Origin of the sequence: Bradyrhizobium sp. HKCCYLS3013, from assembly GCF_051167615.1 — a bacterium.
Classification (GTDB): Bacteria; Pseudomonadota; Alphaproteobacteria; order Rhizobiales; family Xanthobacteraceae; genus Bradyrhizobium.
Window position 1 is genome coordinate 57,672 of record NZ_JBNPTK010000005.1, and the last position, 57,671, is coordinate 115,342.

Genomic DNA, 57,671 nt, shown 5'->3' on the forward strand with positions numbered 1-57,671 from the left:
TTCTGGCCAACCACGTGCAGCGCCCAGACGTGCAGCACGACCACGCCGGCGATCAGGAACGGCAGCAGGTAGTGGAGCGCGAAGAAGCGGTTCAGGGTGGGATTGCCGACGGAGTAGCCGCCCCACAGCAGGGTCACGATGCTCTCGCCGAAATAGGGCACCGCCGAGAACAAATTGGTGATGACGGTGGCGCCCCAGAAGCTCATCTGGCCCCACGGCAGCACGTAGCCCATGAAGCCCGTTGCCATCATCAGGAGATAAATGATGACGCCGAGGATCCAGAGCACCTCGCGCGGCGCCTTGTATGACCCGTAATACAGGCCGCGGAACATGTGGATGTAGACGGCAAGGAAAAACATCGACGCGCCGGAGGCATGCATGTTGCGCAGCAGCCAGCCGTAGTTCACGTCGCGCACGATCAGCTCGACCGACTTGAAGGCCATGTCGGCGTGCGGCGTGTAGTGCATCGCCAGGATGACGCCGGTGACGATCTGCACGCCCAGCATGATCGAAAGGATGGCGCCGAACGTCCACCAGTAGTTCAGGTTCCGCGGCGTCGGATAGGCAACGAAGGACGAGTGGACCAGGCCGATGATCGGAAGTCGTTGCTCGAGCCACTTCAAGGCGGGGTGGCTCGGCTGGTAGTCAGAAGGTCCACTCATGATGCGTTCCTGAAGAAATTATCTTGCACGATCGAGCGTGAGCTCAAGACAAACGTCTGCTCAGCCGATCTGGATCTTGGTGTCGGAAACGAACTGATAGGGCGGGACGGGAAGGTTGAGCGGCGCCGGTCCCTGGCGCACGCGGCCGGAAGCGTCGTACTGCGAGCCGTGGCACGGGCAGAAGAAGCCGTCGTAATTGCCTTCATGCGCGATCGGGATGCAGCCGAGATGGGTGCAGATGCCGATCACGACCAGCCACTGCTCGTGGCCGTCCTTGGTGCGGGACTGGTCGGTCGCCGGATCCGGCAGGCTCGACACCGGCACCGCGCGCACTTCCTCGACCTGCTTCTTGGTGCGGTGGGAGATGTAGATCGGCTTGCCGCGCCAGAACACCTTGATGTCCTGTCCTTCGGCGACGGGCGCGAGATCGACCTCGATCGGCGCACCGGCCGCGATGGTCGAGGCATCGGGGTTCATCTGGGAGATGAAGGGCCACAGGGCGAGCACACCGCCGACTGCCGCGGTAGCGCCCGTGGCGACGAAAAGAAAATCCCGGCGTGTCGGATGATCCGCAGTAGACGCTGTCACGATTCCAACCCTTTCTTCGTTGCAGCCGGTGGAACCGCCCCGCTCGACGTCTGACGATCTCGACCTGGGAGATCACGTGACCGGGAGATCCTGCCGGCGCCCGCGTCCCCCGCGGCGGCAGAAAACGGCTCGCTCCACCGCCCCTGGGGAACAAGCCGTCCAGAATCGTTCTATTGGCACCCTTGCGATACGAGCGCAAGCCCGCTATCGGCCCTGCAGCACGCCATGCACCAATTCCCGCTTCCGAAGCGGACTTTCAGCCTCAGTCTTAAGACCAATTCGCATGCAGATCGCGCTCTATCAGCCCGACATTCCGCAGAACACCGGAACGATTCTGCGCCTCTGCGCCTGCCTCGGGCTCGCGGCCCACATCATCGAGCCGGCGGGCTTTCCGGTGTCCGACCGCCAGTTCCGCCGCGCCGGCATGGACTATCTGGACCAGCTGAATTGGCGGCGGCACGATTCCTGGAGCGCGTTCGAGGCCTGGCGGTCCGGAGCGGGCCATCGCCTGCTGCTGCTGACGACCAGGGCCGCGACCTGCTATCTCGACGTCAGCTACCGGCCGGACGACATCCTGCTGCTCGGGCGCGAGAGCGCCGGCGTGCCGGACGGCGTGGCGGCAGCGGCCGATGCGCGGTTGCGGATTCCGCTCAAGCCCGGACTGCGCTCGCTGAACGTGGCGATGGCGGCGGCGATCGCCACCGGCGAGGCGCTGCGCCAGACCGGACAATTCGTCCAATTGCAGTCACAAGGAGCCGGAGCGTGAGCTACGCGGTGAAGGAAATCTTCATGACCCTGCAGGGCGAAGGCGCCCAGGCGGGCCGTGCCGCCGTGTTCTGCCGCTTCGCCGGCTGCAACCTGTGGAGCGGCCGCGAGGCCGACCGCGCAACCGCGACGTGCCGGTTCTGTGACACCGATTTCGTCGGCACCGACGGCACGCTAGGCGGCCGTTACGCCAATGCCGCCGACCTGGCCGCGGCCATCGCCGGGCAATGGACAGGCGGGGCGGCCGACCGCTATACGATCCTCACCGGCGGGGAGCCGCTGCTGCAGGTCGATGCCGACCTGATCGAAGCGCTCCACGCCCGCGGCTTCGCGGTCGGGGTCGAAACCAACGGTACGCTCATTCCGCCTGACGGGATCGACTGGATCTGCGTCAGCCCGAAGGCCGGCGCCGAGCTGAACCTGCGGCAGGGCCACGAGCTGAAGCTGGTCTATCCGCAGCAGGGAGCCGAGCCGGAGCGGTTCGACGGCCTCGCCTTCGAGCGCTTCTCGCTGCAGCCGATGGACGGGCCCGAGGCGGCCGCGAACACGGCGCGCGCCATCGATTACTGCCAGCATCATCCGCAATGGCGGCTCAGCCTGCAGACGCACAAGATGATCGGCATCAGATAGGATTGTGACTGACACGATGTGGGAATTGACCAAGTCGTTCACCTTCGAGGCCGCGCATACGCTGCCGATCACGACGCTCGGCGAAGCCAGCCAGGAGATCCACGGCCACTCCTTCCGCGCCGAGGTGACGGTGCGGGGCGATGCGACCAATCCCGAGACCGGCATGGTGGTGGATTTCGGCGTGCTGACGCAGCGCCTGGGCGAGATCCAGACCATGCTCGACCACAAGTTCCTGAACAAGATCGAGGCGATCGGGCTGCCGACGCTGGAGAACCTGTCGCGCTTCATCTATGAGCGCGTCCGCTCCATCGGCCATGTCACCAAGGTCAGCGTCCACCGCGACAGCTGCCGCGAGACCTGCACCTATTTCGGTCCGCAGGCCTGATCGATTGTGGTAGGACCGAACCGTAGCGACAACAGCACTGTCACCTCCGGCTGTCATGGACTCTTGACGGCGGGGTGACCGCCAATGTGCCAGGGGGGAGCGTCCATGACCATCGCCGCCATCGAGGATCGCAAGGCCCGCGCCCGCGCCTGGTTCGAGAGCCTGCGCGACCAGATCTGCGCGGCGTTCGAGCGGCTCGAGGACGAGGCGCCGGCTGCGCTCTATCCGCGCGCACCGAGCCGGTTCGTGCGCACGCCGTGGGAGCGCACCGACCATGGCGGCGGGCATGGCGGCGGCGGCGTCATGAGCATGATGCACGGCCGGCTGTTCGAGAAGGTCGGCGTGCACTGCTCGACCGTGCATGGCGAGTTCGCCCCGGAATTCCGCAGCCAGATTCCCGGCGCCTCGGAAGACCCGCGGTTCTGGGCCTCCGGCATCTCGCTGATCGCGCATCTGTGGTCGCCGCACGTGCCGGCGGTGCACATGAACACGCGCTTCGTCGTCACGACAAAAGCCTGGTTCGGCGGCGGCGCCGATCTGACGCCGGTGCTGGACCGCCGCCGCACCCAGGAGGACCATGACACGCTCGCCTTCCACGCCGCGATGAAAGGTGCCTGCGACGCACACGCGGCTGTCGCCTCCTATGACAAGTACAAGCGCTGGTGCGACGAGTACTTCTACCTGCCCCACCGCAAGGAGCCGCGCGGCATCGGCGGCATCTTCTACGACCATCACGATTCCGGCGACTGGGAGGCCGACCTGGCCTTCACCCAGGACGTCGGCCGCGCCTTTCTCGCCATCTATCCCGAGCTGGTCCGGCGCAATTTCGCCGCGCCCTGGACCGAGGCGGACCGCGAGGAGCAGCTGATCCGGCGCGGGCGCTATGTGGAATTCAACCTGCTTTATGACCGCGGCACCACATTTGGGCTGAAAACCGGTGGCAATGTGGAGTCCATTCTGTCGTCGATGCCGCCTGAAGTGAAATGGCCCTGAAACCCTTGTTTGATTGACCCGTAAGCTCATTATGACCGCCGCCCTGCCCCGCGCCATGCTGATCGACATGGATGACACCATCCTGTCGGCCTATGGCCGTCCCGAGATCGCCTGGAACATCGTCGCCACCGAGTTCGCCGACGAACTCGCGCCGCATACGCCGCAGGCCGTGGCCGCTGCGATCCTGGCCTCCGCGCGCAGCTTCTGGTCGGTCGCGGGCGCGGAGTGGCGGATGAAGCTGATCCAGGCGCGGCAGGAGGTGGTGAAGGGCGGCTTCGCGGCGCTGACCAGCGCCGGCGCCGCCCTGCCGACCGAGCTCGCGATCCGCATCGCCGACCGCTTCACCGCCTACCGCGACGAGCAGATGTTCGTCTTCCCCGGCGCCCACGAGGCGATCGACGCGTTCAAGGCGCGCGGCGTCAGGCTGGCGCTCGTCACCAACGGCGAGGCCGGCCAGCAGCGCGCCAAGATCGAGCGCTTCGCGCTGGCGCATCGCTTCGACCACATCCAGATCGAGGGCGAGCACGGCTTCGGCAAGCCCGAGGAGCGCGCCTATTGGCACGCGATGGAGCGGCTCGGCGTCGGTCCGGACGACACCTGGATGATCGGCGACAATCTCGAATGGGAGATCGTCGCGCCGCAGCGGCTCGGCATCTACTCGATCTGGATCGACGTCCATGGCGACGGCCTGCCCGAAGGCACCGACGTCAAGCCCGACCGCATCATCCGCTCGCTGACCGAGCTGGTGCCGGCCTGAGCGTTAGCCCGTCGTTCACCTTGACGGGACACGCGCCTTTAACCGCGCGCGCCGTTCGTGCCCTCCCCCAGTGACCTGCGGCCTGCCCGTAACCGAATCGAAATTCGCACAAGCGTCTATTCGCTGCGGGGCTTGGAGGGGAATAGGCGCCAGTCCTTGCGCGCCGCTTCGACCGATCTCAAGCCGGTTCGAGCAGCGTCGGTGTCATGGCTCTCAATCTGCCGCAGATCTCCCTGGGCGTGTCGATCAAGAACTCGCTCCTGACGTCCGTCTTCCTGCTGCTGGCGATCCTCGCCGGCGTGTCGGTCATGGCGACGATGCGGCTGTCGGCGCTGCAGGACGCGATCGAGACCATCAACCGCGACCGGCTGCCGAAGATTCACACCCTGGGTGATCTCAACGTCAGCATCGCCCACACCCATCTCGTCGCGATCCGCGCAGCCCTCTCCACCGCGGCCGAGCCACGCGCCGCGTCCGAGCAGGAGCTGAGACGCCGCACCACCGACGTCGATGCGAAGATCGCGCGCTTCCAGGACACGATCGGCACCGACGCGCCGTTGAAGATGGCGTTCGACGAGTTCGTCAACAAATGGGACCTGTACCAGAAGCAGCAGGCGGTGATGCTCGAGCCGGAGGTCGGGGCGAGCCGCGACCGCCTGGAGCATGTCGTCAACATCGAAACGCCGCCGGTCTTCCAGGCCGTGGTCGATGCAATCGGACACGGCATCAGGCTCGCCGACCATCGCGCCGACAGCGCGATCGAGAGCGCGACGCTGGATGCCCAGGTGTTTCGCCTGGTGCTGTGGTCGGTCAACGGCGTCAGCGTGCTGATCGGGCTGGCGACGCTGCTGTTCGTCGTCCACGATGTCTCGATGCCGATCTTCCGCATCACCCGCAGCATGGAGGCGATCGCCAGGGGCGAGCTGCAGACCGAGATTCCCTATGCCGGCCACAGCAACGAGCTCGGCATGATGGCGCGGGCGCTGGCCGTGTTCCGCAAGAGCCTGGTCGAGAACGAACGCCTGAACGCGGCGACACGAACCCTCTCGGAGCTCAGCGAATGGCTGCAGTCGGCCAAGTCCGAGAGCGAGCTCTACGGAATGATCTCGACCGTGCTCGGCGGACTGATGCCGGAATGCACGGGCGCGCTCTACATCTACGCCGACAGCCGCGACGTGCTCGAACTGGCCGCCGAATGGAACGGCACGCTGCCCACCCGGACCCTGCACCCCGACGATTGCTGGAGCCTGCGCCGCGGCCATGTCTACGTCCATGGCACGAGCGAGGTCGAATTCCGCTGCGACCACGTGCACCACGAGACCAATGAGAACTACTGCTGCATCCCGATCCTGGCCCATGGCGAGACCGTCGGACTGCTGCACGTCGCCTACAATTTCGACGACCGCGACACCGCGGCCGAGGCCAAGGCGCGCTTCGCCGATCGGGCTCGTCTCGCGCTCGCCTGCGCCGAGCACCTGTCGATTGCCATCGCCAACATGAAGCTGCGCGAAGGCCTGCGTGACCAGTCGCTACGCGATACGCTGACCGGGCTGAACAATCGCCGCTATCTGATCGAGACGGCACGCCGCGAACTGCTGCGCGCCGCGCGCAATCAGACGCCGCTGAGCGTGGTGACCTTGGACATCGACCACTTCAAATCGTTCAACGACAATCACGGTCACGAAGCCGGCGACACCGTGCTGCGCCATGTCGGAGAGATCCTCAAGGCCACGTTCCGCGGCGACGACGTGCCCTGCCGCCTCGGCGGCGAGGAGTTCGTCGTCATGCTGCCGAACTGCGGAATCGAGGAGGCCGCGCTGCGCGCGGAGGAGCTGCGCGCCCGCGTCGAGGCGCTCAACATCAGCTATGGCGAGGGCATGCTGCCGCGAGTGACGATCTCGGTCGGCGTCGCCGCCTATCCCGAGGCCGGCCTCGACCTGACGGAGATCCTGCGCGTCGCCGACGGCGCGCTGTACCGCGCCAAGCACAAGGGCCGCAACCGGGTCGAGCTCGCCTCCGGCGGCATGGTCCCGCCGATCGACGAGGTGACGAACCGGGCCGTCGCCGCGCTCGATGCCATCGTGGCACGTGCGGAGACCGACACCATCACGCCATCCGATCGGGAGACGGGCCAGCAGGTGGCCTGACGCCGGAAAGCTACTCCGCCGGCAGCAGGTGTCGCAGCGCCGACGCGATCATCACGCCGCCGCCGGTGATCACGGCGGCGTCGAGGATGGCGGCGTGGATGTGCACCGGCATGCGGGCGACGAAGGCCTTGGCGAGGAACGCGCCGGGCACCGCGACCGCGCCGATCAGCAGGGCGAAGGCCAGCACCTGCGCCGTGACCACGCCTGCGAGGCCGAACACCGAGATCTTGATGACGCCCGTCGCCACCGAGATCATCGCATCGGTGGCGATGACCGCGGCGCCTTCCAGGCCCGCGGCCATCAGCAGCGACAGCAGGATGACGCCGGAACCAGAGGTGCCGCCGACCAGCACGCCATAACCGACCGCGCCAGCGGCAAGCCCGCCATTGCCGATCCGGACCTCGCGCTTGCGCAGGATCCGCCGCAGCGGAACGCTCATCATGAGCATCGTGCCGATCACGAACGCCGCGCCGGCATTGGTCAGTCGCGTGTAGCCGTAGGCGCCGAGCGCGGTCGTGAGCGCTGCCGCCGCGATGACGATTCCGGCGCGCGCACGGTCGGCGTGGCTGATATAGGCAACGACACGGCTGAGGTTGGTGAGGATCGCGGAGATCGCGATGATCGGCACTACCGGTTCGGCGCCGACCATCGGCACCAGTACGAGCGGCATGAGAGCGCCGGTGCCGTAGCCGGCAAGACCGCCGATGATGGAAGCGAACAGGGCGACGGCGGCGACGAGCAGGAGTTGCGAGAGCGAGATGTCGGCAAAGCCTGCCAGAAAATTCATGAACGTCCGTCGCGATTGACGCGCGCCGCCGCCTGGTCGGCGATCGCGTTCAGCGATGCCTCGTCGAGCGGAAAGTCCGCAGCCAACCAGGCATCCTCTGCGAGGGTGAGCACATGACCAAGAAGCGGTCCCTCCGCAACCCCGCGCGCGATGAAATCGGCCGCCTTCAACGGCAATTTCGGCGGCGTGAAGCGCTGCGGCAACAGCGCACGCTCGCGCCATCGCCGGTCGCCGCGATCGCGCGCCCGCGCCCAGCCGAGCATCAGGCGGTCGCGGTAGACGGTCTCGCCGAGACGATACAGCAGACGCCGGACCCGCGCCTCGTCGGCGGAAGCGAACCGCCACCAGCGATGGCCCATGCCGTCGAGCGCCTTGGTCTCGGCATTGGAGAGCTTCAGCCTGACGCCGAGCCGGCGCGCATCCTCGGTCACGGCGACCGCGAGCGCGGCAAGACGGCGGACCGCGCTCGGCGGCAGCTCCAGCTCGCGCTCGATGCCGATCATCGCGGCGAACGGACCGAGATAGGCGACGCCGCCGAGGATCGCCGTCAGCAACCCGCCATCCGCCATCGCCGCGACGGCGCCGACCGCGCCGTCGGTGACGAGCAGCTTCAGCATCTCCATGCGCACGCGCTCGGCTGACAGCGTCGCAAGCCCGCCACGGCCGGCGATGCAGGCCAGATAGCCCTCGCGATCAGGGGCGCCATGCCCGAATGCCGCATGGATGCGGAAGAAGCGCAGGATGCGTAAGTAATCCTCGGCGATGCGCTGGGCGGGATCGCCGATGAAGCGCACGCGGCGTTGGGCGATGTCGGCGAGACCGCCGACGTGATCATGCACCACGCCGTCCGGCCCGACGGAGAGCGCGTTGATGGTGAAGTCGCGCCGGTGCGCGTCGCCGACCCAGTCGCGGCCGAACTCGACTTTGGCCTTGCGGCCGAAGGTCTCGGTATCCTCGCGCAGCGTCGTGACCTCGAACGGATGCCCCTCGAGCACGAGGGTCACGGTGCCGTGGTCGATGCCGGTCGGAACGCTCTTGATCGACGCCGCCTTGGCACGCCGGACCACCTCCGCCGGCAGCGCCGTGGTCGCGATGTCGATGTCGCCGATGGCGATGCCGAGCAGCGCATTGCGCACGGCGCCGCCGACCACCCGCGCCTCCTCTCCGTCGCAATTGAGCAGCGCGAGCACGCGCGCGGCGGGACCGGACGAGAGCCAGGGCGCGTGCAGCACCCGCGCGTCGATCATTTCTCGACCCCTGGAACGAGCCTGCCGTTCTCGACATGAGCGGGGACGTAGGTCGAACGCGGCGGCGCGCCGGAGAACTCGGCGAGCAGGACCAGACTTGCAATCACCAACACCAGCGCCGCCACCGTCAATTTTGTGATCAGATGAAAGGGCCAGCTGGCCGGCACCAACAGCCCCGATTTGGTCGCGAGCAAGAACAACACATAAACCGCAAAAGGAATGAGGAAAATTCCGATTTCCGTCAACACGCCACGGATCATGGCCGACATATCCGTTCGTACAAGACCCGAAGGATGCCGGCTGTGGCGCCCCATATGTAGCGCTCGGCGAACGGCATCGCGTAATACGAGCGCTCCATGCCGCGAAACTCCTTGGAATGCAGCTGATGATTGGCGGGGTCCATCAGGAAGGCCAGCGGCACCTCGAAGGCGTCGTCGACCTCGCCGGCGTTGATCTTGAGCGTGAATCCGGGCCGCACCCGCGCCACCGTGGGCAGGATGCGGAAGCCGAACGCGGTGCCGTAGACGTCGAGATAGCCGATCGGGTCGACGAAGCTGCGGTCGAGCCCGACCTCCTCCTCGGCCTCGCGCAGGGCGGCATCGAGCGGCGAGGCATCGGTGACGTCGATCTTGCCGCCGGGAAAGGCGATTTGTCCGGCATGGCTCGAGAGGTTCGGCGAGCGCTGGGTCAACAGGACCGTCGGCTCGGGATGGTCGACCACCGGGATCAGCACTGCCGCGGGGCGGATCGGCTGCTCGCGGGAGATGATCTCGAGCATGCGGTCGGTGCCGGAATCTCCGCTGGCCGGAATGACATCGGGATCGAGCAGGGCCTGCGGAACGTCGAAGCCCAGCCGCGCGCGGCCCCGCGCGAAGAAATCCGCTGAATTGACCACAGCGGCGGCCCCGTTCCTCACCATGGGCTGGTTCAAAGCGCCGCCCTCACCTCTTCTGCATCGGCCATGGGGAAGAACGCGCCGCCGGACCCCACGCCGAACATGACACGCCCATCGATCATCCGCTCCTCGCCCATGTCAACAAGCTCGTAGTACAGCGCCCGCGTCACCTTGGCCCAGAGATCGGCCCGCACATGCAGATAGGGCGTCAGGCCGCCGCTGTCGCCGGGCTCGAAGCGCAGCCGGTGCTCGGCATCGCACGCGACCCAGTCGTCGACATTGGTGCGGAAATGCAGCAGCGGCCCGCGCGCATCGCTCTCGGTCCGCATTTCTACGGCCGTGAAGGGGGCGTCATCGACGCGGATGCCGACCTTCTCCACCGGCGTGACCAGGAAATAGCGGTCACCTTCACGCTTGAGGATGGTCGAGAACAGCCGCACGAGCGCCGGCCGCCCGATTGGCGTGCCCATGTAGTACCAGCTACCATCACCGGCGATTCGCATGTCGAGATCGCCGCAGAATGGCGGATTCCACAAATGCACCGGCGGCAGTCCCTTTGCGGACGTGCCGGCCTGCGTTGCCGCCGACGTCAGCCGATCGAGTCCGTTGGCGGTGTCGAGTCCGCTGTCGGTGGTCTGCCCTTGCTTCGCCATGGTTTGCCTTGAGTTTGCGTCCACCTTGGCACGATTGGTGCAAGATTCCATCGCTGTCGTCTGTGCAAAAGTTCCTGGCGGCCCTGCAGGTCAGGTAAGGTCGCCATAACGTGATGCCGTCAATACCCCGTAATGCCGATAATATGGGGATAGTTTAACTCAACGAATACAGCGCCTTCGCATAGATTGGCATCCGCTTCCCCGGCAAACTGGAGCGGAACGTCCGTCCGAAAGTCGAAGACGCGGGGCAGAAGGAGCGACGGGAATGGCTGAGAGTGCCGAGAAGCTCGAGGATGCGATCGTCCGGTCGGCCGAACAGGTCTCCGGCCAGATCCGAGCGGCAAAGGATGCGATTTCCAGCGTCATCTTCGGCCAGGACCGCGTCGTGGAGAACACGCTGGTGACCATCCTGTCCGGCGGCCACGCGCTGCTGATCGGCGTCCCCGGCCTTGCCAAGACCAAGCTGGTCGAGACCCTGGGCGTCACGCTCGGCCTCGATGCCAAGCGCATCCAGTTCACGCCGGACCTGATGCCGTCGGACATCCTCGGCGCCGAGGTGCTGGACGAGAGCGCCGGCGGCAAGCGCTCGTTCCGCTTCATCGCCGGCCCGGTGTTCGCGCAGCTTCTGATGGCGGACGAGATCAACCGCGCCAGCCCGCGCACGCAGTCGGCCTTGCTGCAAGCCATGCAGGAGCAGCACATCACCGTTGCAGGCGCCCGTCATGACCTGCCCAAGCCCTTCCACGTGCTCGCGACCCAGAATCCGCTCGAGCAGGAAGGAACCTATCCGTTGCCCGAGGCGCAGCTCGACCGCTTCCTGATGGAGATCGACGTCGACTATCCGGATCGCGACGCCGAGCGCCGCATCCTGTTCGAGACCACCGGCGCCGAGGAGAGTGCCGCCAAGGGCGCGATGACGGCGGACGCACTGATTGCGGCGCAGCGGCTGGTGCGGCGGCTGCCGGTCGGCGATTCCGTCGTCGAGGCGATCCTGTCGCTGGTCCGCTCGGCGCGCCCCGGTCCGGAGGCCGGCGAGGCCGGCAAGCTGATCGCCTGGGGCCCCGGTCCGCGCGCCAGCCAATCGCTGATGCTCGCGGTGCGCGCGCGCGCGCTGCTCGACGGCCGCCTCGCGCCCTCGATCGACGACGTGCTCGATCTCGCCGAGCCCGTGCTGAAGCACCGCATGGCGCTGACCTTCCCGGCGCGCGCCGAGGGACGCACCATTCCGGACGTGATCCGGCAACTGAAGAGCCGGATTGGCTGATGGCCGCAGCGACAGGGCACGCCGACAAGGAGATTCTCGCGATACGGCGTGCCGATGGCGAAAGCCGAACGCTCGCGGCATCACTGCCGCGGCTGGTGCTGGAAGCGCGCCAGATCGCCGCCAACGTGATCCACGGCCTGCATGGACGGCGGCGTGCCGGCTCCGGCGAAAGCTTCTGGCAATATCGCCGCTTCGTTTCCGGCGAGCCGTCGCAGCGCGTCGACTGGCGCCGCTCTGCGCGCGACGACCATCTCTATGTCCGCGAGCAGGAATGGGAGGCGGCGCACACGGTGTGGATCTGGCCGGACCGCTCGCCCTCGATGGCCTTCGCGTCGAAGGGCGCGCGCGACAGCAAGCTCGAGCGCGCCCTGATCGTGACCTTCGCCCTGGCCGAACTGCTGGTCGCCGGCGGCGAACGCGTCGGTATTCCCGGCCTGATCAATCCGACCGCGAGCCGCAACGTGATCGACCGCATCGCGCAGGCGATGCTGCACGATGAGACGGCGCGGCCCAGCCTGCCGCCCTCCTTCGTCCCCTCGGCGCTCGCCGAGATCGTCGTGCTGTCCGACTTCTGGTCGCCGATCTCGGAGATCAGCACCATGCTGGCCGGCCTGTCCGCATCCGGCGCACACGGCACGATGGTGCAGGTGGTCGATCCCGCCGAGGAGACCTTCCCCTATTCCGGCCGCGTCGAGTTCGTCGAGCCGGAAGGCGGCGAGGTGATCACCGCCGGCCGCGCCGAGAGCTGGGCGCAGGACTACATCGCCCGCGTGGCGCTGCATCGCGACCAGATCCGCGCCGAAACCGGCAGGCTCGACTGGCTGTTCACCACCCACACCACCAGCCGCTCGGCCGCCGAGCTGCTGCTATTCCTGCACGCCGGCATGACGACCGCGAAGGTCGGCGCGCGCGGCGGCGTCAAAGTGGGCGCTGGCCCCGGAGGGCTCGGCGCATGATGGGCCTGCCGCTGTCGTTCGCCGAACCGCTGCTGCTGACCGGCCTCGTCAGCCTGCCGGTGCTGTGGTGGCTGCTGCGGGTGATGCCGCCGCGGCCGCGCCGGATCGAGTTTCCGCCGACCCGCCTGCTGTTCGACATCACGCCCAAGGAAGAGACACCGTCGCGCTCGCCGTGGTGGCTGACCCTGCTGCGGCTGATCGCGGCGGCGCTCGTGATCTTCGCCGCGGCCGGCCCGATCTGGAATCCGCGCACCGAGGCCGTCGGCAGCAAGGCGCCGCTGGTGCTGCTGCTCGACGACAGCTGGAGCGCGGCCGCAAGCTGGGACACCCGCATCAGGGCCGCCGACGAGATCATCGCCAATGCCGATGCCGACCGCCGCGGCGTCGCGCTGCTGCCGCTGTCGGAGCCCGCGCGTGACCTCACCTTGATGCCGGCCGGCGCGGCGCGCGTCGCGCTGCGCCAGATCACGCCCAAGGCCTTCACGACCGAGCGCGCCGATGCGCTGCCGCAGCTCGATCGCTTCCTGAAAGCGACCGGCGATGCCGAAATCATGTGGTTCTCAGACGGCGTCGATCCCGGCCGCGGCAGCGAATTCGTGACCGGTCTCGCCAAGACCATCGGCGACCGAAGCCTGACCGTGTTCGAGGGCGGCACGCCCTCGCCGCTGGCGCTCGCCGGTGCCGAGAACGCCGCCGCCAAGATGACCGTGAAGGTGCTGCGCGCCGATCTCTCCGTTCCCAGCGGCATCGTCCGCGCGCTCGATGCCAAGGGCTCGCCGCTCGGCGAGGCACAATTCAGCTTCGCCGCCGGCGCGCACGACGCCGAGGCGAGCTTCGACCTGCCGGTCGAGCTGCGCAACGACATCACGCGGCTGGAGATCGCGGGCGAGCGCTCGGCTGGAGCCGTACAGCTGCTCGACAAGCGCTGGCGCCGCCGCGCCGTCGGCATCGTCTCCGGCGCCACCAGCGACACCGCGCAGCCGCTGCTCGCCCCGACCTTCTACCTCACCCGCGCGCTGTCGCCGTTCGCCGATCTCCGGCTCGGCGACCGCGGTGCGCCGCAGCAGGTCATCACGCAATTCCTCGATCAGAAGGTGCCGATGATCGTGATGGCCGATGTCGGCACGCTGTCTCCGGAGCTGCGCGACCGGCTCAATGGCTGGATCGAGAACGGCGGCGTGCTGGTCCGTTTCGCCGGACCGCGCCTCGCGCAAGGCGACGACGATCTCGTGCCGGTCAAGCTGCGCCGCGGCGGCCGCACGCTCGGCGGCAGCCTGACCTGGGAGAAGCCGCAGCACCTGGCCGCGTTCGCCGCCGACGGCCCGTTCGCCGGCATCACTGTCCCGAGGGACGTCACCGTCAACCGCCAGGTCCTCGCCGAGCCCGACGCCGTGCTGGCGACCAAGAGCTGGGCATCGCTGGAGGACGGCACGCCGCTCGTCACCGGCGAGCATCGCGGCAAAGGCCTGATCGCGCTGTTCCACGTCAGCGCAGACATGCGCTGGTCCGATCTGCCGATGTCCGGCGCGATGGTCGAGATGCTCCGCCGCATCGTCGACATGTCCGGCTACACCTCGACGCCGGGACCGGGTCCCGCCGGCGAGACCGCCAAGGCCACGCTGGCACCGCTGCACATCCTCGACGGCTTCGGCGCCTTCGGACCGCCGCCTTCGACCGCCAAGCCGCTGCCGGCCGATTTCAACGACCGGGCTTCGCTGGATCATCCGCCCGGATTCTATGGCCCAGCCGAGGGACCCACCGCAGTGAACACGCTGAGCCCCGCCGATCGCATTCTTCAGCTCGACACGTCGGCGCTGCGCGCCAACCGCGCCAGCTACACCACCGCCGAGCCGCGCGATCTCCGGGGCATCCTGCTGTCGACCGCACTGCTGCTTTTCCTGATCGACGCGGTCATCGTCGCTCTCCTCGGCGGCGCGCTGGCCTCGCTCGCACGGCGGCGACGTGCAGCACCCGCGTCCATCGCGCTTGCGGTGCTTGCAACCGGCGCCCTGCTCGCCGTCGCAATGCCGACCACCGCGCGCGCCGATGCGGCAAGCGATGATTTCGCGATGCGCGCAGTGTCGCAGACGCGGCTTGCCTATGTCGTGACCGGCAATGCCGACGTCGATTCCATCGTCAAGGCCGGGCTGACCGGACTGACCTTGTTCCTGGCGCAGCGGACGGCGCTCGAAGCCGGCGATCCCGTCGGCGTCGATCCCGCCCATGACGAGCTTGCCTTCTTCCCGCTGATCTACTGGCCGATCGTGCCGGGCGTGCCGAAGCCGCCGCAGGACGCGATCAACAAGATCGATGCCTACATGAAGCAGGGCGGCACGGTGATCTTCGATACCCGCGACGCGGTCGAGGCGCCCCCCGGCGAGAACGGCGCGCAGCAGACCCCGGGCATGCAGTCGCTGCGCGAGATCCTGTCGTCGCTCGATGTGCCCGAGCTCGAGCCGGTGCCACGCGAGCACGTGCTGACCAAGACGTTCTACCTGCTGCGCGACTTCCCCGGCCGCTTCACCACAGGACAGACCTGGGTCGAGGCGCTGCCGAAGGACGAGGACGAGGACAGCGCCTCGCGCCCGGCGCGCGGCGGCGACGGTGTCTCGCCGATCATCATCACCTCCAACGATCTGGCCGGTGCCTGGGCCATCCGCCCCGACGGCCAGGCCATGCTGCCGATGGTTCCGGGCGAGCCGCGGCAGCGCGAATTCGCCTTCCGCGCCGGCGTCAACATCGTGATGTACACGCTGACCGGCAACTACAAGGCTGATCAGGTGCACGCACCGGCGCTGATCGAACGGCTCGGGCAATGATGCCAGTTATGCGCGTTGATCGCGCCAAAACCTCCACCATCATGCCCGGGCTTGTCCCGCCTGCGCGGCCGAAGCCGCTTCGGCGCGGCGAAGGCCCGGGCATCCACGTCCAACCTTTCATGCGGCTCGACGTGGATGGCCGGGACAAGCCCGGCCATGACGAAGCCAGCGAGTTTGCCTCATGAACTACGGCATCGCGTTCACACCTCTGGTCCCGCCGGTCGTGCTGTGGCTTGCGATCGGCGCGATCGTCGTCATCGCGGCGCTGCTGTTGCTCGGCCGCTCGCGTTCGGCCTGGATCCGCGTCACCGCGCTGGCCTTGATCGCGCTCGCGCTGGCCAATCCGCAGTTCACGCGCGAGGACCGCGAGCCGCTGAGCTCGGTCGCCGCCGTCGTGGTCGACAAGAGCCCGAGCCAGAATTTCGGTGACCGCAACAAGCAGACCCAGGCGGCCCAGGAGTCGCTGGTCGACAGCCTGAAGAAGATCAAGGGCCTCGAGGTCCGCGTGGTCGATGCCGGCCAGGCCGACGGCGAGACCGACGGCACGCATCTGTTCAGCGCGCTGACATCGGCCCTGTCGGACGTCCCCGTCGATCGGGTCGCGGGCGCCTTCATGATCACTGATGGCCGCGTGCACGACATTCCCGGCAACCTCGCCGCGCTCGGCTTCCAGGCTCCGCTGCAGGCCCTGATCACGGGCCAGAAGGCCGAGCGTGACCGCCGCGTCGCGATCACCGCGGCCCCTCGTTTCGGCATCGTCGGCCAGCCCCAGACCATCAGCTTCCGGCTCGATGATCAGGGCATCGCGGGCGCCAGCGCGAAGGTCGTGATCCGCCGCGACGGCGAGGTCATCAGCGAGCGCACCTTGACCAGCGGCCAGGCTGCCAATGTCGACGTCGACGTCAAGCACGAAGGTCAGAACATCGTCGAGATCGAAGCCTCGCCGCTCGACAACGAGCTGACCCTCGTCAACAACCGCGCGGTGGTCTCGATCGATGGCGTCCGCGACAAGCTGCGCGTGCTGCTGGTGTCGGGCGAGCCGCATTCGGGCGAGCGTACCTGGCGCAACCTGTTGAAGTCAGACGCCAGCATCGATCTCGTCCACTTCACGATCCTCCGGCCACCGGAGAAGCAGGACGGCACCCCGATCAACGAGCTGTCGCTGATCGCGTTTCCGACCCGCGAGCTGTTTCAGCAGAAGATTAACGAATTCCAGCTGATCATCTTCGACCGCTATGCCCGCCAGGGCGTGCTGCCGGTCGCCTATTTCGACAACATCGCGCGCTACGTGCGCAATGGCGGCGCGGTGCTGGTCTCGGCCGGCCCGGACTACGCCTCCAACACCAGCATCTGGCGCACACCGCTCGACTCGGTGCTGCCCGCCGAGCCGGTTGGCGTCACCGAGAAGCCCTTCTATGCGCATCTGTCCGACGCCGGCAAACGGCATCCGGTGACGCGCGGCCTCGAAGGCTCGGGCTCCGAGCCGCCGCGCTGGAGCCGCTTCTTCCGCACCGTCGAGACGCGCAATGCGGTCAGCCCGCCGGTGATGACCGGCGCCGACGGCAAGCCGCTCTTGCTGCTGTCGCGCTTCGGCGCCGGCCGCGTCGCGCTGCTGCTATCCGACCACATCTGGCTGTGGGCGCGCGGCTACGAGGGCGGCGGTCCGCATCTCGACCTGCTCCGACGCACGTCGCACTGGCTGATGCAGCAGCCTGACCTGGATGAGGAGGCGCTGCGACTCCAGATCCAGGGCAAGGATCTCGCCGTCATCCGCCAGACCATGGGCGACACCGTGCCGCCGGTCACCGTGACTTCGCCGTCCGGCCAGACGCGTGAGCTGACGTTGAGCCAGGGCGATCCCGGCGAATGGCGCGCGACCTTGCCGGCCAACGAGCTCGGCCTGTGGCAGGCCACGGACGGCACCTTGAAGGCGCTCATCAATGTCGGCCCGACCAATCCGAAGGAATTCTCCGAGGTCACTTCGACCACCGAGACGCTGAAGCCGCTGGCACAGGCCACCGGCGGCGACGCCCGCCGCATCGCCGACGGATCCGGCATCGACATGCCGCGCATCGTCCCCGTCAGGTCATCGACGCTGTTCAGCGGCGACGGCTGGATGGGCGTGCGGATGCGCGACGCCAGCGTCGTCAAGGGCGTCGGCGTGCTGCCGATGTTCGCCGGCGTGATCGGCCTGTTGCTGCTGCTCGGCGCGCTCGCCGCCACCTGGGTGCGCGAGGGTCGCTGACACAACGACACGAGCACGCGCCACCGCCTCGTGCGACGTGGCGCGAAGGGCACAGCGACGGGGATTCCACCCGCCGTCGCAGTGCGCTGATTGACAGGTGGGAAGCCCCCTTGCGATGTTACATTGTAACAACGGCTGATCATCCTCCCAGCCGAACGGGGTGGCCTATTCACATGAGGCCGATTTACATGAGCCAGAGCTGGCGATGAGCTGGTTTCGCGCGAACATCAAGGATGTCTCGCGGCTGGCGCTGTTTGCGCTGGTGCTGCAATTCGCGCTCGCGTTCGGCCACGTTCATTGGCTCTCCGCGCAGGCGCTGGACGGCGGCCGTCTCACGACGGCGCAGGCCCATACCGGCTCCTCTCCCGCAAGCCAGGACCCCGACCAGCAGCCATCCGCTGACGGCTGCGCCATCTGCGCCGTCATGGCGATGGCGCAGTCGATCCTGCTGTCACCGGCGCCCGTTCTGACGCCTCCTGAAGCGGTCGCATTCCGGCTGCCCGATGCGATCACCGCCACTGTCGCGGCCGTCGTCGTCGACACCGCCTTCCAGCCGCGCGCTCCTCCCACCGCCTGATCTGAGCCGCTCGAAACGCTGCCCCGCTGCGCGAGCGCACGGCGGCCGCGTGCAGGAATGGGTCCGTCGCAACCCGACGGCAGGCGCATCCCGCCAGCAACGAAAGACGTGGGACGCCTGATCAGGATCAGGAATTGAAAGATGTTGTCGAGAGCCTTGATGTCGGGCTGCAGCGCCGCAGCCTTGTTGTGCGTTTTGGGTGCGCCCGCGCGCGCTGACGATCCGGCGAAGCCGGCGGCCGAACTGCCCGAGGTCACAGTGACCGCACCGAGCCCGATCCGTGCCCGCAAGCCGGTGGTGCCGCGGCCCAATCCCACCGCGCGCGTGGCGCGCAGCGGCCCACGCACGCCGGCGCCCGCGCGCGAGGCACAGACCGCGCCGCCCCCGCCGCAGCAGGGCGTGACGCCCATCATCACCGACCAGTTCGCGACCGTCACGGTGGTGCCGAACGAGGAGCTGCGCCGCTCCGGCGCGGCAACGCTCGGCGATCTCCTGAATTCCAAGCCGGGCATCACCGGCTCGAGCTTCGCGCCGGGCGCATCGAGCCGGCCGATCATCCGCGGCCTCGACGTCAACCGCGTCGGCATCGTCGAGAACGGCATCGGCGGCGGCGGTGCGTCCGATCTCGGCGAAGATCATTTCGTGCCGATCGATCCGCTCACCAGCGACCAGATCGAGGTCGTCCGCGGCCCCGCGGCGCTGCGCTACGGCTCGACCTCGATCGGCGGCGTCGTGAGCGCCACCAACAACCGCATTCCCAATGCGGTGCCGACCTGTTCGGCAGCGCCGTTCCAAACCTATGGCCTGCCGGCGAGCGCGCCGGCCGTGGGCAGCGCGCCTTGCGTCACCGCGGAAACGCGCACCTCGTTCAGCTCGGTCGACCGCGGCGTCGAGGGCGGCGTGCTGCTCGATGCCGGCAGCGGCAATTTCGCTGTCCATGCCGATGCCTACGGCCGCAAGACCGGCGACTACTCCATTCCCGGCTACCCCTATCTGTTCGACCAGACCCGCCCGGTGAACGGCCGGCAGCCGAACTCGGCCGTGCAGAACGACGGCGCCTCGCTCGGCGGCAGCTACTTCTTCTCAGGCGGCTTCGTCGGCGCTGCGATCACGCAGACCGATGCGCTCTACCATATCCCCGGCATCGACGGCGCCGACAGCCGGACCCGGATCGACGCGCACCAGACCAAGATCACCGCCAAGGGCGAGTACCGCCCGGACTCCGCGGCGATCGATGCCATCCGCTTCTGGGCCGGTGCGACCGACTATCGGCACAACGAGATCGGTCTCGCCGATGTCACCGATCCGACCACCGACGGCGTGCGGCAGACCTTCACCAATCGCGAGCAGGAAGCGCGCGTCGAGATGCAGATGATGCCCGTCAATCTGCGCTTCGCGACGCTCACGACCGCCTACGGCGTGCAGGCCGGACACCAGGAGCTGAATGCGCCGAGCCCCGACAATCCCGGCTCGGTGTTCAACGGACTGTTCGGCCCCAACACCAACAACCGCGTCGCCGGCTACGTCTTCAACGAGTTCGCCTTCACACCGGCGACCAAGGCGCAGGTCGCAGCCCGCATCGAGCACGTCTCATTGAACGGCTCCACGCCGAACTTCCCGGTCGACTATCTGCCGGACGGCACGCCACAGGCCAACATCGCCCGCAATCCGTCGTACACGCCGAAGAGCGCGAGCGTCGGCCTGTTGCAGAACCTGCCGGGCGATCTCGTGGCGAGCGTCACCGCGCAATATGTCGAGCGCGCGCCGAAGCCAGCCGAGCTGTTCTCGCGCGGCGGCCATGATGCGACCGCAACCTTCGACATCGGCAATCCGAACCTGACCATCGAGACGGCCAAAACCGTCGAGGCCGGACTGCGCAAGGCCAACGGCCCTTTCCGCTTCGAGGCCACCGCCTACTACACGCAGTTCAGCAACTTCATCTATCGGCGGCTGACCGGCGTGATGTGCGGCGACGATTTTGCGTCCTGCGGCACCACCGGCACCGAGCTGAACCAGGCGGTCTACTCGCAGCGCAACGCGCTGTTCCGCGGCTTCGAGTTCCAGAGCCAGTTCGATGTGGCTCAACTCGGCAGCGGCATCTGGGGCATCGAGAACCAGTTCGACGTCGTCCGCGCCACCTTCGCGGACGGCACCAATGTGCCGCGGATTCCGCCAATGCGCGTCGGCGGCGGCCTGTTCTGGCGCGACGCCAACTGGCTGACCCGCATCAATCTGCTGCACGCCTTCGCGCAGAACGATATCGCGCCGATCGCGGAGACGCCGACGCCAGGCTACAACCTGCTCAAGGCCGAGGTCAGCTACCGGACCAAGCTCAACCCGAACATGTTCGGCGCGCGCGAGATGCTGGTCGGCATGGTCGGCAACAACCTGTTGAACGAGAAGATCCGCAACTCCGTGTCCTACACCAAGGACGAGGTGCTGCTGCCCGGCATCGGCGTGCGGATCTTCGCCAATCTGAAGTTTTGAGTGCGAGGTCCTCACCTCGCCCCGCTTGCGGGGAGAGGTCGGATTGCATCGCCAGATGCAATCCGGGTGAGGGGGACTCTCCGCGAGGTTTGTGCGTGTGGCTGCCCCTCACCCCAACCCTCTCCCCGTGAAGAACGGGGAGAGGGAGCGCACCGTGCACGCCGTGCGAGCTTCCTCTCGACCTACTTCGCGTAATCCCAATCGGGCCGGATCGCGCCCTCGACGCCCTCGAACGCGCCCTCGATCAGCTCGTTCACCAGCAGCCGGTTGTAGTCCACCGGTCCCGGCATGATCGCCCTGCCCTTCGGCACCGGCTTGAAGCCGACGCGCGTGTAGTAGGCCGCGTCCCCGACCAGCAGTATCAAGCGGTGGCCCTGCGCCCGCGCGTCCGCGACCGAGCGCTCCATCAGCATGCGGCCGATGCCGTGCTTGCGGAACGGCGGCTCGACCGTCAGCGGCCCGAGCATCAGCGCCTTGGTGTCGCCGACGCAGATCGGCAGTTGCCGCACCGAGCCGACCAGCAAAGTGCCGATATGAGCGGTGAACGACAATGCGAGCAGATGATCGACATGCTCGCGTAAGCGGTAGGCGCTCAGCACGAAGCGGCCGGGGCCGAAGGTGCGCTCATGCAGCCGCTCGATCGCCTGCGCGTCGCCCGGCTTTTCGGCGGAGATCGTAATGGACAGGTCACTCATGTGGGGTGGCGAGATAGCATTCTGGAGCGGCGCGGTCCATGGGCGGGCCGTCCACGTGTTGACAGCATTCGCCCGCTCCGGCGGGCACCGATGCTAATTTTCTGAGCACTCGCGCGGCGTGATCGAAGATTGTGCTAAGATGTCAAGTTTCCGGAGCTGCCCTCGCTTAACCTGTCCCAGGTCATGAGCGTTGTGGTCGCCGTCGCGGCCGCTTGGACCGCTCTGACGCAGCACGAGCAGCAGGTCGAAGATGACGGGTGCGTTCAGGTCGCGCCATCGCGGCGAAACTCATGTGTTCGATGATCTCAAGACGCTGCTGGCCTGCGCCTCGCCGCGCCGGTCCGGCGATGAGCTGGCTGGCATCGCAGCCGACAGTGCCGCGCGGCGGGTTGCGGCGCGGATGGCGCTCGCCGACGTGCCGCTGCGGCGTTTCCTCGACGAGCCGCTGATTCCCTATGAGAGCGACGAGGTCACGCGCCTCATCCTCGACAGCCACGATGCCGCCGCATTCGCGCCCGTCGCATCGCTGACCGTCGGCGAATTGCGCGAATGGCTGATGTCCTGGGAGGCGGATGCCGGCCGGCTGGCCGCCCTCGCGCCGGGACTGACGCCGGAGATGGTGGCCGCGGTCTCCAAGCTCTGCGGCAATGGCGATCTCGTCGCCGTCGCCGCCAAATGCCGGGTCGTGACCCGCTTCCGCTCCACGATCGGCCTGGAGGGGCGGCTGTCGTCGCGGCTGCAGCCGAACGATCCGACCGACGATCCCCAGGCGATCGCCGCCGGCACGCTCGACGGCCTGCTGTTCGGCATGGGCGATGCCGTGATCGGCATCAATCCCGCGACCGACAATGTCGAGGCCTGCATCCGCCTGCTCACGATGCTCGATGATCTCAGGCTCAGATTCGAGGTGCCGACGCAGTCCTGCGTGCTGAGCCACGTCACGACCTCGATCCAGGCGATCGAGAAAGGCGCGCCGCTCGATCTCGTCTTCCAGTCGATCGCCGGCACCGAGGCTGCCAATGCCGGCTTCGGCGTGACCCTGAAGCTGCTGGCCGAGGCCCAGGACGCAGCCTTGTCGCTGAAGCGCGGCACGGTCGGCAACAACGTGATGTATTTCGAGACCGGCCAGGGCGCGGCGCTGTCGGCCGATGCGCATCACGGCCTCGATCAGCAGACCGTCGAGGCCCGCGCCTATGCCGTCGCGCGCGCCTTCTCGCCACTGCTGGTCAACACCGTCGTCGGCTTCATCGGTCCTGAATATCTCTACGACGCGAAGGAGATCATCCGCGCCGGCCTCGAGGATCATTTCTGCGCCAAGCTGCTCGGCGTGCCGATGGGCTGCGATGTCTGCTACACCAACCATGCCGAAGCCGATCAGGACGACATGGACGACCTGGCGCTGCTGCTTGCGGCGGCGCACGTCAACTTCCTGATCGCGGTGCCCGGCGCCGACGACATCATGCTCAACTATCAGAGCCTGTCGCATCACGACGTGATGCGGCTGCGGCATCTGCTCGGCCGCCGCCCGGCGCCGGAGTTCGAGGCGTGGCTAGCGCGGATGGGTCTCCTCGACCACAGCGGCCGCGTGCCGCCATTGCCGGGCAGCGCGCCTTCCGTAGCTCGGCTGATCGGCCAGGGGGCGCGGGCATGAGGGACGATCCGTTCGACCTGCTGCGCAGGATGACGCGTGCCCGCGTCGCGCTCGGCCGCGCCGGCGACGGGCTTCCGACGGCGGCGAAGCTGGAATTCCAGATGGCGCATGCGCGCGCGCGCGATGCCGTATGGGGCAAGGTCGATTTCGACGGCATCGCCGGCGCGCTCGCGCCGCGCGAGGTGATCAAGGTCGCGAGCGCAGCGCCGGACCGCGCCAGCTATCTGCGCCGGCCAGATCTTGGCCGCCGTCTCGCCACGGGCGAAGCGTCGCGGCTGCCATCAGGCCCATACGATCTCGTCTTCATCATTGCTGACGGGCTGTCGGCGGATGCGGTCGAAAGCCATGCCGCCGCTGTCGTGATCGCCACCGAGGCTCGTCTGACGGGCCTGTCCATCGGACCGATCGTGCTGGCTTCGCAGGCGCGCGTGGCGCTGGGTGACGATGTCGGTGCCGCGATGCGCGCCCGGCTCGTGGCGGTCCTGATCGGCGAGCGTCCGGGTCTGTCGGCCGCGGATTCCCTCGGTGTGTATCTGACGCTGCACCCGGCCCCGGGCCTGCGCGACAGCGCCCGCAACTGCATGTCCAACATTCACGGCCACGGGCTCTCCGCCGAGCGCGCCGCCGACAAGCTGGCCTGGCTGGTGCGCGAGGCGCTGCGGATCGGCGTCACCGGCATCGGCCTCAAGGAGGCGGCGCCGGACGCCGCGATCGCGACGACACAACCAACAACACAAATCACCCATCACAAGCCGACAGGAGCGAATGGACATGAGTGACGAGGCCAAGCCGACGCTTTCGAAGAGCCTGACCGGACTCCATCTGTGGGGCATCGCGGTCGGGCTGGTGATCTCCGGCGAATATTTCGGCTGGAGCTACGGCTGGGACAAGGCCGGCACGCTCGGCTTCCTCATCACCACGATCTTCATCGCGGTGATGTATACGACCTTCATCTTCTCCTTCACCGAGCTCACCACCGCGATCCCCCATGCCGGCGGTCCGTTTGCCTATTCCTACCGAGCCTTCGGCCCGCTCGGCGGCTTCGTCGCCGGCTTCGCGACGCTGATCGAGTTCGTGTTCGCACCGCCTGCCATCGCGCTCGCCATCGGCGCCTATCTCAACGTCCAGTTTCCGGCGCTGTCGCCCAAGACCGCCGCGCTCGGCGCATATCTGGTGTTCATGGCCCTCAACATCGCAGGCGTATCGATCGCCGCAACATTCGAGCTGTTCGTCACCGTGCTGGCGATCGCCGAGCTCCTGGTGTTCATGGGCGTCGTGTCGCCCGGCTTCTCCTTCGCCAATTTCGCCGCCAACGGCTGGGCCGGCGAGAATTCATTCTCGCTGGCGAGCATCGGCGGCATCGTCGCCGCGATCCCGTTCGCGATCTGGTTCTTCCTGGCGATCGAAGGCGCCGCCATGGCCGCGGAAGAGACCAAGAATCCGACCAAGACGATTCCGCTCGCCTACATCGCGGGGATTCTAACGCTCGTCGTGCTCGCCTTCGGCACCATGATCATGGCCGGCGGCGTCGGCGACTGGTCGAAGCTCGCCAACATCAATGATCCGCTGCCGCAGGCGATGAAGATCGTGGTCGGCGAGAACTCCGGCTGGCTGCACATGCTGGTGTGGATCGGCCTGTTCGGACTGATCGCCTCGTTCCACGGCATCATCATGGGCTACTCGCGGCAGATCTTCGCGCTGTCGCGCGCCGGCTTTCTGCCGGCGAAGCTCGCCGCGTTGCATCCGACCTGCCGCACGCCGCATTGGGCCATCCTTGCCGGCGGCGTGATCGGCATCGCCGCGATCTACTCCGACGAGCTCATCCAGTTCGCCGGACAGACGCTGACGGCGAACATCGTGACGATGAGCGTATTCGGCGCGCTCGTGATGTACATCATGAGCATGGCCGCTCTCTTCCGCCTGCGGGCCACCGAGCCCCATCTCATCAGGCCGTTCAAGGCGCCAATCTATCCCGTGCTTCCGGCCGTGGCGCTGGTCTGTGCGACGCTCTCGCTGCTCACGATGATTTGGTTCAATCTGCAGGTGTTCGCGGCCTTCGTGGTGCTGTTCGCGGCCGGCCTGCTGCTCTATCGTCTGACCGCCGGCAAGCGCAGCATGGCGGCGAACGACAGCCTGCTCGACATCGCCTTGACCGAAGCCCGCGCCATGGCCGACTGATCCGGCCGGATCGCGACAGTCTCGATCGAGGACCCTCCGCGCCATGTGCTTGCGCGGAGGGGTCATGAATGGCCGCTCCGGCAGGCACGTGACTTGCATAACTACGAGGTGTGAAACAACGGCGCATTTCCTCAAAGGTGAGGATTTCATGGCACAGCATCCGACAGCCGAAAGCCAGCATCCGCGCGATCGGAGCCGCAACATTCTGGCCGCCGCGGCCACCGGCGTCGCTGATTTCATCGCCCAGACAGGCGGCCGTCCGGAAGCGGTGTTCGAGCGGATCGGCATCGATGCCAGCTGCCTCGGCGAGACCCGCCGCGCGCTCGACCTCGCCGACTATGTCGCGATGATGGAAGACGCCGCACAGGAGACCGGCAACGACAATTTCGGCCTTTGGTTCGGCCAACGCTACCAGCCGCGGATGCTCGGCCTGATCGGCGAGATCGCGCTGGCGGCGCCGACGCTGGGCTCGGCGATCGAGCATCTCGCGCTGTGGTTTCCCTGGCATCAGCAGGCGACCGAAACCCGCCTGACGCGCCACGACGGCTTGCTGCGGCTCGAATATCGCATTCTCGACGGCTCGATCGTCGATCGCCGGCAGGATGCCGAATTGACCATGGGCATGTTCGCGAACGTCTTCCGTGCGTGCCTGCCATCGGGCTGGGCGCCTGACATGGTGCTGTTCGAACACGCCCGGCCCGCGGCCTGGCGCGATCATGAGGCAGCCTTCGATGCCGACGTCGGCTGGTCGCAAGGCACCAATGCGCTGGTGTTTCGCGACCGCGGCCTGGACCGGCCGATGCCGGGGGCGGATCTTCCACGCCTGCAGCGGCTGACGACGGATCTTGCCGGTGTCGCCGGCTCCTGCGGCACGCCGGCGTTCCTCGATCTGGTCCGTGGCGAGATCCGGCGGCGGTTGTCGGCCGGCGCGCTTCATCTCGAGGAGGTCGCCGATGCGCTGTCGACCACGTCATGGACGTTGCAGCGCCGGCTTGCCGAGTTCGGCGCCACCTTCTCCGACCTCGTCGAGGCGACGCGGCTCGACCTCGCCCGCCACTATCTGCGCCAAGCGCATCTGCCACTCGGCGACGTCGCCTTCCTGCTCGGCTATTCCGAAGCCTCAGCCTTCTCCCGCGCGTTCTCGCGCTGGACCGGCTGCAGCCCGCGGCATTGGCGCCAACGGTCATTGCAGGCGACGGCTCGCAGTTAAAGCCGCGCCACCGGCATCAATCTGCCGGCATCGTCTTCTCGACCAGCCGCACCCAATAGGAGGCGCCATGGCCGAGGATGTTGTCGTTGAAGCGATAGGCCGGATGGTGGCAGTCCTTGCCGTCGCCCATGCCGAGGAAGACGAAGGCGCCAGGGCGGGCCTGCAGCATGAAGGCGAAGTCCTCGGCGCCCATCAGCGGCGGCGCATTGTCGACCACCCGCTCCGCGCCGACGACGTCGCGGGCGACATCAGCGGCAACACCGGTCTCGCGCGCATGGTTCATCGTGATCGGGTAGAGCCGCGTGTATTTCGTCGTCGCCTCACCGCCATAGGTGCGGGCGATGCCGTCGGCGACCTCGGCAATGCGGCGCTCCACCAGGTCCTGCACCTCGGGATCGAGCGTGCGCACGGTCCCCTTCAGTTCGACGGTCTCCGGAATGACGTTCATCGCCGTGCCGGCCTCGACGACGCAGATCGAGATGACCGCCGACTTGATCGGATCGACGTTGCGCGACACGATCGACTGCAGCGCGGTGATGATGTGCGCGGCGATCAGCACGCTGTCGACCGCCTTGTGGACCCCGGCACCGGCATGCCCGCCCTTGCCGCGGACGGTGATCTCGAGCTGGTCCGACGACGCCAGCATCGGGCCCGGCCGCAGCGCGAAGACGCCTTCGGGCACGCCCGGCGCGTTGTGCAGGCCGTAGACCTCCTGGATGCCCCAGCGGGTCATCAGCCCGTCGTCGACCATCGCCTTGCCGCCGGCGCCGCCCTCCTCGGCCGGCTGGAAGATCACGATCGCCGTGCCGTCGAAATTGCGCGTGTCCGCGAGATGCTTGGCGGCCCCCAGCAGCATCGCGGTATGGCCGTCATGGCCGCAGGCATGCATCAGGCCCGGCGTCTTCGACGCGTAGGGCACGCCCGAGGCTTCCTCGATCGGCAGCGCGTCCATGTCGGCGCGCAGGCCGATCGTGCGACCTGAGCTGGTCCGACGGCCGCGGATGACACCGACCACGCCGGTGCGTCCGATGCCGGTCACCACCTCGTCACAACCGAATTCGCGCAAGCGCTCGGCGACGATGCCGGCGGTGCGGTGCACCTCGTACATCAGCTCGGGATGTTCATGGAAATCATGGCGCCAGGCGGCCATGTCGTCGGTGAGCGCGGCGATGCTGTTCAGGATGGGCATGGAGGCGGTGTTCTCGTTCGGGACGGTGACGCCCGAACCATGACCGGAACGGCGGATGGACACAAGCTCTCGCCCGCATCAGCCCTCGATCGGGGCGTGTGACAGGTACGCGAGCAGCTTCATCTCGCGGCGGCCGCGGGTGACGGTGTCGAGCACGAGGCCCGATGAGGCCGACAGCAGCGCCATGATCATCAGGCCCATCGACAGCACCGCGGTCGGCAGCCGCGGCACCAGCCCGGTCTCGATATAGGTGACGAAGATGGGAATCGCGAAGCCGATCGAGACCAGCGCGAGGAAGATGCCGATCGCGCTGAAGAAGCGCAGCGGCTTCTCCGAACGATAGAGCTTCAGGATCGTGCCGAGGATGCGGAAGCCGTCGCGCCAGGTGTTGAGCTTGGAGACAGAGCCTTCGGGCCGCGCGTAGTATGGCGTCGCGAGCTCGGCGACCGGCAGCGCCAGCTCCAGCGCATGCACGGTCAGCTCGGTCTCGATCTCGAATCCGTCGGAGAGGACGGGGAAGGATTTGACGAAGCGGCGCGAGAACACGCGGTAGCCGGACAGGATGTCCTTGAAGGCCTGGCCGAACACCTCGGCAAGGAAGCTCGTCAGCATCCAGTTGCCGGTGCGATGGCCCATGCGGTAGGCGGCCTGCTCCTGGTCGACCCGCAGGCCCACCACCATGTCGAGCCGCTCGCTCACGAGACGCGCGATCATGCCGGGCGCGCTCGGCGCGTCATAGGTCGCGTCACCATCGACCAGCACGTAGATGTCGGCATCGACATCGGCGAACATGCGCCGGACGACGTGGCCCTTGCCCTGCCGCCGCTCGCTGCGCACCTCGGCGCCGGCCGCGCGCGCGACCTCGATGGTGCGGTCCTTGGAATTGTTGTCATAGACGTAGACGGTGGCCGTCGGCAGCGCCTGCTTGAAATCGCGGACCACGGTGCCGACCGCGGCCTCCTCATTGTAGCAGGGCACCAGCACGGCGATCCGCATCGAAGCTGAACTCATCGACCCCTCTCCCCCAGGGACGGGAGACTGCCCTCATTCGGTGCAGAAATTCATAATGATCCGGCGACAACGCGCTGTTCCGGCCGCCAGGTGGGAATGACCTTAACGCCGTCCAGCACCTCCCGCAGGCGGGACCGCGTGCCGAGCGTGGTTCCCTCCGGCAGCGCGTCCGGTGCGAAGAAGCCGGCCTCCACGATCTCGAGGTTCGGTTCCGGCGGCCGGTCCTGCGTGAACCTTTTGATAACGAAGACGGCGACGTGGTCGCGCGGCGAGACGTGGCTGTTGAGGAAGATGCCGTGCAGCTCCGGCTCGCCTTCGAGCGCGATCCGGCCCTCCTCGAACAGCTCCCGCGTCAGCGCCTCGATGAACGTCTCGCCGACCTCGACGCCGCCGCCCGGCAGGTGCCAGCCCGAGACATAGCCATGCCGGACCAGGAACACGCGGTTCTCGGCATCCAGCACCACGCCGCGGACGCCCAGCGTCATGCCGCGGGCGAAGCGCCAATAGAGGTGGAAGCCGCGCCGGAGCACCGGCTCGAACCGGATCCGCAGCCGGCTCAGATGTGTCGTCATCGCTGTCGTCGTCCTGGTTGTTCTTGCGCTCGCAGGCGGGGCTTGTCATGAGAGCCGGGGCATCACGAGGGATAGCACGAGATGACATCTGCTGGGCGCGCCTGCATCCGCCATCGGCACCGAGGGGCGTAATGGCTGCCTTCACCCTCGCCCACCTGTCCGACCCGCACCTCGCCCCCCAGCACAAGCCGCGCCTGTCGGAGCTCGCCGGCAAGCGCGCACTCGGCTATCTCAACTGGACGCGCAATCGCTACAAATATCACCGCCGCGACATCCTCGATCTGCTCATCTCCGATCTGCATGCGCAGATGCCGGACCAGATCGCCGTCACCGGCGATCTGGTCAATTTCGCCCTCGAATCCGAATTCCCGCTCGCCCAGGCCTGGCTGCGGACGGTGGGGCCGCCGGACAAGGTCACCGCGATTCCCGGCAATCACGACGCCTATGTGCGCTCGACGCGGCTGCGCTTCGCCGAGAGCTTTGCCGACTATTTCGGCGGCGATGCCGAGGGACCGGCTACGTTCCCGTCGCTGCGCCGGCGCGGGCCGCTCGCGTTGATCAGCCTGTCCTCGGCCGTGCCGTCGGCGCCGTTCATGGCGACGGGACGGCTCGGCAGCGCACAGCTCGCCGCGCTGGAGCAGATGCTCGAATCGCTGGCCCACGAGCCGCTGTTCCGCGTGCTGCTGGTGCATCATCCGCTGCGCTCGGCCCACCGGATGAAGCGGCTGACCGACGCCGGGAAGCTCGTCGCGCTGCTCGCGCGCCACGGCGTCGAGCTGATCCTGCACGGCCACGACCACGTGCATTCGACGATCTGGATCGACGGCCCGGAGCGCAAGATCCCGGTCGTCGGCGTGCCCTCGGCGTCGTCGATGGCGCATGGCCACTATCCCGCCGCGGCCTACAACATGTTCGCCATCAGCAGCGACGGCAATCACTGGCGCTGCGACATGAGGGTGCGGGCGGTCAACGAGGCGCTGCGGGTGCGCGAGATCCGCGAGGTCCGCCTGCTTTGAGGCGCGGCCACGCCGTCAGATCTGCTGCAGGCTCGCATAGAATGCGACGCCGAACAGCGACAGCGCGCCGAGCACGAAGCCGAGCACGAACGGCCAGACCCCGCCGCGCCGCCGCGGCGCCTCGGCGCTCGTCTTCGTCTGAGCCCTTGCGACGCTGAAGGCGCGCTCGCGCTCGACCATGCGGCGCGCGACGTAATCGGTGACGGCCTTCACGATCGCCGCGATGTCGTGCGACTCGGCGAGCACGACGCGGCCGTTTCGGGTGTCCTGCACGAAGCGATACTGCCGCTTGTCACGCCCCATCACGACGTGGGCGACGACGTCGATCCACAGCCGCGGCGTCTCGCCCTGGCTGATGCCGCGATCGAACAGATCGAGCTGGCTCGGGATCTCCGCGAACAGCGGGTCCAGCGCGTCGTTGAGAATTTCGAGCCGCGCCACCTCGGCGTCGCGCAGGTCGACCACCACGCCCGTTCGGTCTGCGGCCTCGATCCGGGCCTGGCGCAGCGCCTCGCGCAGGCGCACGGGGCGGGCTTCAGTGCTGCTGTCGGCGGCCTCGGACATCGGTCACGCTTTCACGGTTCGGCCCTGGTTTCGCCAGGTTCCCACCGTGTTAACGTAGCAGTAACCCAGTATTCTGCAATCCCCTTTCATCTTCAATGGGTTATAAGCACGCTGGCGTAACCACGAAACGGACGTGGGCGGCCTCCTCCGGCATGACCCGGCTGAGACCGCCCCGTCCTTGGGCTCTTTCCTCGAGCTTATTCAAATACCCGGCAATGCATTCCTTCCGGCGATCAGGCCGCCGGCGCGCGCTGCGGCTCCTCGACGATCGAGAAGCGGACGCCGGCCTTGTGGCGGTTCTCCTCGGACACCTCGCGCCAGCAGTCCTCGGCCTCCTTGCGCGACTTGAACGGCCCCTTCACCTGGGCCGAGCCTTCCACCAGCTTGTGGAAATTCATCGAGCCGAACTCGCCGCCGATCACCCAGAAATTGCTGGTCATGAGACCCTCCTTCAACCGTCACAACTTTGACAGTGCATTGCGAATTGCGTGACAGGAGATAAACGCGAAACCGGCAGCTTCGTACAGAGGCCTTGTTTTCGAATGGTGATGTCATGTAACATCATCACTTGTCATAAATGTCATTTTGTCAATTTTGTCACAATCCGAGGGCCGGTCGGCCATGAGGGGATCGCGATGCCCGGTGAGTCCGGAAAGAAGCTGTTCGTCGGGCCCCGCTTCCGGCGCATCCGCCAGCAGCTCGGGCTGTCCCAGACCCAGCTCGCCGAGGGCCTCGGCATCTCGCCGAGCTATGTCAACCTGATCGAGCGCAACCAGCGCCCGGTCTCGGCCCAGATCCTGCTGCGGCTGGCCGAGGCCTATGATCTCGATCTGCGCGATCTCGCCACCGCGGACGAGGACCGCTTCTTCGCCGAGCTCAACGAGATCTTCTCCGATCCGCTGTTCCGGCAGATCGAGCTGCCCAAGCAGGAGCTGCGCGACCTTGCCGAGCTCTGCCCCGGCGTCACCCATGCGCTGCAGCGGCTGTACGCGGCCTACGCCGAGGCCCGGCGCGGCGAGACCCTGGTGGCGGCGCAGATGGCCGACCGCAACGACGGCGCCCGCTTCGAAGCCAACCCGATCGAGCGGGTGCGCGACCTGATCGAGGCCAACCGCAATTATTTCGCCGAGCTCGAGCAGCAGGCCGAAGCCTTGCGCGACGCGCTCGACGTCCCGGCCGAAGGACTCTATGCCGCGCTCGCCGCGCGGCTGCGCGAAAAACATTCGGTGCAGACCCGTGTGATGCCGGTCGACGTCATGCGCGAGACCTTGCGCCGCTACGACCGCCATCGGCGTCAGCTGCTGATCTCCGAGCTGGTCGACGGGCCCGGCCGCACCTTCCAGCTCGCAGTCCAACTCGGCATGGCCGAATGCCTCCCACAGTTCGAGATCATCATCGGCCGCGCCGGCGCGCTCGACGACACCTCGCGCCGGCTCTACCGCATGACACTCGCGAGCTATTTCGCCGCCGCCGTGATGATGCCCTACGCACCGTTCCTCACTGCTGCCGAGGCGCTCAGCTACGACATCAACGTGCTGGCGCAGCGCTTCAACACCGGCTTCGAGCAGGTCTGTCACCGCCTCACCACGCTGTCGCGCCCGAACGCGCGCGGCATTCCGTTCTTCATGCTGCGCGTCGACAATGCCGGCAACGTCTCCAAGCGCTTCTCGTCGGGCACCTTCCCGTTCTCCAAGTTCGGCGGCACCTGCCCGCTGTGGAACGTGCACTCGACCTTCGACACGCCGGACCGGCTGCTGAAGCAGATCATCGAGCTGCCCGACGGCTCGCGCTATTTCTCGATTGCCCAGATGGTCCGCCGCCCGGTGGCGCCGCATCCGCTGCCGCAGCCACGCTTCGCGATCGGCCTGGGCTGCGAGATCCGCCACGCGTCGCGCCTCGTCTACGCCGCCGGCATGGATCTCGAGACGGCCGAGGGCACCCCGATCGGGGTCAACTGCCGTCTCTGCGAGCGCGAGAACTGCGCCCAGCGCGCCGAGCCGCCGATCACGCGGACGCTGATTTTGGATGAGACCACCCGGCGAGTCAGCTCGTTCGCGTTCAGCAATGCGAGGGAGTTGTGAGGGCTCCACTCTCGCCTCCGTCATTCCGGGGGCGGAGTGTGTAGCCCCGCTCTCGCAATGACACTGAAAAAACAACGCACGGACGCGAGCACACGTCACGCGGAGACACGTGAAGCTCGGATATCCGGTGCGGAGAGACATGCAGTCACCTCCTCGCGGCGCATCTGCGCCCGAGCTTTTCTGTTAGTTTGCCCACTTTGAACACAGAGGGCGCAGGGAAGACCGGGAGCTCGCCGCCCCCATGGCCCCCGTGCGGAAAAAATGCACGGGGCAGGAACCACAGGTTCGGCTGGGACATCCCGGCCTTCCCCGCGCGATGGCTTTACGGCTTACTCCGTGCTCTCCCCAGGGACCGGCTGTCTTGCCCCTGTCATCAGCGCCATCGCAGGCGCAAACTTGATCTCAGCACCGGGAGATCAGGACCACACGGCTTGACCGTGCGCATCGAACCGTTCGTCGGCACGATCGCTCGCGCTGCAGTTCGATACGCCCATCGCATCCCGCACCCAACGCTCGTGACGACCGCGAAACGCCCCTCAGATCGAGGCGGGACAAGCGGAGTGAACATCAAATTCTGAAAAATGGAAACAGCAATATTTTTGCCGATAGGACTGGACACGAGTGATCCAGCTGAACTCGCTGACGAAATCAGTCCATCGGCGCACACGGAATTGACAGCTCGACAGGCCATGAGCCGGTAGCGCGCGCCGCAAATCCAACAAATATGCGCGGCCGATTTGCCCGACGGGCGGGCGGGGTCGCGTAACAAGAGACGCGAGGGGAGGAGACCAGATCGCGCTGGAGCTGAACGTGATCAAGATCTCGGTATCGATAAGGCCTCAAGCTCCTCGATGCCGACAGGAGGCCTGCTTCGCCACCCCATGATGAAAGCGCGCTTGGCCAGGCCGTCCTGAACACGAGCGATCTGGGTCCGCTCTCTGGCAATCCGCGCTTGCAGCAGGGGATCGCGAGTTCCGGAGGCGGCGAGGCATTTGTTGATCACCCAACCGAACGGCTCGATGCCGGCGCGCCGCAGGTCCTCTTGGAGAGCGGCGGCCTCCGAAACGGGCGTCGTTTCCGGCAGGGTCACCAGGATGATCTGCGTGTAGCTGGAATCCTGCAATCGCATCAGCGGCGTGATCAGCCGGCCAGCGGCGCTCGGCTCCAATTGGCTCGTCATCTGGCGATGATAGGCCCCGGTCGCATCGAGCAGGAGCAGAGTATGACCGGTCGGCGCCGTATCGAGCACCACAAAGGCGCTCCGGGCTTCCGCAACCACGTGCGAGAAGGCATGGAAAACGGCGACTTCCTCCGTGCAGGGCGAAGCCAGGTCCTCAAGCAGGAGCGCCTTGCCCTGCTCATCCAGGTCGCGGCCACGGCTCGCCAGTATTTTCGCGACATAGCGCTCCGTCTCGCGCCGAGGATCGATCCGGTCCACCGTCAGCCCTGGGATCGCGGCGTCAACGACATCCATGACGTGGGCCGCTGGATCGGTCGTGCTGAGGTGGACGGCATGCCCGCGCCTCGCAAGGCCGACAGCGATGGCAGCGGCAACCGTCGTCTTCCCGACGCCGCCCTTGCCCATGACCATGATGAGGCCGCGATTGCGGTGAGCGATGTCATCGACCAAGCGGTCGAGTCCACGCACGTCAACCGGCACTCCAACTTGTTCGCCAGTCGACGTCTCAAGCCGTGGACTGGACGACGACAACATGGCCCTGAGCGCCGCGAGACCCACAATGTCGAACCCAACCAATGGGACGTCGTCCCGCGGCAGCTTTCGCAGCGAATCCGGCATCGAGGCGAGCGCCTCATCCTGATCCCGCTCGAGTGCGCTTGCGACCGCGTCGGCAGGGTCAGTGGCGTGAAAGCGTCCGTTCACGACGAGTGTCTGATTGGAGAGGTTGAGTGCATCAAGTTCGCTCGACGTTCGCGCCGCCTCCCGGATTGCACTCCGGTCGGCGCGGGTCACCAGGACCACGGTCGTCCGCCGAGGATCGCCCAGCGCTTGAAGCGCTTGTCGAAAACGATCCTCCTGCATCTTCAAACCCGAATGTGGGCCGAGGCACGATGCTCCGCGGTCGTTGTCCTTCAGGAAACCGGTCCAAGCCTTCGGCAGGCTCAGAAGCCGCAAGGTGTGGCCGGTCGGGGCCGTATCGAAGATGATATGGTCGTGACCCGCTCTGTCCCCGTCCAGCAATCCGACGAACTCGTCGAATGCGGCAATCTCGGTGGTGCATGCGCCGGAAAGCTGCTCGCGTATGGTCGATCTCTCCTGATCCGTCACCGTGGTCTCGAGCTGTTCGAGCACGCGAGATCGGTAGCTCTCGGCTGCGGCCTCAGGGTCGATATTCATCGCGAAGAGCCTTGCCGCGTTCGGCACCGGCACCGGCCTGTCAGTTAGTTCAACTTCCAACATCTCGTCGAGGTTCGACGCAGGATCGGTGCTGACCAGAAGGACACGCAATCCACGGTCCGCGAGACTGATGGCGGTCGCACAAGCGAGCGACGTCTTGCCTACACCGCCCTTGCCAGTGAAAAAAAGAAAGGGCGTCGGAGCGTTCAGCGCACGCAATCGAAGCATTCAAATCCCTTCCAGGTGATCGTGGTGCGGCATTGCCGACCCGGGAGTCGGTAAGATTTTTGTCGCCGGCGTTCGCTCGATTCGGTGCATGAACTGGGCGCGGAGTGCTAGACCGACTTCGACGTCCTTTCGGGTCACCAATCATGGTACCTTTTCGTGCCTTGATCGGTTGCCGCAGACCAATCGATTCGTAGAGCCCCGGCACGACTCCTTGTTGCGATGGATCAATAATCGTGTTGCAGGAGCGCACCCATCGTCGGCATTGCGGCAGCCGCCGAGTGCGAGTCAGGACGTGGAAGATCCCAGCCCTGGATGTAGCCCCGCACCTTCCGGCGTAAGACACGAGAAGCAAAATTGCTGCGGCTGACGCGAGCAGGTCGAATGCTCACGTCTCGGCTCCATGTCCGCCACGCGGGACCGTCGCTCACGCTGCGTTCAGAACGCCGCGCACATGCTCTCACGCGCCGGACGGATCGCCGTTGGCGCATTCAGCAGGTCGGAACTCCAAAGCCGCCTCTTGTTGGCTTGCGGTGGAACCGCAGGCCTCCAGAAGGGTTGCTCCGCAGTTCCACGCAACAGAGTGAGAATAAGTTGAATCGCCGTCAGTTCATTCAATCTGCGGCTGCGATCCCGGTCGCCGCGTCCCTGGCGCGGAGCGCGTCCGCAGCGCCGCCTGCGGCTCAGCCGTTCAGTGCAGCCACCGTGCGCGACCTCGCACGCGCCCTCGCGGCCAAGCCATTCGCCGCGCCGGACGACAAGCTGCCGGACGCGCTGGCGAAGCTCGACTACGATGCCTATCGTTCGATCCGCTTCCTGCCGGACCACGCGCTGTGGCGCGGCGACGACCTGCCGTTCCAGGCGCAGTTCTTCCATCGCGGCTCGATCTACAAGGACCGGGTCGACATCTACGAGGTTGCGGACGGACAGGCCAGGCCCGTGGCCTATCGTCCCGAGGACTTCGCATTCGGCCAGCAGGTCGCGGCGTTCCCGGCGGCCGACCTCGGCTTCGCCGGCTTCCGCATCCATGCGCCGATGAACCGGCCGGACTACTATGACGAGGTCTGCGTGTTCCTCGGCGCGAGCTATTTTCGCGCGGTGGCCAAGGGTGAGATCTATGGTCTCTCCGCGCGGGGACTTTCCATCGACACCGGCGAGGCGAAGGGCGAGGAATTCCCCGTCTTCAAGGCGTTCTGGCTGGAGAAGCCGACGCCGGGCGCCACCGCGATGGTGGTGCACGCGCTGCTCGACAGCAAGAGCGCGACCGGTTCCTACCGCTTCACCATTCGTCCCGGCGAGACCACCGTGTTCGACGTCGAGGCCTCGCTGTACCCGCGCGTCGAGATCGGCCATGCCGGGCTGGCGCCGATGACCAGCATGTTCTTCTTCGGACCGAACGACCGCAACGAGGCCGACGACTTCCGACCCGCGGTGCATGATTCCGACGGGCTTGCGATGTTCAACGGCAAGGGCGAGCAGCTGTGGCGTCCCTTGAGCAATCCGCGCGACCTGCAAGTCAGCGTGTTCAACGACCTCAATCCGCGCGGCTTCGGCCTGATGCAGCGCGAGCGCAGCTATGCCGCCTATCAGGATCTGGAATCGCATTTCGAACGGCGGCCGAGCCTGTGGATCGAGCCGATCGGCGACTGGGGCGAAGGCGCCGTGGTGCTGTTCGAGATTCCGACCAAGCAGGAGATCCACGACAACATCGCCGCATTCTGGCGGCCGAAGACGCCGCTCGCCGCCAAGGGCGAGCACAACATGACCTATCGCCTGCATTGGGGACAGGACGCGCCGAAGCCGCACGCGCTGGCGCGCTTCACCCGCACCGGCGTCGGCGTTCACGGCGAAGGCCGGCTGTTCGTGCTGGAGCTCGAGGGCGACGCCCTGAAAGGGCTCGATCCGGCGCAGGTCAAGGGCGTGGTGAGCGCCGACAAGGCCGAGGTGACCAACATCGTCACGCAGCCCAATCCCGAGACGGGCGGATGGCGGCTGAGCTTCCAATGCGCCGTCAATAGCGCACCGGTCGAGTTGCGCGCGGAGCTGACCGCCAACGACAAGCTCGTCTCCGAAAGCTGGATCTACCGATGGACGCCGTAGCCGCAGAGACGATGCGCGCGCCTCGTCGCGCGGAGATCAACGGCCTGCTGCCCCCAGAAGCGCCGCTCGCGATGCAGCCGTCGCCGCTCCATCATGTTCCGGCGGCGACGCAGGCGATCACGAGCGGGCCACGCATCGCGTTCCGACGCATGCTGATCTTCGCCGGCACGGCCGCGCTGACGCTGGCCGGCTGCACCAGGATGTACGAGGTGGTCGATGTCGGCGGCGTGACCGTGCTGGAAGGCATGGTGCTGGTGCTGTTCTCGATCCTGCTCGCCTGGATCGCCTTTGCTTTCGTGTCGGCGCTGGCCGGCTTCTGCGCGATGTTCGCGCGCCGCCGCGATACGATCGCGATCGACGTCGAAGGTCCGCTGCCCGGACTCTCGAGCCGCACGGCGATGCTGCTGCCGACCTACAATGAGGATCCGCACGCGGTGATGGTGCGCTTGCGCGCCATGATCGAGTCCGTGGCGGAGACCGGTCAGGCCGAGCGCTTCGACTGGTTCCTGCTCAGCGACACCACCGATCCCGACATCTGGATCGGCGAGGAGGCCGCGTTCCTGGCGCTGCGCGAGGCCTGCGGCACAGATCGCGTGTTCTACCGGCACCGCGCCGACAATGTCGCCCGCAAGGCGGGCAACATCGCCGAGTGGGTACGGCGCTTCGGCGCGGCCTATGATCACATGATCATCCTCGACGCCGACAGCCTGATGAGCGGCGCGACCGTGGTACGGCTGGCGCACGCGATGGAGCATGCCCCTCAGGCGGCGCTGATCCAGACCCTGCCCGTTATCGTCAACGGCACCAGCCTGTTCGCGCGATTGCAGCAATTCGCCGGCCGGCTCTACGGACCCGTCATCGCCGCCGGCAATGCCTGGTGGTACGGCGCAGAAGGCAATTACTGGGGCCACAACGCCATCATCCGCATCGCCGCGTTCGCGCAGGACGCGGCCTTGCCGGAGTTGCGCGGGCGAAAACCGTTCGGCGGGCATATTCTCAGCCACGACTTCATCGAGGCCGCGCTGATGCGCCGCGCCGGCTGGGGAATCTACATGACGGTCGACCTCGACGGCAGCTACGAGGAAGTGCCGCCCTCGCTGATCGATCACGCCGCGCGCGACCGGCGCTGGTGCCAGGGCAATCTGCAGCATCTGGCGGTGCTGCCGGCGCGCGGCCTGCACTGGGTGTCGCGGCTGCACCTGTTGATCGGCATCGGCGCCTACATCACCGCGCCGCTCTGGTTCGCGTTCCTCGTGCTCGGCATCCTGATTTCGCTGCAGGCCAATTTCGTCCGCCCGGAATATTTCCCGAAGGGCTTTGCGCTGTTTCCGAGCTGGCCGGCGCAGGATCCGGTGCTCGCCGCCCAGGTCTTTGCCGCGACCCTCGGGCTCTTGATGGTGCCGAAGCTGCTCGCCTGCCTCGCGACCTTGTTCACGCCGGCGCGGCGCCGCGGCTTCGGCGGCGGGCTGCGCCTCTGCGTCGCGGTGTTGGCGGAGACCGTGCTGGCGGCGCTGATCGCGCCATCGATGATGATCTTCCAGTCGGTCGCCGTGATCGAGATCCTGCTCGGGCGCGACGCCGGGTGGCAGGTGCAGCGCCGCAGCGACGGCGGCGTGAGCCGGCAGGAGATCTATCGCAAGTTCGCGCTGCCCACCCTGTGCGGCCTCGCCATGGCTGCCAGCGCCTATGCGGTGTCGCTGCCCCTGCTCGCCTGGATGTCGCCGGTCATCGCCGGCCTCGTGCTGTCGATTCCGATCGGCCTTCTGACGGGCGGCCGCGGCACCGGCGCCGGCCTGTTCGTGACGCCCGAGGACCGGACGCCGCCGCGCGTGCTGATCCGCGCCCGGGAGCTTGCCGGTGAGCCCGAGCCTCGCCGCGAGGCCGCGCTGGTCGCGCTGCAGCGGAATGCCGAGCTGCGGCGGCAGCACGTCGATGCCCTGCCCGTGCCGCGGCGGCGCGAGCCGGGCGACATCGATGTCGAGCTGACGACGGCGAAGGCCAGGATTGCCGACGCGGCATGCTTCAGCGACGCAATCGACTTCCTCTCCCGCCGCGAAATGCTCGCCGTGCTCAACGATCGCACCACGATCGAGCGGCTCGTCAAGCTGCCGGCCTCCGAGGCGTGAGCCGGGGCTACTTGGTCAGATGCGCCGAGGCGATCGCCTGCTGGAACAGAGCGGTCAAAGCGGCGCCGATGCTGCCGCTGGAATCCACCTCGTAGTAGTAGCCGGGGCTTGCGCAAGACTTCATGATGTTGCCGATGTCGCTGCGCCACGGGGCGATGTAGGTCGTGTACCAGCTGTTGTTGGTGATCGCGAGATAGGTGGTGTAGAGCACCGCGATCTTGATGCCACGCGCCTTCAGTGAGGTGCAGGTCGCGGTGTTCAGCGGCTCCTGGCAGCGTCCGCCGGAAAGCACCGTCTTGCTGCACGTCGTCGGGTAGGAGTAGTCGGCGACGCCGTCGGCGACGAGGAACAGCCATTTCTGCGGCTTGGTCGACGAGCCGTCGCCCTGCGTCGGGATCACGCCGTTCATGGCGGACATCGCGCCGTCGTAATCGGTGCACATGTCGTTGTTGTAGCCGCTATAGGGGATCGTCATCAGGTCCAGCGAGCCGACCGACGACTTCACCGACGACATGCTCGACGACAGGCTGGCGATGGTCGTGAGGCCGAGCGAGCCGCAATCGCTGCCCAGGCTGTAGACCGCCATGCGGTACTGGTTGCTGACGACCTGGCTGGCGGTCGCGGTGTCCGTAAGCGACTGCGTCGCCGACCTGACGACGTCGATCCGCATCGTCACGCCCTTCTTCTTGGCGATGGAATAATAGCTGTTGGTCTGCAGCGTCTTCTTCGTGCTCGACGTATAGGTGTCGTGGCAGGCGAAGGCGCACTTGTCGGAGGTCGCATTCTGCAGCGTCGTCATGTCGGCCGTGGTTGCGCCGAGGCCCTGCGACGGCGAGTTGTCGAGCAGAACGTAGAAGTCCATGTAGGTCGGGAACGAGGCCGAAGCCGACGACGAGGCCGAGACCGTCATGGTCGGGTAGCCGAACATGTGCATGAAGGCCGTCTTGACCACCACGCTGGCGCTGCCGGTCACGGTCCGCGCGGTGACGCTATCGCTGATATCGATGTTCAGCGAGTCCGCCGCCAGATTATGCGCCGCCATCTGGCCGTTGAACATGTTGGTCGCCGCCGTCTTGGCGTCCGACGCGGCGCCGCGCATCGCGGTGTAGCCGGTCGCAGCCAGCATCGCGGCGTCCATCGAAGCCGACAGCTTCGCCTTGGCGCGCACGGCCATCGAATAGTCGATCGCCGAGCCGACGAAGGCGAGGATCGGGAGCAGGGCAAGCGCGAAGATGATCGCGATGTTGCCGCTCTGGTCACGACGGAACCGCGACAATAGCCTGAGGTATCTATTTCCGGCCAGCACGGCCACACTCCAACAAACACGGTGATGTTGCCGAGGATGTTGCGGATCAACCGTTGCATTGGAATTGATGGAATTGCAGAGAATTCGTTACGTTGCGTTTCCGATTGTCGTAAGCGGTGTCGATACACCACTCGAAGCGGCATGACCGCCATGCGCAGGGTTTTCGTGGGCCCGCACGACACCGAATGACGGACGGGTCTCATCCGCCCGCCGCCCGGATCTGCGCAGCGCCCCTCCTCTGGTACCCCGATTGCAAAGCGGCGGCGCCGATTGCATAGTCCGCGCGGTTTGCAGCGCCGGGGCGCGCTGATTCTCTGGGGGAGTTGGGGACGACGATGGCGGATGCCGATCTTGATGCCGTGATCCGGCAACTGGCCAAGCAGCAGAACAAGGCCATTCTGGCCGCGGCGAAGAAGCGCAAGGACCGCTTCACCGGCATGGCCGTCAAGGCCAAGGACAAGGATGCCAAGGAGCGCTTCAAGCTGCTCGCGCGCGAGGCGGTCGAGCAGGCCAATGCCGCCGCCCGACGGCTCCTGATCTCCGCCGACAACGTCGCCGACAGCTACGCCCGCGCGATGCGCCAGGCCGCCGCCGCGGAGCTGCCCAGGAAGCCGGAGACCAAGCAGCCGGAGAAGAAGGCCGACGGTGCGGCGGCCAAGCCGCAAGGCGGCAAGGCGACGAGCAAGGCGGCCGGGAAGGATCCTGCCAAGCCCACACCGAAGAAGGCCGCGCCGAAGAAGGCCGCCAAGAAGGCTTGAGCCGGGCTCCGAACGTGGGAGCCCCCCTCCGCAAGATTGCGCCCTCGACAGCAACCTTCGCCGGGCCTTTCGACTTGCCTCCGCAACAATCTGTCCTGATGACTGCATGAAGGCGCTGCTTTGGCATGCCAAGCAGATGTTCATGCTCGTCGTGAGGCTAAGGCTTCAGGACGACAGAGAACAGGCGAAAGCCCGCGATCTTCGGAAACGCCTCCGCGGCCTCGGGCGAGACCAGGGCCACCACGGCCGCGCTCACCTCGCCATTGTTCAACCGGGTGATCGCGGTGGCCTGCCCTTCCAGCAGCAGCACCTCCGTCGCACCGGCCGCATTCATGGCCGCGGTGATCTTCGCGTTGGACTTGGCATAGCGCTCGTCGATCGCGATCACCTTGCCGCTGAGATCGCCTACGCCACGCACGGTGGGACGCGCCAGCAGCACAGCGACGAGAGGACTTTCGCCGGGTCCTTCGGGGACACGCAGCGCGGTCATCCGCTCGGCGAGCTCGGCGGCCACCGTCACCGCAGCCACCATGACGTCGTTCTGGACCTTGGCCGGACTCGGCGTGTCCGTCGTGGCGGCGGGGGTCTTGATCACCGGCGAAGGTGCTCCGTCAGCCGGCGCAGGCGAACCGGGCCGCGGCGTTCGCGCCGGCGCCGCGAGCGGCTTCTCGATCGGTTTGTCAACCGGCCTTTCAGTCGGCTTCTCAGCCGGCTTGGCGGTGACGATTTGCGACTTGACCCGGCGCTTTGCGGCACGGGCGTGCTTGCGCTGCAGAGCCGCGCGGCGCGCGACCGCAGGCTTGTGGATCGTGGTGATAGGCTCCAATGATTGCGGCGACTGGTCGGCGACGGGACCGTCCACGCAGGGCCTTCCGCTCAGATCGACGCAAGACGATGCCACCTGCGGCGTGACCTGGTGGCTGCAGCCGGCCAGCGCCAAGGTTGAAACGACGGCCAACGCGCCGAGACAAAGCGCTCTCACTTTTCCGCTCCTGACGACTCTCCCGCGCACGAGACGCGCCTCTGCTCTGGCCTGCTATTTCAAGGGTCATCGGTTAAACTCAGGCTTAAGCGCCGGTCCCGGCACGCGGACTCCGTGAGGCGTGGTTAATGTCGCGCGCACAAGGTGGCGACATTGGCCGGCCTCGACCGCGAGTGTCGAGCATTCCCCCAGCCGACCTCGAACAGGCTTCACGCCGTCGCGGGGGCGTGCACGAATTCCGTTGATCGGATCGCCGCACGCCGCCATGTTGCGGCAGGTTCGTCGCGACGCGCCGCGTTCCCTGCGCCCGCCGCGGCGGAACGAAGCGCCGCCGCAGATGTTTCTCGAACTTGCGAAGGATGCTTCATGGCCAAGACAGACCCCGCAGCCGGCAAGCCGATCGCCAATGCTGCGCTCGCCAACATTCCGCGGCTGATCACGGCCTATTATGCGCTGAAGCCCGACCCGCACGAGCCGACCCAGCGCGTCGCGTTCGGCACGTCGGGCCATCGCGGCTCGTCGTTGAAGACCGGCTTCAACGAGAACCACATTCTCGCCACCAGCCAGGCGCTCTGCGACTACCGCCGCCAGCAGGGCCTCGACGGCCCCCTCTTCGTCGGCATCGACACCCACGCGCTGGCCGAGCCCGCGCTGGCCAGCGCGCTCGAAGTGTTCGGCGCCAATGGCGTCGAGGTGATGGTCGACAAGGACGGCGGCTACACGCCGACACCGGTGATCTCGCACGCCATCATCTCCTACAACAAGGGCCGCACGGCGCATCTCGCCGACGGCGTCGTCATCACGCCGTCGCACAATCCGCCGGAGGATGGCGGCTACAAATACAATCCGCCGCATGGCGGCCCCGCCGACACCGATGCGACGGGCGAGATCGAGCGGCAGGCCAATGTCTATCTGGCCAACGACCTCGATGGCGTATCGCGCATCAGCTACAGCCGGGCCAAGCAGAGCGGCTCGGTGCACACCTACGACTACATCACGCCCTACGTCGCCGATCTCGCCAACACCGTCGATCTCGAGGCCGTCAAGTCCGCGGGCATCAAGATCGGCATCGATCCGCTCGGCGGCGCGGCGATTGCCTATTGGGCGCCGATCATCGAGCGCTACGGCCTCAATGCCACCATCGTCAACGATCTCGTCGATCCGACCTTCCGGTTCATGACCGCGGACTGGGACGGCAAGATCCGCATGGACTGCTCGTCGCCCTATGCGATGGCGAGCCTGATCGGCATGCGCGAGCGCTTCGACGTCGCGTTTGCCAACGACACCGACGCCGACCGCCATGGCATCGTCACGCGCTCGGGCGGGCTGATGAATCCGAACCACTATCTGGCGACCGCGATCTCCTATCTGTTCGCGCACCGGCCCGACTGGCGCAGCGACGCCGCCATCGGCAAGACCATCGTGTCGAGCTCGCTGATCGATCGCGTCGCGCAGAAGCTCGGCCGCAAGCTGGTGGAGACGCCGGTCGGCTTCAAATGGTTCGTCGAAGGGCTCGGCTCCGGAAGCTTCGGCTTCGCCGGCGAGGAGAGCGCAGGCGCCTCGTTCCTGAAGCGCGACGGCACGGTGTGGACCACCGACAAGGACGGCCTGATCCTCGGGCTGCTCGCGGCCGAGATCATGGCCAGGCGCGGCCGCGACCCGAGCGAGCTCTACAAGGAGCTGACGGCAGAGCTCGGCGCGCCGGTCTATGAGCGCATCGACGTGCCGGCGAGCCCGCCGGCAAAGGCGGCGCTGAAGGCGCTGACGCCGGAAATGCTGAACCTGAAGGAGCTCGCCGGCGATCCCGTCCGCATGGTGCATACCAAGGCTCCGGGCAACGGCCAGTCGTTCGGCGGCATCAAGGTCGAGACCGACTACGGCTGGTTCGCGGCGCGCCCCTCCGGCACCGAGGACGTCAACAAGCTCTATGCCGAGAGTTTTCGCGACGCCGAGCATCTCAAGCGGATCCAGAGCGAGGCCCAGGCGGCGCTGGCGAAGGTTGGGTGAAGAGGGCGAGTAGCGAATGGGGGCTTCCTCATCCCCTATTCGCTACTCCCTATTCGCCATTCGCTCCTTTCCACCATTCGCTTCCCCCTCGCCTTTTCCTTTCCCTCCGTATCGGATATCGATGGATGGACAAGGAATTAGACAGCCATCGGTGAGACCGGATGCGAAGCTCTTCGACTGCCTTGCGCGTCACCTTCAGCGCGCTCGCAACCTCGTTCATGCTGGTTGTCAGCGCGTCGGCGCAAATGGCGCCGGAGGCTGCGGCGCCGCGGCCCAAGCCGGCGCCATCGATGCGCGCCGCGGCCTGCCATAACGGCCAGAGCTTCGACCGGTTTCTCGCCGAGCTGAAGCAGCGTGCCATTGCCGAAGGCGTGTCTCAGAGCGCGATCGCGGCCGCCTCGCCCTACCTCACCTACAACCAGGGCATCGTCAATCGCGACCGCGGCCAGCGCGTGTTCGGTCAATTGTTCACCGAGTTCGCCGGCCGGATGGCCGCGCCCTACCGGATGCAGAACGGCCAGCAGCACATCAAGGCGCACGCGGCAGCGTTCGCGCGCGCCGAGAAGGAGTATGGCGTGCCCCCGGCGGTCATCGCCGCGTTCTGGGGTCTGGAGAGCGATTTCGGCGCCAACATGGGCAATTTGCCGGTGCTGCCGTCACTGGTGTCGCTGGCCTATGACTGCCGCCGCAGCGAGCGCTTCCAGAACGAGACCATCGCCGCATTGAAGGTCATCGACCGCGGCGATCTCACGCCGTCAGAGATGATCGGCTCCTGGGCTGGCGAGCTCGGCCAGACCCAGTTCCTGCCGACCCACTACGTCACCTATGCCGTCGACTATGACGGCGACGGCCGCCGCGATCTCCTGCGCAGCGCGCCCGACGTGATCGGCTCGACCGCCAACTACATCGCGACCGGACTGAAATGGCGCCGCGGCGAGCCGTGGCTGGAGGAGATCCGCGTGCCGCAGACGTTTCCCTGGGAGCAGGCCGACCTCACCGTCAAGGCGCCGCGCAGCAAATGGACCGCCCTCGGCGTGACCTATGCCGATGGCCGGCCGCTGCCGAACGATGCGCTCGAAGGCTCGGTGCTGCTGCCGATGGGCCGCAACGGCCCGGCGTTCCTGGCCTATGCCAACTTCGCCGCTTATACCGAATGGAACAACTCGCTGATCTATTCGACCACGGCCGGCTACCTCGCCGCCCGCATCGCCGGCGCGCCGCCAATGCGCAAGCCCGCCGGTCCCGTGGCGCAACTGCCGTTCAACGAGATCAAGGAGCTGCAGCAGCTGCTGGTGAAGGCCGGCTTCGACGTCGGCAAGGTCGACGGCGTGCTGGGACAGCAGAGTCGCACCGCGGTCAAGACGATGCAGCTGCGGCTGGGGCTGCCGGCCGACTCCTGGCCCACGGCAGAGCTGCTCACGCGGATGCGTGGAAACACGCCGCGGGCGCAGGCGGCACCGGCTTCAACGACAGCGACGCGGTGAGCGCACATCGGCGGGCGACGCCCGCGCGTGGCGCGTAAGAGCCCAAACGAGTCGATGACCTCTTACGACCCGGCGCGCAGCCGCGTTGGCCAGCCGACACGGACCAAGGTTTCATCCGGGTCGGATTGCGCGAACTCGTACATCCCCCAAGGCTTGTCTTCGGGCGTTTGCTGAAACTCCCGCGCCGCGGCGTCGACATCCTCGACATAGAGGTAGAGTCCAAAGGGGTTTCGGCCCGGCGTCAGCCATCCCTCGACCGCGTCCGTCAGGTGCAGAGATCCACCTTGCGGATTCGACAGCATGCGATAGGTGTCGGGCTCACCCGGAGCCGGCCTGTCGCTGTCCGGGCGCGCAAAGCCGAGCCGATTGTAGAACCGCTCCGAGGCATCGAGATCATTGCACGGCAGGATGGCGATCAAAGCTCCGGAACGGATCATGCGTGTCCTCCGATGTCATGCGACCATCGTCCGCTCCTCCCAATTCCAATCTATCACCCTTGGAATTGGACCGCGAGATGATCGCTCCGGACACAAAAGCGGGAGCTGACGGACAACTCGAGCCCGTCGGCTTGTCACAATGATCTCCATCCCGAGCATGGTCGGCAACTCAGCCGAAATGAGCCGTCGCCGTCGTGCCTGCCTCAGTACGGGTGCCGGTCCTTCTTGTCCATCCAAGCCTTATACGCCTTCAGGCCGGTGTCCCGCTCGAAATTCTCCACGACCTCGATCCGGCGTTGCGTCCACGGCTCGGCGAAATCCTCATACTGGAAGGCATGCGCCTGATGGATGCCAGTCGTGCGACAGCAGTGGCGACCGCCTATTTGCCGCGACATCGAAAATCGCTGAGAACGCCGGCGACGGCCAGCTCGCATAGACGAGGTGATATGCCGGGAACGGTAGGGCAGCAATCCGCCAGCGCCCGGAAAAACCGGAAAGATGCAGTTGCATTCTCTTGAACGCCGCCCCATCTCCGAGGGCGCGCGCTTTCGTCGCGACGTCTCCTGCCAAGAGAGAGCATCACATGTCCTTCTACGATTCGACCGTCCCGGCTTACCTCCAGATCCTCGGCAGCCTGTCCGGCCTGCTCAGCAAGGCCGAGGCCCATTGCGAAGCCAGGAAGATCGCCCCCGAGGTGCTGCTCGGCGCACGCCTGTATCCGGACATGCTGCCGCTCTCCAAGCAGATCCAGCTCGCCTGCGACTTTGCCGCCAAGGGGTGCGCGCGGCTGTCCCACAGCGAGATCCCCAGCACGCCCGACACCGAGACGACATTCGCCGAGCTCCGCCAGCGGCTCGCCAAGACCGTCGATTACCTCAAGGCGTTCACGCCGGCGCAGTTCGACGGGGCCGATAGCCGCGACGTGACCTTTCCCAGCGGGCCCAACACCACCCTGACCCTGAAGGGGCAGGACTTCGTTAACCGCGTCTCGTTTCCCAACTTCTATTTCCACGCTGCGATCGCTCACGGCATTCTCCGCCACAACGGCGTCGACATCGGCAAGCGGGACTTCCTGGGCGTGGCCTGATCCCCTTTCGTGTACTGCGACAGGCTGTCCAGCGGACGGCCAGTCGCGGCCGCTCCATCGCGCGGCTCGTCTGCGCCGGACGGATACCTCCCGGCATTGCGCTGTTCGCGGCAATGCACAACTGACCTGAACCCCGTCCTCCTCCCTCCTGGAAAGACCCCGATGAGTGCATCCAAACTGTTCGAGCCGTACCAGCTCGGTCCGATCACCCTCGCCAATCGCGTCGTGATGGCGCCGCTGACGCGCAACCGCGCCGTCGAAGGCCTCGCCGCTGGTCCACTGACGGCCGAGTATTACGCCCAGCGCGCCTCGGCCGGCCTCCTGATCTCCGAGGCCAGCCAGGTCTCGCAGCAGGGCCAGGGCTACCAGGACACGCCCGGCATCTATTCCAAGGCGCAGATCGCCGGCTGGCGCAAGGTGACCGACGCGGTGCATGCCAAGGGCGGGCGCATCTTCATCCAGCTCTGGCACGTCGGCCGCATCTCCCATGTCTCGCTGCAGCCGAACGGCGGCGCGCCGGTCGCGCCCTCGGCCGTCGCCGCCAAGACCAAGACCTTCGTCGGCGGCGCCTTCACCGACGTCTCAGCGCCACGTGCGCTCGAACTCGCGGAAATTCCCGGCATCGTCGCGGCGTTCAAGCAGGCCGCGCTGAATGCGATCGAGGCCGGCTTCGACGGCGTCGAGATCCACGGCGCCAACGGCTATCTGCTCGACCAGTTCGCCAAGGACGGGGCCAACAAGCGCACCGACGCCTATGGCGGCTCGATCGAGAACCGCGCAAAGCTGATGCTCGAGGTCGCCAAGGCCGTCTCGGAGGCGATCGGCGCCGACAAGACCGGCATCCGCCTGTCGCCGGTGACGCCGGCCAACGACATCTCGGATTCCAATCCGCAGGCGCTGTTCGACTACATCGTCGACCAGCTTGCGGCCCTGAATCTGGTCTACATCCACGTGATCGAGGGGGCGACCGGCGGCCCGCGCGACGTTGCACCGTTCGACTACGCCTCGCTGCGCAAGCGCTTCAACGGCACCTACATCGCCAACAACGGCTATGACCTCGCGCTCGCGAACAAGCAGCTCGATGCCAACGCGGCCGACCTGATCGCCTTCGGTCGGCCGTTCATCGCCAATCCCGACTTGGTCGAGCGGCTCAAGACGGGCGCAGCTCTCAACGAGCTCGACCGCGCCACCCTCTATGGCGGCGGCGAAAAGGGCTACACCGACTATCCGACGCTGAAAGCGGCGCAAGCGGCGGAGTAATCGTCATCTCGTAGGGTGGGCAAAGCGCTGCCGCCAGGCGGCGCGTGCCCACCGTGCATCCGCGCCAGCGGAGGGAATGGTGGGCACGGCGCGCAAGAGACCGCGTCTGACGCAGCATGTCGCTTGCGCGCCTTTGCCTACCCTCCAGCCCTGCGATCCAGCACATCCCCACCTACATCATGCTGCCCGGCAGGAAGCAGCGCACATCGATGCGCAGGCCCGTATTCAGCTCGCGATAATACACGGGCCATACCATCGTCCGGCCGGCGCGATTGGGCTCAGTCACCACGGCCTCTTCCGGAACGACCCACCATTGGCCTTCAATGCGGACACGATAGCGGCCATCCTTCGTGTCCCAATCCGTGTCCGAGAGCGCGGTGCCATCCGCATCCGAGCAGCACGGCCCCCTGCCCGAACGCAAACTCTCGAACCAGCCCTTGAGCGGAGAATTGGCATAACGCCCGTCGAGATCGCGCGCCGTCGCATCGCCAAGCAGCAGAGAATGCGCACCTATACCACCGGCGAGAGTCGCGACCGAGATTGTCGCTCGTACCCAACGGCGGACGTGGGGCCGGCGAACATCCACCAACAATGAGACGATCGATACAAGGCTTGAAGATCTACGACTCATGTGCACACCTCGCTGCTCGATACGATGCGCAATAGCTGGTCGGCTTCTGTGGCGGAAGTTCGTAGTTGACGGAGGCCGGCAGCAACTAATCGCGAGGCTTCGTAAATTCCAAGAGCAGGCAACGATCCCGCTCACGAGGCCAGCGGGATAATTGCCCGAGACCCGGCGTGAGCAGGCCCCTCGACGATTCATGCAGGCCGCGTAGGGTGGGCAAAGCGGCCGCCCCGCAGGCGTCGCGTGCCCACCGTGCACCCGCGCAACCGGAAGGAATGGTGGGCACGGTGCGCGATGGAGTTCAGCTCGCGGCATGCAGTGTCGCGCGGCCTTTGTTCACCCTACGGCAGCGGAGACGCGTCGCGCCGCGCGCTGCGACGATGCAGCGACAAAAAGGCCGGGATTGCTCCCGGCCTCTTCGACGTCGTGCTTCGCAGGCTCTGCCAAAGGCGGACTCTTCAGAACTCCGCCCGCACCTTCAGCACCGCCGACTGCTCGAGATACTGGCTGCCGACCACGGCGTTGTAGCCCAGCGAGATCGACTGACGCTCGCCGAATGCCACCAGCTTGAGCGCGGCGCCCAGCTCGGCCAGGTTGCGTTCGGGCGACGGTCCGGCGGCGAAGAAGGTCGCGCCGCCGCCGGCGAAGCTTGCGGTCACGTTCTGCGCGGTGTTGCCGAACTCGTGCCGCCATGCCGCCAGCGTCTCCAGGCCGAAGCCGTAGGTCGAGGTCACCAGCAACGGAACCGAGGCGCGGAGGCCGAGGTTCGAGCGCACCGAATTGGTGGTCTGCTTGGCGATCGCGAGCGCGGCACCTGCGGTGCTGGTCTCGGTGTAGGCCTGCTGATCGAGGCGGGCATAGGTCACGCCGGCAAACGGCGTCAGCACGGCCTGATCCACCTTCACGGGCAGACCGAATTCACCGCGGAGCAGCGTCAGCCACCCCTTGTGGCTGCCGGAGGCGGTATCGGTGAAGCCCGCGAAGTTGATGCGGCGCGTGGTGGTGTAGTCGACCAGCGCGACGCCGGCGGAGCCGTTGACGTACCAGGACGGCTGGACATAGGCACCGTACACCGTGCCCTGATAGTGCTGCATCCCGACCGCATCGCCGGCGGCGGTCCGATCGTCCATCGCGCTGGTGGCATAGCCGAACGCGGCACCGACGCGGAACGCACCATCGATCCGCTGATCGACGCCGGCAACGAGCCCCCCGGTATTGCCGCTGTAGCCGGCAACACCGGCCACGTCGCGCTGCGACGCATTGGTGCCGATCAGGCTGCCCCAGACGGTGCGTTCCGGTTCGGGCGCGATGGCCGGAGCCAGCGCTGCCTTCACCGTCGGACGGGCCTTGGTCGCATTGAAGGCCATCAGCATCGAGGTGAGCGGATCGGTGTCGTCGGCGAACGCCGAGGCGACGCGCGAATTGGGCGATGCGGCCGCGGCCGTCAGCCGGTTGTCGATCTGGTTCTGGAACAGCGATGCGGTGCTGAGCGGCACCTGGACCTGGGCGCCGTTCACGAACGGACGCAACTGATCGCCGGCGCTGCGCACCTCCCTGTCGGTGCCGAGGCTCTGCACCGCGCCGCCGAGCGCCTGCACCTGCGCGTTGCTGCCGCTGTAGCCAAGCAATCCGTTCAGCGCGGCGAGGCTGGAGGGCGAGATGCCGGCGATGGTCGCGGGCGACCGCACGGATGCATTCAGCAGCAGAGCCCCGGTGGACGTATCGGCCGTGAAACCGACCAGCGCGCCGGAGAAATCGACGTCGAGCGGCGTCGCCGACACCACCGTCGCGACGCGGTAGACATCGCCATGGCGCACGATGCCCTGAAGCGTCGGCGCGACCGTGCCCGCGCCCGCAAAGGTCACCGCGCCCGTGATGTTGCCGATCCTGGTCGACGGCGCCGCCGCGGTGCCGCCAGATCCGAAGATCGTGGTCCGCAGCACGGCGCCATCGACGAGCTGCACGCCGGCCCCGCCGCTCACGGTGACCTGCGACTTCATCAGGTCCAGCATGCCGAAATTGACGATGCTGGCGAGGCTTGTCACGCCGTCGAGCGTCAGCGAATTGCTGCCGAGGCCGTTCTGCGCGACGACGTTGCCGCTGAAGCCGGTGCCCTTGAGCAGGATGGCATTCGTGGCGCCATCCTCGTCGTTGATGGTGATGTCTCCGCCGAGCGTGCCCGTGTTGACCAGATTGAATGTGCGGGCGCCGAAGAACGTCGCCGCCTGGTTGTTGCTGGCGGCGCAGAGCGGGTCCGTGGTGTTGGTGCCGGCCGTCGGACAGGCGTTGCCGTTGGCATCCATGCCCGAGCCGGAACTGCTATAGGTGCCGGCGACGGTACCCGCGGTCGCCTTGGCAAAGGAGCCGCGCGAGGCGCTCTGGTCGACCGAGATCGATCCCGAGATCGTGCCGCTGTTGGTGATGTCATGCTCGCCCGAGCCGAGATAGAGGTTACCCTGGATCAGGCCGGCATTGGCGATGACGCTGTCGCGCGGGCCAGAGTTTGAGCCGCTGCCGGTCAGCGGGAAGGTCGATCCTGCGGCGAGACCGGCGGCGGTGGTCAGCGGATTGGTATCGAGCGCCAGGATGTCGCCCTTGATCACGCCGCTGGCATTGTTGGTCAGCGTCAGCGCCTTGGTCTCCGTCACCGTCACGTTGCCCGCGGAGTCGAACTTGTAGAGCGGCGAATCCGGATTGCTGCCGGGGATGGTATCGAACTCGGCGCCGGCGAACGCTGCGATCGCCCAGTGACCGTCGTAGAAGCGGCTCGCCGCCGTCCAGCTCGTGTTGGCGATGGTGCCGGAGTTGGTGATCGAGGTGTCGGCCCGGCCGTAATAGGCAGCGGCATAGTTGCCGGTCGCCGAGATCGTACCGCCGGCGCGGTTGTTCACCACGAAGCTGTTGGTGTTGTCGTCGGAATAGAGCGCCGAGATGACCGCGAGGTTGGTGCCGTTGTACCGGCCTGTCGCCGTAGCGCCGATCGAAACGCTCAGCTTGCTCGCATCGAACGCGCCGAAGACATTCTGGGTGACGGCGAGCGTCCCGGTGTTGTTGACGGTGAACTTGTTGACCTGGCTGTCGGCGACGACGACGTGAAGCCGGCCGGCGCTGAGCTGGCTGGTGGTGAGGCTCAGCCAGCCGGCATTGTTGATGATGACGTTGTTGACCGCCGGATCCTCGGCATTGGAGAAATTGGCCGCGATCATGCCGCGATCGGCCAGGCCGGTCTGGGTGTTCGTAGTGAGATTGCGAACGGCCGTGGAGTCCAGCGTGACGATCGTCGTGGGAGGGTTGGGATTGTAGCCGGTCGCTGGAAAGACCGGGTTCGCCGGCGTATAAGAATTGCTGCCGCTCGAGGGCGTCGCTGTCGCCGCAGCGGCGTCGTACACGGTGATCGCGGAGGAGATGCTCCCGCTGCAGGTGACCGTGACACCCGGCGTCGTGCACTCGGCCCTTGCCTCGCCGACGACCATCCATGTCGACAACAACACGAAACTAGCGGCAGCCGCCTCGCTGCGCTTTTTGCTTTTTGATTTCACCTGACGCCCCACGTTACGCAATACACGGCTTCTTGTTGATGACCGATTGTATCGAAACGTTGGCAGGAACCAGCAAGGCGAACTTTTCTATGAACGCACGGGACATTGTCCAACTAACAGCGGAATTAGTCCCATAGTAATTCGATTAATCATCATAAGCGGCTTCGCTTGAAGCGCCGCTCTCCCGCCAGATCTGAAACTTGACGACGAGGACGGCAGACCGCTCCACCGCGAAGGACATCGCAGAGATGAACTCCGCGCTCGCGGTTCCGGCACCTGCAAGACCCCGACCAGCAAATGAAAAGGCCGGGATTTCTCCCGGCCTTCTTGCCACGGTGGGGGCTGCCGTGGCGCGGCGCGGATGCGCCTATGCGTCGCTGGTGGTCCGTGGCTGAGGCTCAGAACTTCGCCCGGATGCCGGCATAGGCCGCGAGCGGCATTCCCGGCACCATGCTGCGGGGATCGTTCAACGCGAACGCCGTTCCGCCGCCGGCGGTGTTGAAGCCGGCAGGGTCGAACACGGTGCCCGCCGAGTAGTAGCGCTGGTTGAACAGGTTCTGGATCAGGCCGAACACCTCGACGTTCTTGGTCACCTGATAGGACGTGTTGACGTTCACGACCCAGTAGGCCGGAACCTTCGGATAGACGTTGGTTTCGTCGTGCAACAGGTACTGGCTGCCGACATAGTTGACGCTGGCGCCGACCTTCCAGGCGTCGGTCACGGCATATTCCGCGCCGAGCTTCAGGCGATGCGCCGGAATGCCGGGAATGTGGTTGCCGGAGACGACACCGACCGGCGCCCCGAGGAACGGATCGTTGACGTCGAAAGCACTGCGGAAGGTGGCGTCGATGAAAGTATAGTTGGCGTATGCGGTCCAGCGATTCCAAGCGAGATCGAGCTTGGCCTCGACACCCTGGCGGAGGGTGGTGCCGGCGTTCTTGAAGTAGCCGCGCACCGGGTTGGCCGGGTCGACGACCTGGATGATGTCGTCGGAATTCTCGGTCCGGAACAGGCTGAGGCCCCAGCGCAGCCGCCAGCCGTCATCAACCGCCATCGACTTGATCGGCGCCTTGCGATAGGCCGGCAGATCGGCGGCGTAGGCCGAGCGGCCGCCGGAGATCTCGCCGCGCAGGCCGCCTTCGACGGTGCGCGACACCACCTGCTTGAGCGGCGGATCGGCGATCAGGAAGTTGTCGATCAGGCAGGGATTGGCCGGATCGGAGCAGCCGAGCTCGAGCGGCGTCGGCGCGCGGTTGGCCTCGGAGTAGCCCGCGTAGGCGGTCATATCAGGCGTGATCTTGTAGGTCAGGCCGACCACCGGGTTGAAGCGCTGGAAGTTGTTGTTGCTGTTCAGCAGCGGCGCGAAGCCGGTCTGGTCGCGCAGATTGATCTGCGCCCAGTTGAAGCGGCCGCCGGCCGTCAAGGCGAGCTGCGAGGTGATGTCGAAGGTGTTGGTCGCGTAGACGCCGAGATAGGTGTTCTTGGCGTTCAGGTTGACCGGGGCGAGGCCGGCATTGGGCTGATCGACGTAGACGCCGAGGCCGGTGACGAACAGATTGTTGTCGATGGTGCCGAGCTCGGAGGTGGCCTGGAAGTTGGTATTGCCGTGATCGACGCTGGCGCCGACGACGAAATGGTTGTCATGGCCGAAGAGCTGCGTCGTCGAGGTCGCCTGCAGCGAGCCGCCATAGCTGCCGGTCTTGACCGTGTTGCGGTCGATCTGGCCGAGCGCCGCATCGCCCGCCAGCGTGTTGACGGTCGGACCGTTGCGGTTCATCTGGAACTCGGTGCCGGCGGCATCGCTGAGACAGAATTCGCCGGGGAACGCGCCCGCAGGGTCGCAGGCCGCAACCTCGGTGCCGTTGCCGTCGATGCGCGCGGATTTGTAGTTGCGGTAGTAGCCGTTGGCCTGGACCGACAGCGTGTCGGTGGGCGCCCACTTCAGGCTCGCCTGCACCATCTGCATCTGCAGGCGCAGCGACTGCGGCCAGGTGTAGACGCTCGACCAGCGCTGGTTCAGCATCTCGATCGGCGTCGCCGCGACCGAGCCGAGCTTGTTGTCGGCGCCGGTGAAGGAGAGGTGGAATTCGGTGTTGTCGCCGCGCGCGCCGAAATCGGCATACATGCGCCGGATCTGCGAGGCCGACGAATAGTCGCGCCAGCCGCGGTCATAGGCGCCTTCCGCGGCAATGTATGTCGAATAGGTGCCATTGTTCCAGCCGTATTGCGCCCCCGACTGGATCCGGCCGAACGAGCCGCCGAACAGCTGCGCTTCGCCGCCCTGGTAGTTGAAGCCGTTCTTCATCTCGATCGAGAGCGCGCCCCCGGTGGCATTGAGGCCGAACAGCGGATTGTTCGGCATCAGGGTCATGCGCGCGATCGCCATTTCCGGGATCAGGTCCCAGTTGACGACGTCGCCGAAGGCCTCGTTGATGCGGGTGCCGTTCTGGTAGACGGCGATGCCCTGCGGCGTGCCGAGCACCGGCGAGGCGGTCTGGCCGCGGTAGTTCAGGTCGCGCTGAAACGCGTTGCCGGTCTGGTCGCTGAGCGAGACGCCGGGCACCGATTGCAGGATGCCGTCGAGCAGCGTCGGCGCGCGGCTGTGGTCGAGCTCCCGCGCCCCGATGGTTTCGACGTTGGATGGAATCTTGTCCTTCGCAATCTCGCTGCCCTGAACGGGCGAGACGCCGACCACCTCGATGGTCTGCAGGGTTTGCTGCGCGAACGCAGCCGTGGGCAGCGACGCACACGTCGCGAGAAGCGCGCTCTTCAGCGCCGACAGTCTGGTCAAGACGTCCCCCAGTTTCTTGTCGACCGGTTCCGGCAACAGCCCACGCCCCTGAGCCCCACCCGCACCAGAACTGGTCGATTTACCCGTTTACGAACCTTAACATTCGTAAACAGCCGTCCAGTTCGTCGCAACGGGCAATATTCTTCGGCCCCTAGGGACAATCTTCCCGGATCCGGAAAGTGGAGATCAATTCGCCGGGCTCTCTCCCAGACTCGGCCGCACTGTTGCACCCGATCCTGGTTTGCAAGGGAACTCATTGGTAGAGGGAAGCATCGGCGCCGTCGGCGCCATAGGGGCAAGACGACGTCGGATGTATCGCGTTCTTCTCGTCGACGACCACCCGGTCGTGATCACGGCCTGCCGCTGGCTGCTGAACGAAGCCGGGATCCGCTCGCTGTCCGAGGCACACGATGCCGACAGCGGGTACGACGCCTATGTCCGTGACCGGCCGGACGTCGCGATCGTCGATCTGCGTCTGCACGGGCAGGAGCTCGGCGGCATCCGTCTGATCGAACGCATGCGGTCGCACGATCCCCGCGCCCGGATCCTGGTCTTCAGCATGCATGCCGATCCGCGTATCGTCCGCTCGGCGATCGACGCCGGCGCCAGCGGCTATCTGCTGAAGGACGCGCCGCCGCACGAGCTGCCCAAGGCGTTGGAGCAGGTGCGCGCCGGCGGCACCTATCTCGATCCGCAGCTCGCCACCCGCATCGCCCTGCTCCGCGCCGACCCCGATGGCATGGCTGCCCCTGCGCTGACCCCGCGCGAGCGCCAGGCGCTGGCGCTGCTGGCCGAGGCGAAATCCTATCAGGCGATCGCCGACCATCTCGGCATCAGCTACAAGACCGTCATCAACCTGACCTACCGGCTGCGGCAGAAGCTCGGGGCCCGCAGCCTGCCCGACCTGGTTCGTCTCGCAGTGGAAATGTCCCGCCCGAGCTGAAACGCGAGGGGCCTGCGACGGTCTCCCGTCGCAGGCCCCGTGAGTTGATGTCTTGGTCGCGTCCGATACGGACGGCGCCTCACTTCAGCAGCTTGGCGACCGACTTCAGCTCTTTCGAATCGAGCGTGCCGTCGTTGTCAGGATCGGCCGCCTTGAAGCGGCCTTCCACCAGCGCGAGATACTCGTCCTTGGTCAGCGTGCCGTCATTGTCCGGATCCGCGGCCTTGAGATCCTTGGCCGACACGCGGCCGCGCAGCTCCTTGGCGTCGAGCGTGCCGTCATGGTCGCGATCGAGACGATCGAACAGCGCGCCGGCGGCCGTGCGGACCTCGCTCATGTCGGCGGTGCCGTCCTTGTCGGGGTCGATCGCGGTCAGCAGCTTCGAAGGGGCCGGTGCACTGACAGCCATCTTCGACGTGCCGACGATCGCGGCCATGCCGACGGCGGCGGCCGTCATCATCAGTTTCCAATTCATCGAATTGATCCTTTGTCTCCGCCGTCCGAGGGGCGGCGATGAAGGGCACGAAAACAACGTATGCGAGCGTCGCTGGTTTCATCGGCAACGCGCCACACATCGCTTTGACGTATGGGAGGCCCTGTCATTTCGCAAGTGCAAGAAC

The 57,671-nt window shown here is 66.6% G+C and carries 48 protein-coding genes (1 of these 48 only partly in view); 26 read left to right on the plus strand and 22 right to left on the minus strand.

The window, feature by feature from the left end:
* Positions 1–662: the 5' portion of a cytochrome c1 gene (locus ACQR1F_RS11205; protein ID WP_434913027.1), read on the minus strand. The gene continues 1,405 nt to the left of window position 1, outside the view; only the first 662 of its 2,067 coding nucleotides appear in the window; the start codon lies at positions 660–662; its stop codon lies beyond the left edge, outside the window.
* Between the two features lie 60 nt (positions 663–722).
* Positions 723–1,253: a ubiquinol-cytochrome c reductase iron-sulfur subunit gene (petA, locus tag ACQR1F_RS11210; RefSeq protein ID WP_315802877.1), complete on the minus strand. Its 531-nt coding sequence runs from the start codon at positions 1,251–1,253 to the stop codon at positions 723–725.
* 280 nt (positions 1,254–1,533) lie between these two features.
* On the opposite strand from petA, the gene ACQR1F_RS11215 reads away from it, so the two are divergent.
* The 6 genes from ACQR1F_RS11215 to ACQR1F_RS11240 all read left to right on the plus strand — a co-directional run bounded on the left by ACQR1F_RS11215 (position 1,534) and on the right by ACQR1F_RS11240 (position 6,927).
* A complete protein-coding gene (locus ACQR1F_RS11215; protein ID WP_316178147.1) occupies positions 1,534–2,016 on the plus strand; it encodes a tRNA (cytidine(34)-2'-O)-methyltransferase in 483 nt (160 codons plus the stop codon).
* Positions 2,013–2,645 (plus strand): 7-carboxy-7-deazaguanine synthase, encoded by a 633-nt coding sequence (queE, locus tag ACQR1F_RS11220; RefSeq protein WP_315802781.1) that lies wholly within the window; start codon positions 2,013–2,015, stop codon positions 2,643–2,645. Before ACQR1F_RS11215 ends, queE begins: the two co-directional genes overlap by 4 nt.
* A 16-nt stretch (positions 2,646–2,661) precedes the next feature.
* Positions 2,662–3,030, plus strand: a complete 369-nt coding sequence (locus ACQR1F_RS11225; RefSeq protein ID WP_315802876.1) for a 6-pyruvoyl trahydropterin synthase family protein — start codon at positions 2,662–2,664, stop codon at positions 3,028–3,030.
* A gap of 105 nt (positions 3,031–3,135) precedes the next feature.
* The gene (gene hemF / locus ACQR1F_RS11230; RefSeq protein WP_434913028.1) at positions 3,136–4,023 is read left to right on the plus strand and encodes an oxygen-dependent coproporphyrinogen oxidase; all 888 of its coding nucleotides are present in this window, start codon (positions 3,136–3,138) and stop codon (positions 4,021–4,023) included.
* 31 nt (positions 4,024–4,054) lie between these two features.
* Positions 4,055–4,780, plus strand: a complete 726-nt coding sequence (locus ACQR1F_RS11235) for an HAD family hydrolase (RefSeq protein WP_316178143.1) — start codon at positions 4,055–4,057, stop codon at positions 4,778–4,780.
* 206 nt (positions 4,781–4,986) lie between these two features.
* Complete coding sequence (locus ACQR1F_RS11240; protein WP_434913029.1) at positions 4,987–6,927, plus strand: diguanylate cyclase; 1,941 nt, start codon at positions 4,987–4,989, stop codon at positions 6,925–6,927.
* A 10-nt stretch (positions 6,928–6,937) separates the two neighbouring features.
* Here ACQR1F_RS11240 and ACQR1F_RS11245 read toward each other — a convergent pair whose 3' ends face one another.
* Genes ACQR1F_RS11245 through ACQR1F_RS11265 form a run of 5 tightly spaced genes read right to left on the minus strand, consistent with a single transcriptional unit; the run spans position 6,938 to position 10,509 of the window.
* Positions 6,938–7,714, minus strand: coding sequence for a TSUP family transporter (locus tag ACQR1F_RS11245; RefSeq protein WP_434882530.1), 777 nt, complete (start codon positions 7,712–7,714; stop codon positions 6,938–6,940).
* Positions 7,711–8,961: a CCA tRNA nucleotidyltransferase gene (locus ACQR1F_RS11250; RefSeq protein ID WP_315802776.1), complete on the minus strand. Its 1,251-nt coding sequence runs from the start codon at positions 8,959–8,961 to the stop codon at positions 7,711–7,713. Before ACQR1F_RS11250 ends, ACQR1F_RS11245 begins: the two co-directional genes overlap by 4 nt.
* Positions 8,958–9,221 (minus strand): DUF6111 family protein, encoded by a 264-nt coding sequence (locus tag ACQR1F_RS11255; protein WP_315802775.1) that lies wholly within the window; start codon positions 9,219–9,221, stop codon positions 8,958–8,960. The genes ACQR1F_RS11250 and ACQR1F_RS11255 overlap by 4 nt, the downstream gene beginning before the upstream one ends.
* Entirely contained in the window at positions 9,218–9,880 is a 663-nt protein-coding gene (locus tag ACQR1F_RS11260; protein WP_315802774.1) for a CoA pyrophosphatase, read from the minus strand. Before ACQR1F_RS11260 ends, ACQR1F_RS11255 begins: the two co-directional genes overlap by 4 nt.
* A gap of 8 nt (positions 9,881–9,888) precedes the next feature.
* A complete protein-coding gene (locus ACQR1F_RS11265; protein ID WP_434913030.1) occupies positions 9,889–10,509 on the minus strand; it encodes a DUF1285 domain-containing protein in 621 nt (206 codons plus the stop codon).
* 265 nt (positions 10,510–10,774) lie between these two features.
* Between ACQR1F_RS11265 and ACQR1F_RS11270 the strand changes: the two genes are divergently transcribed.
* From ACQR1F_RS11270 to ACQR1F_RS11295, 6 genes are all read left to right on the plus strand, one after another.
* On the plus strand, positions 10,775–11,773 hold the full coding sequence (locus ACQR1F_RS11270; protein WP_315802772.1) for an AAA family ATPase: 999 nt from the start codon (positions 10,775–10,777) through the stop codon (positions 11,771–11,773).
* Positions 11,773–12,729: a DUF58 domain-containing protein gene (locus ACQR1F_RS11275; RefSeq protein WP_434913031.1), complete on the plus strand. Its 957-nt coding sequence runs from the start codon at positions 11,773–11,775 to the stop codon at positions 12,727–12,729. The genes ACQR1F_RS11270 and ACQR1F_RS11275 overlap by 1 nt, the downstream gene beginning before the upstream one ends.
* Positions 12,726–15,548: a DUF4159 domain-containing protein gene (locus ACQR1F_RS11280; protein WP_434913032.1), complete on the plus strand. Its 2,823-nt coding sequence runs from the start codon at positions 12,726–12,728 to the stop codon at positions 15,546–15,548. The genes ACQR1F_RS11275 and ACQR1F_RS11280 overlap by 4 nt, the downstream gene beginning before the upstream one ends.
* Positions 15,549–15,729: 181 nt before the next feature.
* Positions 15,730–17,793 carry a hypothetical protein gene (locus ACQR1F_RS11285; protein ID WP_434913033.1) on the plus strand — a complete coding sequence of 688 codons (2,064 nt, stop codon included), beginning with the start codon at positions 15,730–15,732 and terminating at the stop codon, positions 17,791–17,793.
* A gap of 205 nt (positions 17,794–17,998) precedes the next feature.
* Positions 17,999–18,370: a DUF2946 family protein gene (locus tag ACQR1F_RS11290; RefSeq protein WP_316178114.1), complete on the plus strand. Its 372-nt coding sequence runs from the start codon at positions 17,999–18,001 to the stop codon at positions 18,368–18,370.
* Positions 18,371–18,529: 159 nt separating this feature from the next.
* The gene (locus tag ACQR1F_RS11295) at positions 18,530–20,857 is read left to right on the plus strand and encodes a TonB-dependent receptor domain-containing protein (protein WP_434913147.1); all 2,328 of its coding nucleotides are present in this window, start codon (positions 18,530–18,532) and stop codon (positions 20,855–20,857) included.
* Between the two features lie 182 nt (positions 20,858–21,039).
* On the opposite strand, the gene ACQR1F_RS11300 is transcribed toward ACQR1F_RS11295, so the two are convergent.
* Positions 21,040–21,552, minus strand: coding sequence for a GNAT family N-acetyltransferase (locus ACQR1F_RS11300; RefSeq protein WP_434845376.1), 513 nt, complete (start codon positions 21,550–21,552; stop codon positions 21,040–21,042).
* Between the two features lie 250 nt (positions 21,553–21,802).
* On the opposite strand from ACQR1F_RS11300, the gene ACQR1F_RS11305 reads away from it, so the two are divergent.
* From ACQR1F_RS11305 to qhpR, 4 genes are all read left to right on the plus strand, one after another.
* Positions 21,803–23,203, plus strand: a complete 1,401-nt coding sequence (locus ACQR1F_RS11305; protein ID WP_434913034.1) for an ethanolamine ammonia-lyase subunit EutB — start codon at positions 21,803–21,805, stop codon at positions 23,201–23,203.
* Complete coding sequence (gene eutC / locus ACQR1F_RS11310) at positions 23,200–23,982, plus strand: ethanolamine ammonia-lyase subunit EutC (protein WP_315802765.1); 783 nt, start codon at positions 23,200–23,202, stop codon at positions 23,980–23,982. The genes ACQR1F_RS11305 and eutC overlap by 4 nt, the downstream gene beginning before the upstream one ends.
* Entirely contained in the window at positions 23,975–25,381 is a 1,407-nt protein-coding gene (gene eat, locus ACQR1F_RS11315; protein WP_315802764.1) for an ethanolamine permease, read from the plus strand. Before eutC ends, eat begins: the two co-directional genes overlap by 8 nt.
* 148 nt (positions 25,382–25,529) lie before the next feature.
* A complete protein-coding gene (qhpR, locus tag ACQR1F_RS11320) occupies positions 25,530–26,591 on the plus strand; it encodes an AraC-like transcriptional regulator QhpR (protein WP_434913035.1) in 1,062 nt (353 codons plus the stop codon).
* A 16-nt stretch (positions 26,592–26,607) separates the two neighbouring features.
* Here the strand turns inward: qhpR and ACQR1F_RS11325 are convergent, their stop codons facing one another.
* The 3 genes from ACQR1F_RS11325 to ACQR1F_RS11335 form a co-directional block, all read right to left on the minus strand.
* Positions 26,608–27,780, minus strand: a complete 1,173-nt coding sequence (locus ACQR1F_RS11325; RefSeq protein ID WP_315802762.1) for a M20 aminoacylase family protein — start codon at positions 27,778–27,780, stop codon at positions 26,608–26,610.
* A gap of 78 nt (positions 27,781–27,858) precedes the next feature.
* A complete protein-coding gene (locus tag ACQR1F_RS11330; RefSeq protein WP_434913036.1) occupies positions 27,859–28,791 on the minus strand; it encodes a glycosyltransferase family 2 protein in 933 nt (310 codons plus the stop codon).
* Between the two features lie 50 nt (positions 28,792–28,841).
* Positions 28,842–29,363: an NUDIX domain-containing protein gene (locus ACQR1F_RS11335; RefSeq protein WP_434913037.1), complete on the minus strand. Its 522-nt coding sequence runs from the start codon at positions 29,361–29,363 to the stop codon at positions 28,842–28,844.
* Positions 29,364–29,494: 131 nt separating this feature from the next.
* Between ACQR1F_RS11335 and ACQR1F_RS11340 the strand changes: the two genes are divergently transcribed.
* On the plus strand, positions 29,495–30,379 hold the full coding sequence (locus ACQR1F_RS11340; protein WP_434913038.1) for a metallophosphoesterase family protein: 885 nt from the start codon (positions 29,495–29,497) through the stop codon (positions 30,377–30,379).
* Between the two features lie 15 nt (positions 30,380–30,394).
* On the opposite strand, the gene ACQR1F_RS11345 is transcribed toward ACQR1F_RS11340, so the two are convergent.
* Positions 30,395–30,943: a hypothetical protein gene (locus tag ACQR1F_RS11345; protein WP_316217341.1), complete on the minus strand. Its 549-nt coding sequence runs from the start codon at positions 30,941–30,943 to the stop codon at positions 30,395–30,397.
* Positions 30,944–31,176: 233 nt separating this feature from the next.
* The gene (locus ACQR1F_RS11350) at positions 31,177–31,383 is read right to left on the minus strand and encodes a DUF4170 domain-containing protein (protein ID WP_006612464.1); all 207 of its coding nucleotides are present in this window, start codon (positions 31,381–31,383) and stop codon (positions 31,177–31,179) included.
* 195 nt (positions 31,384–31,578) lie between these two features.
* On the opposite strand from ACQR1F_RS11350, the gene ACQR1F_RS11355 reads away from it, so the two are divergent.
* On the plus strand, positions 31,579–33,024 hold the full coding sequence (locus ACQR1F_RS11355) for a helix-turn-helix domain-containing protein (protein WP_315802757.1): 1,446 nt from the start codon (positions 31,579–31,581) through the stop codon (positions 33,022–33,024).
* A gap of 814 nt (positions 33,025–33,838) precedes the next feature.
* On the opposite strand, the gene arsA is transcribed toward ACQR1F_RS11355, so the two are convergent.
* Positions 33,839–35,608, minus strand: coding sequence for an arsenical pump-driving ATPase (gene arsA / locus ACQR1F_RS11360; protein WP_434913039.1), 1,770 nt, complete (start codon positions 35,606–35,608; stop codon positions 33,839–33,841).
* Between the two features lie 591 nt (positions 35,609–36,199).
* Between arsA and ACQR1F_RS11365 the strand changes: the two genes are divergently transcribed.
* Both ACQR1F_RS11365 and mdoH read left to right on the plus strand, forming a co-directional pair.
* Positions 36,200–37,705, plus strand: a complete 1,506-nt coding sequence (locus ACQR1F_RS11365; RefSeq protein ID WP_434913040.1) for a glucan biosynthesis protein G — start codon at positions 36,200–36,202, stop codon at positions 37,703–37,705.
* The gene (gene mdoH / locus ACQR1F_RS11370) at positions 37,693–39,831 is read left to right on the plus strand and encodes a glucans biosynthesis glucosyltransferase MdoH (protein WP_434913041.1); all 2,139 of its coding nucleotides are present in this window, start codon (positions 37,693–37,695) and stop codon (positions 39,829–39,831) included. The genes ACQR1F_RS11365 and mdoH overlap by 13 nt, the downstream gene beginning before the upstream one ends.
* 7 nt (positions 39,832–39,838) lie before the next feature.
* Here the strand turns inward: mdoH and ACQR1F_RS11375 are convergent, their stop codons facing one another.
* Positions 39,839–41,137 (minus strand): TadE/TadG family type IV pilus assembly protein, encoded by a 1,299-nt coding sequence (locus ACQR1F_RS11375; protein ID WP_434913042.1) that lies wholly within the window; start codon positions 41,135–41,137, stop codon positions 39,839–39,841.
* A 335-nt stretch (positions 41,138–41,472) separates the two neighbouring features.
* Between ACQR1F_RS11375 and ACQR1F_RS11380 the strand changes: the two genes are divergently transcribed.
* Positions 41,473–41,895, plus strand: coding sequence for a hypothetical protein (locus ACQR1F_RS11380; protein ID WP_434913043.1), 423 nt, complete (start codon positions 41,473–41,475; stop codon positions 41,893–41,895).
* Between the two features lie 157 nt (positions 41,896–42,052).
* On the opposite strand, the gene ACQR1F_RS11385 is transcribed toward ACQR1F_RS11380, so the two are convergent.
* On the minus strand, positions 42,053–42,757 hold the full coding sequence (locus ACQR1F_RS11385; protein ID WP_434874658.1) for a hypothetical protein: 705 nt from the start codon (positions 42,755–42,757) through the stop codon (positions 42,053–42,055).
* A 486-nt stretch (positions 42,758–43,243) separates the two neighbouring features.
* On the opposite strand from ACQR1F_RS11385, the gene pgm reads away from it, so the two are divergent.
* Both pgm and ACQR1F_RS11395 read left to right on the plus strand, forming a co-directional pair.
* Positions 43,244–44,884, plus strand: coding sequence for a phosphoglucomutase (alpha-D-glucose-1,6-bisphosphate-dependent) (gene pgm, locus ACQR1F_RS11390; protein ID WP_316238485.1), 1,641 nt, complete (start codon positions 43,244–43,246; stop codon positions 44,882–44,884).
* A 245-nt stretch (positions 44,885–45,129) separates the two neighbouring features.
* Positions 45,130–46,368, plus strand: a complete 1,239-nt coding sequence (locus ACQR1F_RS11395; protein ID WP_316178458.1) for a lytic murein transglycosylase — start codon at positions 45,130–45,132, stop codon at positions 46,366–46,368.
* A gap of 62 nt (positions 46,369–46,430) precedes the next feature.
* Here the strand turns inward: ACQR1F_RS11395 and ACQR1F_RS11400 are convergent, their stop codons facing one another.
* Both ACQR1F_RS11400 and ACQR1F_RS11405 read right to left on the minus strand, forming a co-directional pair.
* Positions 46,431–46,805, minus strand: a complete 375-nt coding sequence (locus ACQR1F_RS11400; protein ID WP_316238484.1) for a VOC family protein — start codon at positions 46,803–46,805, stop codon at positions 46,431–46,433.
* Between the two features lie 203 nt (positions 46,806–47,008).
* Complete coding sequence (locus tag ACQR1F_RS11405) at positions 47,009–47,200, minus strand: hypothetical protein (protein ID WP_434913044.1); 192 nt, start codon at positions 47,198–47,200, stop codon at positions 47,009–47,011.
* Between the two features lie 188 nt (positions 47,201–47,388).
* On the opposite strand from ACQR1F_RS11405, the gene ACQR1F_RS11410 reads away from it, so the two are divergent.
* Both ACQR1F_RS11410 and ACQR1F_RS11415 read left to right on the plus strand, forming a co-directional pair.
* Entirely contained in the window at positions 47,389–47,892 is a 504-nt protein-coding gene (locus tag ACQR1F_RS11410; RefSeq protein ID WP_316178084.1) for a DUF1993 domain-containing protein, read from the plus strand.
* Between the two features lie 162 nt (positions 47,893–48,054).
* Positions 48,055–49,152 (plus strand): alkene reductase, encoded by a 1,098-nt coding sequence (locus ACQR1F_RS11415; RefSeq protein ID WP_434913045.1) that lies wholly within the window; start codon positions 48,055–48,057, stop codon positions 49,150–49,152.
* Between the two features lie 172 nt (positions 49,153–49,324).
* Here the strand turns inward: ACQR1F_RS11415 and ACQR1F_RS11420 are convergent, their stop codons facing one another.
* From ACQR1F_RS11420 to ACQR1F_RS11430, 3 genes are all read right to left on the minus strand, one after another.
* Positions 49,325–49,693, minus strand: coding sequence for a hypothetical protein (locus tag ACQR1F_RS11420; protein ID WP_409997934.1), 369 nt, complete (start codon positions 49,691–49,693; stop codon positions 49,325–49,327).
* A 542-nt stretch (positions 49,694–50,235) separates the two neighbouring features.
* Positions 50,236–53,268, minus strand: a complete 3,033-nt coding sequence (locus ACQR1F_RS11425) for an autotransporter domain-containing protein (RefSeq protein ID WP_434913046.1) — start codon at positions 53,266–53,268, stop codon at positions 50,236–50,238.
* A gap of 446 nt (positions 53,269–53,714) precedes the next feature.
* Complete coding sequence (locus ACQR1F_RS11430; RefSeq protein WP_434913047.1) at positions 53,715–56,108, minus strand: TonB-dependent receptor; 2,394 nt, start codon at positions 56,106–56,108, stop codon at positions 53,715–53,717.
* Positions 56,109–56,418: 310 nt separating this feature from the next.
* On the opposite strand from ACQR1F_RS11430, the gene ACQR1F_RS11435 reads away from it, so the two are divergent.
* Positions 56,419–57,051: a response regulator transcription factor gene (locus ACQR1F_RS11435; RefSeq protein ID WP_315802742.1), complete on the plus strand. Its 633-nt coding sequence runs from the start codon at positions 56,419–56,421 to the stop codon at positions 57,049–57,051.
* A 79-nt stretch (positions 57,052–57,130) separates the two neighbouring features.
* Here ACQR1F_RS11435 and ACQR1F_RS11440 read toward each other — a convergent pair whose 3' ends face one another.
* Positions 57,131–57,487: an EF-hand domain-containing protein gene (locus ACQR1F_RS11440; RefSeq protein ID WP_434913149.1), complete on the minus strand. Its 357-nt coding sequence runs from the start codon at positions 57,485–57,487 to the stop codon at positions 57,131–57,133.
* Positions 57,488–57,671 lie beyond the last annotated feature (184 nt).

Coding starts and splice junctions, on each gene's coding strand:
- ACQR1F_RS11215 (WP_316178147.1), top strand. CDS start 1,534: ATGCAGATCGCGCTCTATCAGCCCGACATTCCGCAGAACACCGGAACG.
- ACQR1F_RS11225 (WP_315802876.1), top strand. CDS start 2,662: ATGTGGGAATTGACCAAGTCGTTCACCTTCGAGGCCGCGCATACGCTG.
- hemF (WP_434913028.1), top strand. CDS start 3,136: ATGACCATCGCCGCCATCGAGGATCGCAAGGCCCGCGCCCGCGCCTGG.
- ACQR1F_RS11235 (WP_316178143.1), top strand. CDS start 4,055: ATGACCGCCGCCCTGCCCCGCGCCATGCTGATCGACATGGATGACACC.
- ACQR1F_RS11240 (WP_434913029.1), top strand. CDS start 4,987: ATGGCTCTCAATCTGCCGCAGATCTCCCTGGGCGTGTCGATCAAGAAC.
- ACQR1F_RS11245 (WP_434882530.1), bottom strand. CDS start 7,714: ATGAATTTTCTGGCAGGCTTTGCCGACATCTCGCTCTCGCAACTCCTG.
- ACQR1F_RS11250 (WP_315802776.1), bottom strand. CDS start 8,961: ATGATCGACGCGCGGGTGCTGCACGCGCCCTGGCTCTCGTCCGGTCCC.
- ACQR1F_RS11255 (WP_315802775.1), bottom strand. CDS start 9,221: ATGATCCGTGGCGTGTTGACGGAAATCGGAATTTTCCTCATTCCTTTT.
- ACQR1F_RS11260 (WP_315802774.1), bottom strand. CDS start 9,880: ATGGTGAGGAACGGGGCCGCCGCTGTGGTCAATTCAGCGGATTTCTTC.
- ACQR1F_RS11265 (WP_434913030.1), bottom strand. CDS start 10,509: ATGGCGAAGCAAGGGCAGACCACCGACAGCGGACTCGACACCGCCAAC.
- ACQR1F_RS11270 (WP_315802772.1), top strand. CDS start 10,775: ATGGCTGAGAGTGCCGAGAAGCTCGAGGATGCGATCGTCCGGTCGGCC.
- ACQR1F_RS11275 (WP_434913031.1), top strand. CDS start 11,773: ATGGCCGCAGCGACAGGGCACGCCGACAAGGAGATTCTCGCGATACGG.
- ACQR1F_RS11280 (WP_434913032.1), top strand. CDS start 12,726: ATGATGGGCCTGCCGCTGTCGTTCGCCGAACCGCTGCTGCTGACCGGC.
- ACQR1F_RS11285 (WP_434913033.1), top strand. CDS start 15,730: ATGAACTACGGCATCGCGTTCACACCTCTGGTCCCGCCGGTCGTGCTG.
- ACQR1F_RS11290 (WP_316178114.1), top strand. CDS start 17,999: ATGAGCTGGTTTCGCGCGAACATCAAGGATGTCTCGCGGCTGGCGCTG.
- ACQR1F_RS11295 (WP_434913147.1), top strand. CDS start 18,530: ATGTCGGGCTGCAGCGCCGCAGCCTTGTTGTGCGTTTTGGGTGCGCCC.
- ACQR1F_RS11300 (WP_434845376.1), bottom strand. CDS start 21,552: ATGAGTGACCTGTCCATTACGATCTCCGCCGAAAAGCCGGGCGACGCG.
- ACQR1F_RS11305 (WP_434913034.1), top strand. CDS start 21,803: ATGACGGGTGCGTTCAGGTCGCGCCATCGCGGCGAAACTCATGTGTTC.
- eutC (WP_315802765.1), top strand. CDS start 23,200: ATGAGGGACGATCCGTTCGACCTGCTGCGCAGGATGACGCGTGCCCGC.
- eat (WP_315802764.1), top strand. CDS start 23,975: ATGAGTGACGAGGCCAAGCCGACGCTTTCGAAGAGCCTGACCGGACTC.
- qhpR (WP_434913035.1), top strand. CDS start 25,530: ATGGCACAGCATCCGACAGCCGAAAGCCAGCATCCGCGCGATCGGAGC.
- ACQR1F_RS11325 (WP_315802762.1), bottom strand. CDS start 27,780: ATGCCCATCCTGAACAGCATCGCCGCGCTCACCGACGACATGGCCGCC.
- ACQR1F_RS11330 (WP_434913036.1), bottom strand. CDS start 28,791: ATGAGTTCAGCTTCGATGCGGATCGCCGTGCTGGTGCCCTGCTACAAT.
- ACQR1F_RS11335 (WP_434913037.1), bottom strand. CDS start 29,363: ATGACGACACATCTGAGCCGGCTGCGGATCCGGTTCGAGCCGGTGCTC.
- ACQR1F_RS11340 (WP_434913038.1), top strand. CDS start 29,495: ATGGCTGCCTTCACCCTCGCCCACCTGTCCGACCCGCACCTCGCCCCC.
- ACQR1F_RS11345 (WP_316217341.1), bottom strand. CDS start 30,943: ATGTCCGAGGCCGCCGACAGCAGCACTGAAGCCCGCCCCGTGCGCCTG.
- ACQR1F_RS11350 (WP_006612464.1), bottom strand. CDS start 31,383: ATGACCAGCAATTTCTGGGTGATCGGCGGCGAGTTCGGCTCGATGAAT.
- ACQR1F_RS11355 (WP_315802757.1), top strand. CDS start 31,579: ATGCCCGGTGAGTCCGGAAAGAAGCTGTTCGTCGGGCCCCGCTTCCGG.
- arsA (WP_434913039.1), bottom strand. CDS start 35,608: ATGCTTCGATTGCGTGCGCTGAACGCTCCGACGCCCTTTCTTTTTTTC.
- mdoH (WP_434913041.1), top strand. CDS start 37,693: ATGGACGCCGTAGCCGCAGAGACGATGCGCGCGCCTCGTCGCGCGGAG.
- ACQR1F_RS11380 (WP_434913043.1), top strand. CDS start 41,473: ATGGCGGATGCCGATCTTGATGCCGTGATCCGGCAACTGGCCAAGCAG.
- pgm (WP_316238485.1), top strand. CDS start 43,244: ATGGCCAAGACAGACCCCGCAGCCGGCAAGCCGATCGCCAATGCTGCG.
- ACQR1F_RS11395 (WP_316178458.1), top strand. CDS start 45,130: ATGGCGCCGGAGGCTGCGGCGCCGCGGCCCAAGCCGGCGCCATCGATG.
- ACQR1F_RS11400 (WP_316238484.1), bottom strand. CDS start 46,805: ATGATCCGTTCCGGAGCTTTGATCGCCATCCTGCCGTGCAATGATCTC.
- ACQR1F_RS11405 (WP_434913044.1), bottom strand. CDS start 47,200: ATGTCGCGGCAAATAGGCGGTCGCCACTGCTGTCGCACGACTGGCATC.
- ACQR1F_RS11410 (WP_316178084.1), top strand. CDS start 47,389: ATGTCCTTCTACGATTCGACCGTCCCGGCTTACCTCCAGATCCTCGGC.
- ACQR1F_RS11415 (WP_434913045.1), top strand. CDS start 48,055: ATGAGTGCATCCAAACTGTTCGAGCCGTACCAGCTCGGTCCGATCACC.
- ACQR1F_RS11435 (WP_315802742.1), top strand. CDS start 56,419: ATGTATCGCGTTCTTCTCGTCGACGACCACCCGGTCGTGATCACGGCC.
- ACQR1F_RS11440 (WP_434913149.1), bottom strand. CDS start 57,487: ATGGCCGCGATCGTCGGCACGTCGAAGATGGCTGTCAGTGCACCGGCC.